A 57671-nucleotide genomic window follows, 5' to 3' on the forward strand; every position below is an offset into this window, starting at 1 on the left:
AGCGGTCAGCGGTCAGCGGTCAGCGCAGTGAAAAATATCAGCCTTTGCATTTGCAAAGGCTTTTAATTATAAATTACGTGTTTTTTAATGATAGCTTGGGCGCTGAACTGATCATTTGCGAAAGTAACTAACACTGAGTGTTGGGAATAGCGTATCAGCAATTCGTTAGCTGTTCGGGTTGATAGTCTATATCCCAACCTAATTAATATTTGTGCTAGCAAACTCAACTCTTTTTTATGTAATGAGTACATTGGATGCTGCATCGAATACACCAAAGCAGCCTCTAAGTATTCATCACACGACTTTATCGACTGCGAGACTAATTCTGTAATATTCAGCACCTGTGCAATAGATGGCTGATATTCGCTAATGCGTAGACTTAATAAGTAGTTTTGAATGATGCACATAATCATAAATAATAAGTAAAAAACACATCATAAAAGTTGGAGTAAAACCAAGGTCAAGTTATTTACAAACTAACTACTGATGTGCCTCTATTTTCCACAAGCCAAAAACTTCGTAAATTATGATCCTGCTATTTAAGTGGTTTTTTGCGGTTCCATTTATCCATTATTTTATCGAATAAAATAGCATCGTTATCTTTACATGGCCTTGGCGAACCTTGTGGGAGACCAGCTTTACCCATTACACCGTTGAAATCGATGTCATAACACATACCTTGATACATCTCCATTCGTTTACTGCCATCAGTGCTTTGCCACACTACATCTGATTTATAACTAGTTGAGTGTGCTTTCGGTACTGTTAATCGCAGTTTTTCATCAGCGCTTTGCGGTATTGCTGATTGAGAGTAGTCAAATGAGTTGCGCGCTTCATTTGCCGCTGTAACAAGAGGTATCGGTGCGTATGGATTAAGCTTTTTAAATGGCTGCTCTGTGCCTTGCTGATCACCACCTAATTTCTGCTTATCTGCCAGAACTTCAACTGCTGAGAGCTCAACCTTCGGAGAGCTTGCTGATGGTTTTGTCTGGGGGGTTGTTTTACTAATAATTGCAGGCTCATCTACATGCGACTTAGCGTCGTGTGTAGTCAGCTTAGCTTCTGGTTGTTCTGTGGGTTGTTTTGTGGATTGCTCGACCTCACTAAGCTTTGCCTCACTTTCAAAGGCTGGTTGCGTACTACTGTTAATATCTGGCATTGCTGCAAGATCAACCATAACGTAGGCTTGCATGACTTCCACCTTTTCAGGTTGTTGAACCTCTACCGTTTGCCTTGAAACTAAATAAATAATAACGACATGTAAGCCAATAGAAATGCCCCATGCCTTATAGTTATTTTTAAACACGTGAACTCCCTGTAAACAGTTTGCTTTATGAGTGTTTAAATACAGATTTAGTTCAATCAGTGGAGTTTCAATTCTCGGCGCTCTTTTCTCCTCGGGTTTCGCAATACTCAACCCAAGCTACGGCCCTCAAATTCACTCCGAGCAGCTGACGGCTTAAAACTTACAGCTCCTAAAAACAAAAAGCCCCAGCTAATGCCGGGGCTTTTTATAAAACAGACTTAATTAAAAATTAAGCTTGTTTTGGACTAGAAATAACGTCTACTAATGTCCAAGACTTAGTCTTAGAGATTGGTGCGCATTCACGGATAGTAACTACGTCACCCGCTTTTGCTGTGTTATTTTCGTCATGTACGTGTAATTTAGTCGTACGTTTGATGAATTTCCCATAGATTGGGTGCTTCACGTAACGTGCGATAGCGATAGTGAAAGATTTTTCCATCTTGTCGCTAATTACAGTGCCTTGAAGAGTACGGATTTTATCGCTCATTATTGACCTGCCTTCTGGTTAATAATTGTTTTTACACGCGCGATATCGCGACGTACTGTTCTTAGCGTGTGAGTTTGAGCTAACTGACCAGTGCTTGCTTGCATGCGCAGGTTAAACTGCTCACGAAGAAGTCCTAGAAGTTCAGCATTAAGCTCTTCTACGCTTTTGTCTTTTAGTTCGCTTGCTTTCATCACATTACCGTCCGAGTTACGAAAGTTGTTTTGAATGGCAGTTTACGAGCAGCAAGGTCGAATGCTTCACGAGCAAGCTCTTCAGAAACACCTTCCATTTCGTAAAGTACTTTACCAGGCTGAATTTCAGCAACCCAATATTCAACAGAACCTTTACCTTTACCCATACGAACTTCAAGCGGTTTGTTCGTGATTGGCTTGTCTGGGAACACACGGATCCAGATTTTACCTTGACGTTTCACGTGACGCGTCATGGCACGACGAGCTGCTTCGATTTGACGAGCAGTCATGCGGCCACGGCCAGTAGCTTTCAAACCGAAAGTACCGAAGCTTACTTTGTTACCGTTTTGCGCTAAACCGCGGTTGCGGCCTTTGTGCATTTTACGGAATTTTGTACGTTTTGGCTGTAACATTACTCGCTACCTCTACTTAGCACTTTTTTTGGCTTTCTTTGGTGCGCGTTTAGCTGGCTTCTCTTGCTCTTGTACTAGTGGTAAACCACCAATAACTTCGCCTTTGAAGATCCAAACTTTAACACCAATGATACCATAAGTGGTTAAGGCTTCAGAAGTTGCGTAGTCGATATCAGCACGAAGAGTATGTAGAGGTACACGACCTTCACGATACCATTCTGAACGTGCGATTTCTGCGCCGCCAAGACGACCGCTAACTTCAACTTTGATCCCTTTAGAACCGATGCGCATTGCATTTTGTACCGAACGCTTCATAGCGCGACGGAACATAACACGACGCTCTAGTTGAGAGGCAATGCCGTCTGCTACTAGTTGTGCATCAAGTTCTGGTTTACGTACTTCAGAAATATTGATCTGAGCAGGTACACCAGCAATCTTAGTTACCGCTTGACGTAATTTTTCTACGTCTTCGCCTTTTTTACCGATAACAACACCCGGACGAGCCGTGTGGATTGTTACGCGGATTGATTTTGCTGGACGCTCAATAACGATTTTAGACACAGAAGCCGCTTTTAATTCCTTAGTAAGGAATGTACGTACTTTGTGATCGCCAAAAAGCTGTGCAGAGAAATCTTTTGAATTCGCGTACCAGGTAGAAACCCAAGGTTTAGAGATACCTAGGCGAATACCAGTAGGATGAACTTTTTGTCCCATTACTTATACTCCTAGCTATCTGAAACCACAACAGTGATGTGGCTTGTACGCTTAAGGATGCGGTCAGCGCGTCCTTTAGCACGTGGCATAATACGTTTCATTGTAGGACCATCGTCCACAAAGATCGTAGTTACACGAAGCTCATCAATGTCAGCACCTTCGTTATGCTCTGCGTTAGCAATAGCAGACTCAAGTACTTTCTTAACTAATACAGCCGCTTTTTTAGGGCTGTACGCCAGGATTTCTAGTGCGCGATCGACAGGTAACCCGCGGATCTGATCTGCAACTAGACGTGCTTTTTGCGCCGAACCAGAGGCGAATTTATGTTTAGCTAATGCTTGCATTTATCATTCCCCTCTTAACGTTTCTTCGCTTTCTTATCCGCAGCGTGGCCACGGTAAGTGCGAGTTGGTGCAAATTCACCTAGTTTGTGACCGATCATTTCGTCAGAAACGAAAACTGGTACATGCTGGCGACCATTATGGACAGCAATGGTCAATCCGATCATGTTAGGTATGATCATTGAACGACGGCTCCAAGTTTTAATTGGCTTCTTGTCACCGCTTTCCAAAGCTTTCTCTACCTTCTTCAGCAAGTGTAGGTCTATAAAAGGACCCTTCTTGAGAGAGCGTGGCATGGCTATTCCTCAATATTACTTAGTACGACGACGTACTATAAATTTATCCGTACGCTTGTTCTTACGCGTCTTAGCACCTTTAGTCGGTTTACCCCATGGAGACACAGGATGACGACCACCAGATGTACGACCTTCACCACCACCGTGTGGGTGATCTACCGGGTTCATGGCAACACCACGAACTGTCGGACGAATACCACGCCAGCGGTTTGCACCTGCTTTACCAAGTGAACGAAGCATATGCTCAGCATTGCCTACTTCACCTAGCGTAGCACGACAATCAGATTCAACTTTACGAACTTCGCCTGAACGAAGACGTAATGTTACATATTGACCATCACGTGCAAGGATTTGAACGTATGCACCAGCAGAACGTGCGATTTGAGCACCTTTACCTGGTTTTAATTCTACGTTGTGAACAGTCGAACCTACCGGCATATTACGCATAGGTAATGCATTACCAGGCTTGATTGGTGCATCAACACCAGACTGGATTGCATCGCCAGCTTTTAAGCCTTTTGGTGCGATAATGTAACGACGCTCACCGTCTGCATATAATACAAGAGCGATGTTTGCGCTACGATTTGGATCATATTCTAAACGCTCAACAACAGCTGGAATGCCATCTTTAGTACGTTTAAAATCGATTACACGGTAATGCTGCTTATGACCACCACCGATATGACGAACCGTAATACGACCATTGTTATTACGACCACCTGATTTAGAGTTTTTCTCTAAAAGTGGAGCGTAAGGTTTACCCTTATGTAAATCTGGGTTAACCACTTTAACTAGGTGACGACGACCCGCAGAAGTTGGTTTACACTTTTGAAGTGCCATAATTCTAACTCCCCTTATTACTCGGCGCCGCCGACAAAGTCTAGCTCGCTACCTTCTTTAAGAGTAACGTAAGCTTTCTTCCAGTCGCTACGACGACCGAAACGCATGCCAGTACGTTTTGTTTTACCCTTAACGTTTAGTGTGCGAACACCAGTTACTTCCACTTCAAAAAGCTTCTCAACAGCTGATTTGATCTCAGCTTTAGTTGCATCATTTGTTACTTTGAAAACGATTGTGTTGTTTTCTTCAGCAGCAATAGTGCTTTTCTCAGAGATATGTGGAGCAAGGATCACTTTTAAAAGACGTTCTTCACGGATCATGCTAGCGTCTCCTCAAGTTGCTTAACAGCAGCAGCTGTAATAAGTACCTTATCGAAAGCGATTAAGCTTACAGGATCGATACCAGCTACATCACGCGTGTCAACCTTGTACAGGTTACGTGCCGATAAGAATAGATTCTCATCTACTTCTTCAGTCACGATAAGAACATCTTTAAGCTCAAGTTCTTTAAGCTTAGCAACTAGTTCTTTAGTCTTTGGTGCTTCTAAACCAAAGCTTTCAACAACGATTAAACGCTCTTGACGAACTAATTCAGATAAGATGCTTTTGATCGCACCGCGGTACATTTTACGGTTTACTTTTTGGCTGTGGTCTTGTGGTTTAGCTGCGAAGCTAACGCCACCTGAACGCCAAATTGGGCTACGGATTGTACCAGCACGTGCACGGCCAGTACCTTTTTGAGCCCATGGTTTTTTACCACCACCGCTTACTTCAGAACGTGTCTTCTGAGCACGAGTACCTTGACGAGCACCTGCTGCGTATGCAACAACTACTTGATGTACTAATGCTTCGTTAAACTCACGTCCAAAAGTAGCTTCAGAAACTTCAAGAGCGCCAGAAGCGTCTTTAATTGCTAATTCCATCACTAAATCTCCAGGACTTATGCTTTAACAGCAGGTTTAACGATAACGTCACCGCCGATAGCGCCAGGTACTGCACCTTTAACTAAAAGCAAGTTACGCTCAGCGTCAACGCGTACTAGTTCTAAGTTTTGAGTCGTTACACGCTCAGCACCCATATGACCGGCCATTTTCTTACCTTTAAACACCTTACCAGGTGATTGGTTTTGACCGATTGAACCAGGAGCACGGTGAGATAGAGAGTTACCGTGAGTCGCGTCTTGCATGCTGAAATTCCAGCGCTTAACACCACCTTGGAAACCTTTACCTTTAGAAGTACCGGTTACGTCAACTTTGTTGATTTCGTTGAATAATTCAACAGTAAGCTCAGCGCCTACTTCAAAATCGCCTTCACCACCATTTAGGCGGAATTCCCACAGACCGCGACCCGCTTCAACACCTGCTTTAGCGAAGTGACCCGCTGAAGCTTTGTTTACACGACTTGCTTTTTTAGTGCCTGCGGTTACTTGAAGCGCGTTATAACCGTCTGTTGCGTCAGATTTGATCTGAGCAATGCGGTTAGGAGTCGCTTCAATAACTGTCACAGGGATAGATACACCATCTTCAGTGAAGATACGTGTCATACCCACTTTACGACCGACTAGACCTAATGCCATTTTCCTAAAACCTCTCTAATCTTTCGATTAACCCAGGCTGATTTGAACATCAACACCAGCAGCAAGATCTAAACGCATAAGAGCGTCAACAGTCTTGTCAGTTGGTTCTACGATGTCGATCAGACGTTTATGGGTGCGGATCTCATACTGATCACGCGCGTCTTTATTAACGTGCGGTGATGTAAGTACAGTAAAACGTTCAAAGCGTGTAGGTAGTGGAATTGGACCACGTACTTGTGCGCCAGTGCGTTTCGCAGTTTCCACGATTTCCGCCGTTGATTGGTCAATCAAACGGTGGTCAAAAGCTTTTAGGCGAATACGAATGCGTTGATTTGACATTCTTAAACCTCAATATAAAGAGCATTTAAAAGAGCATAAAAAAACGACCGAAACAATCTTAAAACCTTAAGATGCCGGTTGCTTAATTATATCTACGTTGAGTTCCAAATCGGAACTCCTGTTTATTAGCTTGAAATCCAAGCTTAATGTTCCTTTCAAACCCACAAGGGAATTTTGAAAGCCTGCGTATTATAGTGATATTGGTGATAAATGCAACAACTATTTTCAACGAGCCCAAGAATACTGCTTGGTGTTACCAAAAACTGCATTTCTGTGTGTCGCCATTTCATGGAATTAACTATAGTTAATCACGTCCGAACTAGAATGGTAATGGTCAGTCCAGTTTTTACTTGTTATTATTCGCGCTAATTTTGCTTTTACTTCTAACCCTTAATCTTGGTGAGTTGATGCGTATTTTTAATTATTGTTTGAACTTTGTCTCTAAGGTGATGAATAGCTTGTTTGTGAAAAGCAAGGTATTGCCCGAAAACCCAATCGAACAATATGGCCTTAATCCGGCTTATCCAACCTTTTATATTGTTAAGCTCAATGCCCGCTCAGATTTAGCAGCTCTGGATAAGGTATGTAAAAAATTTGGCCTACCTTCCCCCATGCAATCACAACGCTTAGGCAGCCAAGAACTGGATCGCTTTATTGGTTTACAAAACCCGCCTCCTTTGTTTGGCGATAAAGCAAAACCAACAGATGCGCTTCAGCAGGGCAAACAAATCATTGATCAGTTACTCGCCAGTGGCGAACAAAATGTACAAGTGCTGCCAGTAACCATTTTATGGGGCCGTAACCCAGGTAAAGAGAAGCCGGGATTAGGCACGTTGGTTTCACATTCATTGACTCCCAGCTGGTTTCGTAAATTTTTTGTTTTACTATTTTCTGGTCGTGACAATTTTGTACGTTTTAGCCAGCCATTAGATTTATCATTACTTGTGAATGAAAAAGCGGATGTTGATGAGCTTCCTCATAAACTACTGCGTGTTGCGCGGGTACATTTTCGTCGTCAAAAGCTTGCGGCGACAGGCCCTAAGATGCCTTCACGTGAGCAACTGTTTAATTCTCTACTCGCCTCACCAACAATCAAAAAAGCCATTCAAACAGAGGCAAAAGAGAAGAATATTAGCCATGATCAAGCAAGACAAAATGCACTAAAACTATTAGACGAAATTGCCGCCAATTACAGTGATGCCACGATTCGTGTTGCCGATCGTGTTTTAACGTGGCTGTGGAACAAACTGTATAACGGTATTGATATTAAATACACGGAGCAGTTACATGATCTAACCAACAAAGGTCATGAGATCATTTATATGCCATGTCATCGCTCACACATGGATTATTTATTGCTCACCTACTCGATTTACCACTTAGGCTTAGTACCGCCGCATATTGCTGCGGGTATAAACTTAAACTTTTTCCCTGCCGGTGGCATCTTCCGCCGCTCTGGGGCGTTTTTTATTCGCCGCTCATTCGCAGGCAATAAGCTTTATTCAGCCGTGTTTAAAGAGTATTTAAGCCAGCTATTTATTAAAGGTTACTCAGTCAAGTTTTACACTGAAGGCGGGCGTAGCCGCACTGGGCGCTTATTACCTCCAAAAACCGGCATGTTAGCAATGACCTTACAAGCCATGTTACGCGGAATTGATCGCCCTATTTCAATTGTGCCTGTGTATATTGGCTACGAGCACGTGATGGAAATAAACACTTACTTAAAAGAATTAGCGGGCGATGATAAGAAAGGCGAGTCAATTTTTGGTATTTTTAAAGCCATTAAAAATTTAAAAAACTACGGCCGTGGTTATTTAAACTTTGGCGACCCAATCTCAGTTAATCAATATCTCAATGAACACCAACCTAATTGGCGTGAATCAATTCACCCAACCGATGTACAGAAACCGCAATGGCTGGGCTCGCAAGTCGCCACTTTAGCCGACAAGGTGATGGTCAATATTAACAGTGCCGCTGCACTTAACTCAGTTAATTTATTAGCAATGATTTTATTAGTTAACGACAAGCAAGCATTGAGTAAGCCTAAACTGTTAGCGCAGCTAGACTTTTATTTGCATCTACAGCGCAGTGCCAGTTATAGCGAAAAAATCACCACCCCTGATGAAAATGCTGAGCAACTACTCACACATGCACTGAAATTAAATAAGTTTGATGTGATAAGTGACGAGTTTGGGGAGATTATCGCTATTAACGATAAAGAGAAAATCCTCTTTAACTATTATCGTAATAATATTTTGCATGCCTTTGCAGTGCCTAGCTTACTGGCCTTACATATATTTAAAAGCCATAAAACAAGCATCACACAATGCCAAGAGTTGGTTAGTAGTTTTTACCCGTTATTTGCCAAAGAGTGGTTTTTACATGAGTTAGACGAAAACTACATTACCCGTATTTTAGCCAGCTTTGTTGATCAGGACTTAATTGAAATCGACGGCGATGCTATAAAAATCACCAATAGCAATGATTGCTTAGCCAAGTTGGAAATACTTGGCCGCGCACTCAGCCTAACCTTACAGCGTTATGCCATTGTGATTGGCTTTATTCAAACAAGTAAAGGGATTGACCGTGCTGAACTTGAGCGTGAAAGCCAAGTATTAGCTGAGCGTTTAGGAACATTACACGGCATCAAAACCCCAGAGTTTTTCGATAAAAAAGTATTGGTTAGTTTTATCAATAATCTGCGTGAACAGCATTTGATTAGTGAAACCGATAATGGCTTACAAGGCAGTACCGACCTGTGCGAAGTCTATATGCATCTAAAAGCTTTACTGCCAGCACGAGTCTGGCAGTCGATTAGTGATATTGTACTCAGCCAAGCACAGTCGTCAGTGTGTAATTAACGCTGACGCATCACTCCCTCTTGGATCGTCGAGGCAATTAAGTTGCCTTGGCGGTCAAAAAACTGGCCGCGCACCAAACCTCGTCCCGAACTCGCGCTCGGGCTATCAATACTATATAAGATCCAGTCATCTAGACGAAACGGGCGGTGAAACCACATCGCATGATCAATGGTCGCCACTTGCATATTAGGTTGCATAAACGACACACCATGCGGCTGTAATGCAGTCGGTAAAAACTCAAAATCAGACGCATAGGCTAATAAGTAATTATGAATTCGCTGATCATCCGGCATGTCACCATTGGCTTTAAACCAAATATGTTTAACTGGTTCAATTACCTCAGGTTTAAACGGGTTATGAAACGTAACCGGGCGCATTTCAATCGGCACTTCACGAATAAACTTATTACGGATCACCTCAGGAATATGCTCAGCATTGGCTTGGTAAAACTCAAGCGATGATTTTAATTCTTCCGGAGCAGGTACATCCGGCATGGTTGCTTGATGCGACAACCCCTCTTCAAGTCCTTGGAATGACGCCGTCATATAAAAAATAGGCTTACCGTACTGAATTGCTTTAACACGACGCGTGCTGAAGCTCTTGCCATCACGAATCGTTTCAACATCATAAACAATCGGTTTTGCGGCATCCCCAGGGCGTAAAAAATATGAATGTAATGAGTGTACAATGCGCCCTTCTGGCAAAGTTTCTTTGGCGGCAGAGAGAGCTTGTCCCATCACTTGGCCACCAAAAACCGCACGAAATCCCAAATCTTGGCTTTGGCCTCGATACAAGCCTTGCTCAATTTCTTCTAATGTTAATAACGACAGTAAATCATCTAAAACTTGGCTCATTTTATTACTCTTCAATCCCAGATAAGTTAATAATACTATACACTAGAGGGAAGTAAATCTTTGCTAGGAAACCCGCTATGGCATATTGGCTATTTAAGACAGAACCTGACGCTTTTTCAATCGACGATTTAAAGCACGCAGCAAATCAAACCACTATTTGGGAAGGCGTACGTAACTATCAAGCACGCAACTTTATGCGTGACGAAGTGAAAGAAGGTGACTTGGTGATGATTTATCACTCCAGCTGCAAACAAGTGGGTGTAGCTGGTATTGCAACCGTGACACGTGATGCTTATCCCGATCCTAGCCAGTTTGATTTAAAAAGTGACTATTATGATGCAAAAGCGACAGCCGAAAAACCGCGTTGGTTTGTGGTTGACGTAACATACAAACAACACCTTAATAAATTAGTCAGTCTAAAAGCGATTAAGGAAAATAATGCTATTACTGAGATCGCATTGAAAAAAGGGGGGCGGCTCTCGATTATGCCTGTGAGCCAGTCCGATTGGAGTGAAATTATCAGCATGGCTAACTAAATTATTGAATCATTACTCATGCTTTTGCTTACTAGTGCCAACTCATTCCAAAAAATCGCATTTTTATTATTTAAGCAAATTTGCTAAGATCGGCGCCTTAATGTGGTTGGAGGAAGAATGAAGTTACTGTATTGGTTAGATGAGTGGTTAACGCTTTCTCACGATGAACAACAAACCAGATTACCAATGTCTGGGGGCGACCTACTTGGCGATGTATTTGTTAAATACCACTTTATTGATATCAATAAGCCTTTATTATTCACTTTCTCCCCTGCGGGTACTAATTACCAAGAGCACGATCTTAATGATGAATTTAGCCCTTGGGGATTTCAGCTAGCGCAAAAACAACAGGTTAACGTAATTGCATTTCAGCACTTAGGAATAAGCAATTGGTTTAGACACCGTAATTTACTGTTTTTTCTCGAGCAACTAGCTCCTTTGATCACACCATTTAACGAGCGGTTAGGCTATGGTTTAAGTCGAGGTGGCTTTGCAGTAGGTGCCTTCGCTAATTTGCTAAAGCTAGATAAGGTACTATTATTTCATCCTGTTAGTACAAAAAATAAAGCGCTTGCTCCTTGGGATGACCGCTCAAGTACCGATATTGCGCAACAATTCGACTGGGAGCAAGATTACCACGATCTCGATTTAGGTAACGCTAAAGGCCATATCATTTATGATCCCACCAATCGTATTGACCGCATGCACGCTAAGCGTTATTCGCAGCTGACTCATTTACGCGTATTTGGTATGGGTCATGGTACTCATGCAACTTACCTGAGTAAATTTGGTTTTTACAAACAAGTCGCCGTTGATTTTATTCGTGATCAACAGATCGACATTGCTCAATTTAGATTACAAACCAAAACCCTACGCTTTAAAGAGGATTATTATAAACGACTCAATAGAGCCAATAAGAGCTCTCCACATCGCCTAGATTTACTTAGTAAAGCACACAATATACTCATTGATGAAAAGCACGCTCACGTACAAGAACATCAAGCAAATATTGATATTCAACCCTTGATTGATGTGGCACTTAAACACCAAGAGCAACATCCAAAAGATGCGATACAGCTACTTGAAGTTGCTCAGCAGCTTGCCCCAGATGATCCGTTAGTAGAACATAAACTAAAGCAATTAAAGTAAAGCTAGCAGTACAAAATAAAAAGCCGATTTTGTTATAGTAATCGGCTTTAAATTTATCTATACCAATCGTGTTAAGTTACTGACCATTTATAGCGCAGTTAACGCTTTATTTAGCTCGCTAGAATGGTTAAATATTTAAGTCGATTGGTATTAACCTTTCACTTTTTTCTTAGTATGTTTATTTTTATGGCCATGCTTAGGCACGATAGCAAAATACATTAGCAGCGCGAGCCACGAAAAGAAAATAATACCGATTAACCAACCATTTTTTTCATGGCCTTTAGTGCGCTTACTATTGAGCACAATCACTACAGGTAAAATATAAGCACTCAAAATTAAAATTAAAAACGCAATTTCACTCATTACTTAGCTAATCTCCGCCAATCAACCTCATTGCTCAATACGCGATCGACAGCGATATAATGTAAAATATCACCACTGTTAACAGGGTAATTAAGCGGCGGGTTTAAATCCATATTTTGAGCACTGAGGTTATGTGCAACGCCAAGTAAAATAGCGTCGTGGTCGTGTTTAAAGTGGTGAAATAATTTACCAAACTCCATTTCTGCCAAATCAGCGGGGATCACTAAGCTAAACTGAGTGTCGCCATGTAGGGTTGAAAGCAACTCCTCTTGCACCCGACTTGAACCAGGATCTTGCATTGAGCGCACCAATATCTCTGCTGATTTGGCGCTTGAGCATTCTACATTACGGCAATGTTCGAGCAGCATTTCGACTTTGCTTTCATCGTTAAAGTGAGCACTAATATGGCACTCATCTTTAACTAACTTGCTGATCCGCAGCGCAGTGGTAAATGTTTGATCATCATCTTGACCATCAATAATAATTTTATCTGCTTGCTTTATAGCCACACGTTCAAGTTGTTCACAGTCGGTAAAACTTGATAAACGCACAAAATCAACATGCGCGTTAGTTAAAAATGGGTGCTCCATTTGCTCTGTTACTGCCAACAAAATACGCCTATCAGTACGCTTTTGATCAGCCAAAATATAATCAATCATTTTCTTGGTACGAGTTTGATGCCAGCCAAAAATAATAATGTGATTGTTGAAATGCGAAAAACTTTTATCACCAGTCATAGCGCGCCTAATTAAATAAGTAACTGTTTGCCCTGTTTTACCTAACAGAACACCAAATAAAGCTAAACCAAATGGGATTTGCAGTATGGCTACTATCCACCGCCCTAAATCGGTACTAGCACTAAAGTCACCGTAGCCTACCGTTGAGGTAGTTACTATATAGTAGTAAACGAAGGTACTAACGGGGCTTAATGCGGTTTCACCAGCCAAACCTAAAAGTAACCAAATCAAAAGCATGTGTAGCAATGTTGCAATTGCAACGGCCTGCCAGCTGACCTGATCAATATGGCTTCTGACCAGTAAAAATAATCGTTTAAATATAAAAGGCATACCACCACTTAATTGTTCCAACTTATCTACTCGCTAAGTTACTGCAATGCGATATTGATGACAATGTTTAGAGATTATTTTCTAGGCTGCTTTTTTAATGCAGAACAGTGTAAGCTATACTGAAATCATTAATTAGATAGTCGGGTGTGTTATGTCAGGTGTATTAGCTACTGTTGATCAACGAACTCAACTCGTTGGCGAAAATCGCTTAGAGTTATTGCTATTTTATTTGCACAGCCGACACCTATTTGCCCTTAACGTATTTAAGGTAAAAGAGGTCGTTAAACTGCCTCACTTAAATATTATTCCTCACGCCCACCCAAAAATATCAGGCGTTGCTAACATTCGTGGCGAATCAATTCCGGTGATTGATTTACGTCAGGCGATTTGTATGCCAGCGGCACGCCACATCGAAGACAGTAATTTAGTGATCACTGAATATAACCGCACGGTACAAGGTTTTCTAATCGGTAAAGTGGATCAAATCATTAATATGACTTGGTCTGATATTATGCCCCCGCCAACTTCTGTCGGTAAAAACCATTACCTTACAGCACTGACCAAAATTCAGCGTGAAGGCCAAGAACAATTGGTCGAAATTATAGATGTAGAAAAAGTACTGGCTGAAATTATTGAATACGAAGTACAAATATCTGATGAAATATTGGATAAAAGTATTGTCAGTGAGTTTGTTGGACGAAAAATTCTCCACGCCGATGACTCACCTACAGCACGCAAACAAGTCAGTGATACACTGACTCAGCTAGGTATTGAGATCATCCCTGCCAGCAATGGCCTTGAAGCCCTGAATATGTTAAAAGCGTGGGCTGATAAAGGTATGGATGTAGAAAAAGAATTACTTATGGTGATCACCGATGCTGAAATGCCCGCAATGGATGGTTACCGTCTTACGTATGAGATCCGCAACGATAATCGCTTAAAGAACCTACATGTGGTGCTTAACACTTCCCTCAGCGGTAGCTTTAACCAAGCCATGGTCGAAAAGGTGGGCTGTAATGCGTTTTTATCTAAATTCCAGCCAGACTTGCTGGTTGAAGAAGTACAAGCACGTTTAAAAACAGTACTCGAGCAACAAAAATAGCGCGCTCATTTGCCAATTACCTGCTTGCGTCATTAATAATTGGCATGACACACATAATAAAAAATACATCACTTTTATTTTTAAGGACGACTCACTTAATTTAAATAGTGTAATTGCATTGTTTTTATTTTCTGCGACTTTGCTGCATCAAACACCGTACAATTTACTTAATAGCTTGCAGCAAGCAGTCTCCAGCGGTGCAGGGAGATTATTATCCAGTTCCCGTTTTATGCAGGGATCATGGCGATTATGGTTGATACTGGGTTAGCACAACAAAAATAAACATAAAACTCATAAAGTTACTTACATAGATGACATCTATAGAAGTCAGCAAAGGCTAACTCGATAAAATTTTCATCGGTAAGCTTAAAATTGCATTTTCAGAGTCAGCAAAGTGCATCATCACCGCGACGTGCCCTGCAACCACCAGCGCATACATTACCGCTGAAAAGCCTTGGCCGTATTTGTCCAGTGGTAACAAATGCGAATAATGACGGCCGCGCCATTCAAAGGCAATTTCCAATGCGCCAATAAATAAGAAAAACACTAATAGCATTAAACCAAAGGTGTAGCTAAGCCATAAACCAAATAATACACCTAAGATACATATGCTTAATCCAATCCAAGAGCGCATTGAAAAGCTGATGCTTTTTAATACATGGCCACCGTCGAGCGGTAAAATAGGCAATAAGTTAAATAAGTTAAGTAATGCGCTGAGCACCGCAACGCCTGCGAAGATTTCCATCTCGGTGGCGTAATAAAGCACAACTCCCAGTACAGAGGTAATTAAACCAAACGCGGGCCCCATAAGTGAGATAACCACATCTTGCCAACGGGTGGTAATTTTATCGTCACTGACGGCAAGGCCGCCAACAAATGGAATTAAGTAAATGCCTTTGGTTTTAATACCAAAATATTGCATGGCTCTAACATGACCGTATTCATGGATCACTAAACAAGCTATCAGCATCAAGGCGAATTCAAAGGTGAACAACCACGCATAACCGGCCACAGAGGCACCAGCCAACGCCACTTTAACTACTTTGGCACTTTTAAAAATCTTAAAACCTAAAGCAAATAATCCGAGTAACCCTTGCTTTGGTTTGGTTTTTTCAATTGGCGGTAAGGTGAGTTGTTGCACAAACTGATGATTAATATAAAGCGATAGTTTTTGTTCAACAACAGCGCTGGTGTCTAGGCCAATCACTTGATCGTCTAGCTTAAATTCAAAATAGTTTTCTCTGGGGTTATCAAAGCCAATCGCTTGTTGTTGCTGAAAAATTTTTATTATTTGTCGCCCAGCAAGCACTAAACTAAATTGTTGATCGGCGAGGGTCAGCTGTATTTGCATGATATTACTTTAAACCTTAAAAATTATACCGTTAGTATACCTATTTTTTTAACGAGATTATGGAATAAATTTTCAGTTATAAAGCTGACATTTTACGGTTTACCTACTACTTTTAAGCTACCAATATGTTTTATTTCAGGGAATAGAAATGACAAAAACAGCACGTAGCATTCTCGTTGTTGATGATTCAAAAGCGATTTTGGTCGTTATGCAAGCTATTTTAAATGAGCTTGATGTACCTCATGTGACCACCTGCTTAGACGCGCAAGATGCGCTCAATAAGGTAAATGAACAACCACTCTTTTTTGATGCCATCTTTACTGATCTTAATATGCCAGATATGGATGGTATGGAACTTATTCGCCATCTTGGAGAGATCCAATTTCCTGGCGCCGTTGTTATTATTTCAGAAATGAATTCGAAGATAATTGATTTAGCCGCTGACTTAGCACGTAAAAACAACGTGCACTTAATTGGCAATATTGCCAAACCAGTACAGCTTAACCAAGTTTATACTTTGCTGAAGAAATTAGAATACTTAACCTGTCACACTGAAAAAACCAACGAACCGATTTCTGAAGCGCAACTATTACATGCAATCAGCCATAATGAAATCACCCCGTTTTATCAACCAAAAGTAAACCGTGCTAATAATAAGGTTGATAGCGTTGAAGTATTAGCTCGAATTGTGACAGCCGAACAGGGTGCACTTGTTTTACCCGAGCGATTTATTTGTGTTGCTGAAGATTTAGATTTGATTAACCTGATCACCTTTCAACTATTTGAAAAAGCCACAGGGGATTTTTCAGAAATAAAGGCTCGTTTAGGCTATAAACTTAAGCTCGCTTTTAACTTATCGCCATACCAATTAGAAGATTTAAGCTGCCCTGATAAATTGGCACTCATTTTACAACTCAATCAACTGACCCCAAGCGAAATTATTCTAGAGATCACCGAACAACATGCGTTATCCAGTTCTGCACAATTAGAAACATTAAACCGCTTACGAATGCGCGGTTTTGGTATTTCGCTAGATGATTTTGGCACCGGCTTTACCAATATACAGCAGCTAAAAACGTTACCATTTACTGAAGTGAAAATAGACCGCACTTTGATAAGTAATATTGAAAGCGATCTATTTTCGCAAGTGATAGTTGGTAGTTTAGTAAATATTGCCATTCAAGATGACTTAAAGATTGTAGCCGAAGGCATTGAGCGTGTTGAAGAATTAGAATACTTAGATCGCTTTAAAGAGCATATCGTCATGCAGGGGTTTTTGATCAGTCGTCCAAAGGGAAAAACTGAATTTATTCGCTGGGCGCAGTCATGGCTACACATGGTTTCATTAAATAGTAATAGCCGACGTTAGCGCTGATTTTTAGACGCGTTTTTTTCGGCACTAAACAATGTATTACTATTTGCTAAGCGTTGTCGCCAACGTTGTTTTGCAACGGCTTGCATATTAGCTGATTGATCATGCTCATCAACAATTTCAAAGCCCATTAATGCTTCAATCATATCCTCAAGCGTAACAATCCCCTGTACATCGCCATATTCATCTATCACTAAACATATGTGCGTGCGTTCAGCTAACAAAGTATGCAATAGCGTAGGTACATATAAGGTTTCTGGCACAGTGTAAATAGGCTTTATCAATTTACTGATCTTATAATCTTTACCCAACCTGTGGAACGCCAGCATAATATCGTTTTTATGCACAAAGCCAATAATATCATCGCCGTTTTTATCGTACACCAAGACTCGAGAAAATGCTGCCGAACCATGCTCTGCTAAATATTGATCAACCGTTAGGTCTTTGTGTACTTTGAATAATACTGTGCGCGGGGTAAGTAAAGAATCTAATTTAGCATGACGAAAATGCAATAAGCTGCGGATGATTTCAGACTCTTCCTGATGCAGCGCTCCTGATTGCGATCCCATATCAGCCATAGCTTCAATTTCTTGACGAATATAATAAGCCTCGCTGTGGTTGCGACCCAAAACACTCGTGAGTTTTTCAGCAAACCAAACAAAGGGTTTAAGCGCTATAACCAAATAACGTAATGCTTTAGTTACTATAGGCGCCAATGCCCGCCAATGCTTTGCCCCTAGCGTTTTAGGGATAATTTCCGATAATACCAGTACCAGCAAGGTCATGATGGCTGAGGCAATTCCCACAGCTGCATCTGAAAATACCACCGCAGCTTGTGCACCTACACCGGCCGCACCGGCAGTATGGGCAATGGTATTTAAAGTTAAAATAGCCGCTAATGGCTGATCAATATTCGTTTTTAAGTGCTCAAACTGCTTTGCTAGTTTAGGCTTATTCTTACGCAGTAGCGCCACATAACTTGGCGTAATACTCAACAGCACAGCTTCCATAATAGAGCATAAAAAAGAAATAGTGATCGCTACGACCATGTAAACGATTAGTAATGTCACTGTGACCTCTTAGCCATTTTATTGTCGACGGTTTACACCTTACCAACTGTCATCGATAACCTCAAACCTTAGCTAAAAACAAAAACCACGGCATCTATCGCAGAGCACTTTTTGGCATAACTGAGCCATGCTATATTCTCTAAAATTCCCTACATTAGGCTCAACCATGAATTATAACTCAACATGGCGCGGTAAAGCCCCTCGCCTAACCACCGCACTGGCAATATTAACTTTAAGCACTGCGGTATTTGCTGCACCCATAAATAAAACCGATATTAAGTTTATAGGCCCAATTGCCGCTGATATGCAGCTAAAGCCATACCAAACTGAGCATCAAGATGCGATTATTAACAGCCTTTTACCTAGCATTCAACAACCAACAACAAGCATCACGGTATTTGGCGAAAAATTAAAATGGCAAAACTTAGATAAAGTAAATGCGTTAACTCTAGGCGGCTTACAAGCACTAAAATTTTCTACGCATGCAGAGCGTTTTAGCCAAGGCACGCTTACATTAAAAGGGATCGAAAAAGCCCAGCTGTTCATCAATGGTGAAAAGCAGACCGCTAAAAACGAAAAGTATGAGTTAGCTTTACCACAAGGCGATCACCAAATAGTGATTATTGCTGAGCAAGTTGCAAATTGGCACGATGTTGAGGTTGATTTCAGCCCAAACACTGACATTGATACATTAACCTTTAGCACTACAGAGCAACATGGCTTATCTGCCAAACAATTGTTTGATGCCACCACAGTCAGCGCATTATCATTAGCACCCAATGCTAAACAGTACCTAATTACCAAGCGCCATTATCAAGACAGCACGGGTAATCAAGCAAACCTAGTCACAGAACTAAAAAATGACGACCAACAAACGATTTACCGTTTTGAATCAGGTCAGCCTAGCAACATTATTTGGAGTCCTGATAACAATTATTTAGTGTATTTATTAGATGGTAAATTAACCCAACTAAACCGTAAAACACTCTCCCTTAAAGTGATAGCCAACAACCTAGATGGCGCAAACAGTTTTGCTTATTACGATAACAACAGCTTAATCTTTAGCTGGTCAAAGTCTCCGACAGCAAATAACAGCCTAACCAAACATTACCAAGGTCTACAAGATCGTTGGTCATATGCTCGCACAACCTCACAAGCTTATTTATTAGATATCAACACCGGCCTGAGTAAAGCACTAAGCCAAGGGCCGCTTAGCCACAGCATTGAAGACTTTAATAGTCAACGCGGTACTGTGTTACTCAGTCGCGGTACTGAAGCAATGCAAGCTGCTACACACCCAACAACGGAGCTCATTGAGCTGAATATCGCCAACGCTAGTACCACAGAGCTTGGTCAGTTTGCGACCTTTAACCAAGCAAAATACACTGGCGATGACATTTATGTCACGGCAGGACCTGACTTTAAAGAGGGTTTAGGCAGAAACTTACCCGACAACATGCTTGCTAACAACTACGATGGCCAGCTGTATTTGTTAACTAATAATGGTCAAAAAGCAACGCCGTTAAGCCGTGAGTTTGATCCCGCCATTGGCCAACTTGAAGTGCTTGCAAATGGTGATGCCATCATGAAAGTAACTGAACAAGATAGCATCGCTTTGTATCTATACGATAAAAGCAAGCAGCGCTTTAGCAAGCTAAACACTGGATTTGATGTGGTTGAGCAATTTAGTTATTCAAGTAATCGTAGCCCTCAGGTATTAGTCAGTGGCTCGAATGCATCATCACCACAACAATTAAAACAGCTGAGTATTAGCAAAAACAAAGCGACCACTGTCTGGGATTCGCAACCACAAGCATATGCAAATACCGATATAGCTGACTTAGAGGAATTTAATTTTACCAATACAGCCGGTATTGAAATTAAAGGCCGTGTTTACTTACCAAGCAACCTTGATAAGAACAAACAATACCCAGCATTAGTATACTATTATGGCGGCACTTCACCTGTGACTCGCGGCTTTACTGGCCGCTATCCATTTAATTTATGGGCCGAACACGGCTATGTGGTTTATGTTGTACAACCCACGGGCGCAACAGGGTTTGGTCAGCAGTTTTCTGCTAAACACGTTAATGCATGGGGGCAATATACTGCTGACGATATTATGCAAGGCACGCAAGCACTGCTAAAACAGTATCCATTCATTGATAAGCAACGCCTAGGTAATTTAGGCGCATCTTACGGTGGTTTTATGACCATGTTACTAGCGACTAAAACCGATATGTTTAGTGCCTCTATCGCACACGCAGGTATTTCTAATATCACCTCATATTGGGGGCAAGGTTGGTGGGGTTATTTATATTCAGGCGAAGCGTCTAAAAACAGCTACCCTTGGAATAACAGCACGCTATACAGCCAACACAGTCCTGTTTTCCATGCAGATAAAGTAACAACACCACTATTACTGTTGCATGGCGATGCTGACACTAATGTGCCCGTGGGAGAAAGTCATAATATGTATACTGCGCTGAAACTACTTGGCAAGGATGTTGAGCTAATTGAATATAAAGGAGCTGACCATCAAATTTTTGCTCGTGATCAGCGCTTTAATTGGTGGGATACAATGCTGGCATATTTTGATAGGCACTTAAAACAACAGCCACAGTGGTGGCAGTACTTATACCCTGAAAAATAATTCTCCACTCAACAACAGGTAAACGAGCTAAGTTTACCTGTTGATATTAATCAAACAATCGCCTAAATAGTGCATAAATACTAAAATCGCTCTTCTCACCTTTTGTAAATGAGTGATAACATAGAGGCATCATTAAAGGTAATTAAGATACTATGACTGTTCATGTTTTATTGGTTGAAGATGACGAGCTATTAGTTAAACGCATAGTCAATCATTTTACACAGACTGAATTTTCTATTGAGAACGATGCAACAGGCGCAGACGCCCTAGCGATTGTACAATCGCGCGCTAATAGTCATAACGCCATATCGCTAGCAATTATCGACATTGTATTACCTAAACGAGATGGCCTACATCTAGCAAAAGAACTCAATACTCTCACCGATATTGGTGTGATCATGCTTTCAAGCCGAGACTCTCAAGCAGACCGCATCGCGGGGCTTGCCCAAGGCGCTGATGATTATATTTGCAAGCCCGTTGATCTATTAGAATTAGAATTACGCATGCGAGCGCTTTATAAACGCTTAAAGGGCAACAATGATAATGATGAAAGCGAAGAGTTTATTGAATACGCAGACTTTAAACTGCACCCCGATAACCGTACTTTAGTCACCGCTAACGGCATTGAATCAAGACTCACAGAAGCCGAACATAAGGTGCTTATTTGCTTGATCAGTAACGCCGGTAAAGCCACCTCTCGTGAAAAAATATCAGAAGAAATTGGTCAACCTGACTGGAGTCCTAATGATCGTACCGTTGATGTGCTAATTGGTCGCCTGCGCAAAAAACTTAATGATGAAAAAGACCAAAAACGTATTGTTACCGTGCGTGGCAAGGGCTATATGTTGTCGATTTAATACTGTGTGAGTTGGCTTATTAACCGCTCAAAGGCACGGTAATTAAGCGCTTCTTTAAGCTCTGCTAGTGTTATATTTTCTTGCCCTTTTAAATCACTTATCGTCCGCGCCACTTTAATCACCCGATGATAAGAGCGTGGCGAGAGCGACAACTTCTCACTGGCTTTGGCTAAAAACTGCAATTCAGCGGCTGCCAGTACACAATACACACTCATTTCTTTATTATTCAGTCGGGCATTCACTTTCCCCTGACGTGTTAATTGAATATTATAGGCTGCTTCTACTCGGGCACGCACTGCAGCGCTTGTTTCTTCAGCTTGTGTACTTTGCAGTTGCGTACTGTTTAACCTTGGTAGTTCTATTTGTAAATCAATGCGATCAATAAAGGGCCCTGATACCCGTGATAAATAACGCATAACTTGATCAGGTGTCGCGCGTTTATCATTATGGCAGCCAGTAGGGCTGGGGTTAAGTGCAGCAATAAGTTGAAACTGCGCAGGGAACTCCATTTGCCGCGCCGCTCTTGATATAGTTACCGTGCCGGTTTCCATTGGCTCACGAAGTGAATCTAGCACCTTACGCTCAAACTCTGGTAATTCATCAAGAAACAATACCCCATTGTGCGCCAAAGATATTTCACCCGGTTTTGGGTTCGAGGAGCCGCCCACTAACGCGACCGCAGAGCAAGTGTGATGGGGATTACGAAACGGCCGCTTACGCCAATTTGTTAAGTCAACACTTTGTCCTATGATTGAATACAAAGCAGCGGTAGCAAGTGCCTCATCATCGGACATGCCCGGCATAATGGTCGGCATACGCTGTGCAAGCATTGACTTCCCCGTGCCTGGCGGCCCTAAAAAAAGCAAGTTATGACCACCAGCAGCGGCAATTTCTAACACTCTTTTCGCGCCAGGTTGCCCTTTTACATCACTAAGATCAATTAAAAACTCCACACCGCTATGCTGTTGTTCAGGATAACTAATATTAAGAGGTAAAGGCTGCTGATTGAGCAAATCACTCCACACTTCTTGAATAGAAGAAATGGCTTTACGCTGCACACCATGAACCAAGCTTGCTAAGCTGTCATTTACCAAGGGTAAAAAACAACAACGCTCCTGCGCTTTGGCAGCCAAAACAGAAGGCAGTATCGCATTCACGCCACGTACTTCGCCATTAAGAGCAAGCTCGCCGTAAAATTCATAACGCTCAATATCAGTGCAAACAATTTGTCCTGACGCCACTAAAATACCAATAGCAATGGCTAAGTCAAAGCGGCCACCCTCTTTGGGCAAATCCGCGGGCGCTAAATTAACGGTGATACGTTGATCAGGAAAGCCAAACTTAGAGTTTTCAAGGGCGCTGCGAACCCGATCTTTGGCTTCTTTTACTGACGCTTCAGGCAGGCCAACAATATGAAATGCCGGTAAGCCATTCCCTAAGTGTACTTCTACGATTACTTCAGGTGCTTGAATGCCCACTTGGGCACGTGAAAAAATCCGAGCTAATGACATCCTTTGTCCCTGTAAAGTTATATTATTTACAGTCTAGTCAGGATATTTGAAAACATGTAGTGTTAGATGCCATTTCATTGCCGCCAAGCGTAACAATAAAGTCGTTAACATAGCTAATACCATGGCCATTTCTGTTGCTACGTTAAAGGTAATACCTTGGGTATAAACGATACCACCTGCAATACAAGTAATTGCATATAGCTCACCTTTTAATAGCATAGGAATATTGCCAGCAAGGACATCACGGGTAACGCCACCAAAGCAACCTGTGATAACCCCCATAATAATAGCCGTTGTTGCAGGCATACCTGCAAGCAGCGCTTTCTGCGCCCCCATAACAGAAAAGAAGGCTAAACCAAACGCATCTGCAACCTGTAAATGATACAGTGGAATTGACTTTTGTTTATTTATCAAACGTGTGGTAACAAATACAGAAACAAAAATAGCAATAAAATAGCTCTGATCGTGTAACCAAAATACTGGAACATCCAAAATTAAATCTCGGATTGTGCCACCACCTATCGCAGTAACCGTTGCCAATACAAAGACACCAAAACCGTCCATTTTTTTATCATAGGCAATGAGAGTACCTGACATTGCAAATACCGCGATGCCAATTAAATCAAACCAATGGTAAAGTTCTGTCATATTTGTAACTAAAAGTTGAGAATATTAACGTTGTATCATAAACCTCAACAACTTTTAAGAATTAGTCACTTTTTTCTATCAACTCAATAAATTGTACACTTCTAGACATAACGTTATCTGCCAGCGTAACATTTGAAAAAAACGACGCCTGTTCAATTGAGCGACTTGGGTCAGCCACCAGCTGATTATAATCTTTTTCAAGTTCAATCCATAAGCTTCGCTGCTGTGCATTTAAAGAGGCTTTGCGTTGCTTAACTTTATCGGCTTCATTAAATGCTTCTTGTGCTTTGAAAAATGCATCTTCGGCAGCAGGTTGCTCCTCAGAGCTTGAAAATACACTATTACTTAGCTCAGTAAGATCTTGCTGCATTGAATCTACAGTCTCACAACCACTGAGTAAGATGAAGAATAAGGTTAAAAATAAGAACTTCATTACATCACTCCTTATTTAAATAGCATCGGTTATAACGAAGTAATTAACACCAAGGTCATCGAACCCTGGTGTTAATTTATTTACTATTACTAAGGGTGTTTGATCATTTCTCCCATCACACTAATGTGTAATTCTGGGTCTTCTTGATCAGGGTGATTAGCTGGTGCTTCGAAGCCAAATGCTGATACCACAAAGCCATCTGCAATCATCGCTTCTGGCGAAATCAACACGCCATAGGCTGAATCACCTTCCAGTTCAAGTGGGCTATACAACTTAAGGTGCCCAAGCTCTAAAGACCATTCAACATTACGGATTTCGCCGTTAATTTCAAAGCGAGCTGTCTTGTCACTTTTCACTTCGATTAACAGCTCCACCGTGCCGCTGCCATCTTCAGTGATATAGCGTAAGATATGCTGGCCAAGAACATCCGCTTCAGTAAAGCTAATCGGCTCAATAATATTAGTGACTCGCTGCATCACACCGAAGTCATCGCCATCATGCCAAATCAGTTGATTTCCTTGAGCTTTGACAACAAAGTATGGGTCATAATATTCAGGTTCATCCAATTCATTGATATACGTTTCAACAGTAACACTTAAAACGTCAGGGTCACCGCTTGGATCGCCTTGCACTGTATAAGTCCCTACAGCAATGCCTTTTTCATACTCACTTGTATTTTCAAACTCAAAGAAGTAACCATCACTTTTTAGTACCGATAAGAAGAAATCATTGTTAGCAATAGAGCCTTCATAGTAGCCACCTACATGTGGTTGAGCGGGGTCATAAACACGCGTCATTTCATAACTGAACCGTTCATACCCCTCATCACCTTCAACACATTTACTACCACTATAACTGTCAGCACATTCATCCACAGTCAGCAGGAGCGTATCACCATCGCTTTGGGCACTCGCATAGATGACATTGCGAATATTATCTGTCCCTGGAGAGACAACATCACTGCTTAAGCCCCACGAACCATTGGTGTCTTCAATCACATTTACGGTTAATTGGCCTGTTGCTTCATCCCAGATAAAATCACCCACTTCATAACCAGAAAATGCATCGTCAACATTATCACCATCATTCGTTTGTATATGAACCCATTTACCATCTAAGAAAACAATGATTGCAGTTGGTTCATGCGCTAATTGCCACGCGCCATCCAGTGGATGAGCCGGTGTTGGGCGAACAGCAACTACTTGTTGTTGCGCTTTGGCAGCATCAAAATACCAACGTTGCTTATCTGACTCTGTACAGGTTGCTGTATTTTCATAAATACAAACAGTTAAGTAATCACGATCAAAGTCACTGATTTCAGCTTTCATCGTACCAAAGAGTATTTTTCCTGCCGCTAAGGTATAGCTATTTTCAGTAGTCATGCCCTGATACTGCTGAGTTAGCGTGTACTCATTTTTATCAAGCTCTTCGTTATACGTTGTCGCAATGGTAACTGATTCTACCGCTTGCTCTTTTGGCGTATAAAGTGTGATGTAATTAACATTGGTTGGGTAACCATTCTCATCAAATCCTGAATTATTCTCTAACCAATAAGGGGCAAATTTATTAACGCCATAATCAACTGATACCGAAAATTCACGAATATATGACGAGTAATCTTCCATTCTCTCACTACCATCATAATTAAAGAAACGGTATTTACGGTAGCTGTAGTAATGGCCATTATGCTTCGCCAGTAGTTGCTGTGAAAACTCACTATAAACTGGACAGCTATTATCCGGACGATCACAGATAGGTTGGACACCCGAATCAGTAAAATAATTATTACGAATGAATTTACCTTCGCTATCGACTAACCAAGAGCGGTAGTCTTGGTCAAGATTAAAGTTCATTAAGCCATCTTCATATACATCATAATGAAGATCTGTTTGCGGCACGTTATAACCTTGGTAAATAGTCCATTTACCTAATAATTCTGAACGTTCAAATGTTAAAGAGTTATCTTTAATCATTAATCCGGAGGCAGTACGCGTTGCACTTTCATCTTTAGCATTCAACGATGCAACAAACTGATAGCCTGCAACAACATCTTTAACCAACCAAAATGCATAATTAAAACTAAGCTCTTCAGCTTCGCTGCTTACTTGTAGCTGATTACCAACAATAGTCCAAGTGATTGCAACTGGGGTTTTATCATTATCAACCAATGTACCTGTACCACCACTTTGCAAGTTCAGTGCAACGGCCTCACTAAAACCATCAAGCCGAGAAATACGATCTACATACCAAGTCCCAACCAGTTGCTGTTCATTTACTGATAAGGTTTTTTCTTTCGCGATTAAAGTTAGGTTACTAGTGTACTCGTTTGTATTTACCACCTCAGCAGATGACTCTGCTATTGTCTGGTATTGTTCATAGAACTCCACTGTGCGATTAGCTTCGTTCTCTAACAAAACGGTCATACTCATTGCAACTAGGTAGTTACACTGCTCTTGTTGAGTGCCACTGTCGTCTGAAACAAAGCTGCATGACTCTTTCACCGGCTCAGCGAGTGAAATTGCAATATCGCCATCTTGTTGCTGCCAAGTAAACGATGTATCGATATTATAGGTACTATAATAACCAGAGCCATCACTATTAAAATTAACTTGTGAAGAACTATAGTTATAATACTTAGGCGTTAACATTACATACTGGCCGCTGATCCCACCAATACTATTATCTACTAGCTCACCATCTTCTTTTATTGCCTCTTTTATTGTCGCAATTAATGTCGGATCTTGGTTATTTACTGTATTAACAAAGTTTTCAATATCATCTGCATTGCTAATTAAGTCAAAAGTCGACTCCACTCCTTCCGGTAGCGCATATTCGTCATTATCAACAATTATTTTGATCAGTGCTGCTAATAGCAGTTTTTCATCAGCATCAACTGCTAATAATGCTTTATCGAGTGTTTGCTCATCAATTACTTCACCATTATCACGGCTAAGTAGTGCAAATTCGGCTGTACTAACATTGGTTATATTAACGCCGAAATTTTCATCTTTCGTCAGTTTTCCATCTTCTCCAGCTTGCGATAGTAAAGTGGCCACCGAGCGCAATTGTGAAATGAATTCAACTTCAGGATTAATCGCGTTATTACCCAACGCAACCAACTTCACTAACTTATCAGCATCAGAGTCATCAACTGTGATTTCAATGCTATATTTACCGCTTTGATCCGCATCGATTGTAAATTCTTCATCACCAACCATCACCACAATATTGGGTGAGTCAATCGGCCCATCCGTCACGATACCGGTAATAGTTACTGTTAAAACCTTACGCTTGATATTGATAGTGACTGTTGCCGTTGCTGTTGCTCCTTTGTCATCTGTGACCACCACTTCAAGGACTAACTGTTGGTCATCTTCAATATCTGGAGCAGTAAAACTCACTTGCTTCTCATTGGCTCCTGATAGCGTTACTTGCGGACCAGAAACATATTTCCAAGCATAGCTTGCGATACTACCATCACTGTCTGTGGCGGAAGCCGTAACTGTAATATCATTACCTTCAGTTACCTCTGTATCGCTCGTTATACTCACTGTGGGTTTATTGTTATCAACTGGCTGGGGGGTTGGAGCTGGTGAATCATCACTTCCACCACCTCCACATCCTGCAAGATGAAGAGAACTAACGAGTAGTGTCGCTGCTCCCAGCGCTTTAATTCTACTTTGTGAGTACATAGTATTTTCCTTTATTTAATCACCAAGCAAATGCGTGTAATCAATGTTTGATTGCCACGCTGGCATGTTTAGATCTGCGTTTTCATTTCAGCGATAGCAATAAGACATCACGAAAATACAAAGAGGAAAATAGTGGCGATTAGCAATTATAAACATCCATGTACAACGGTCTTTCTAGGTGCTTAATTTGTACATATGCCTTAATGAAATGAGCTAATTAAATAGCGTAGAATAATTTAATAAAATAAAGGTGCTCATATGCGACTAAAATGAGCGAGATACCGACAAAACATTAACTATCAAGATCTTAAAATTAAATTAAGTAATAAAAAACACAATTACTCCTGTTTTGAGTGAGTGCTTTTTATTAATTAAGTGACCTGTTGTTGCAGGTAATGAATACTGCACAAAACAAGAAAGCTGATGGGCTATATAGATGGGTGTGACTATGGCTTGTACAAGAAAATGGCAAAGGCCGGGCCTACTCTCCAACCTCTGCCTAAGGAGAAATTTCATCTGCACGCAGTGTTTCAAGCTGTGCTAATGAATATCATAGAGCAGACTCAATAAAAATCCGCTCTCTATTACGACTAAAATGTTCTCTATAGCGACAAATCATTAAAATTCAATCAATTAGAACACTGAAATTCTTTTGCAGTCATATTGTATTTAGCTTTAAAAGTCTTTGAAAAGTGAGATCGGGAGGTAAAACCAACTTTTTCAATAACTAAGTTTATTTGCTGACCCGTGCGAATTAACTCCGCCGCTTTGGTTAGTCGATAATCACGGATGTATTCTGTGGGAGATACATTAACGAGCACTTTTAATTTTCGCTGCAATTGTCGTTCACTTAAAGCGAGCTGTTTTGCACACATAGGCACAGTTAACTCGGGACGATGGTAGTTTTCCGCTAAAAACGTATCAATATTAATTAACAGCTGGGAATCTTTTGGATCTGTCATCGCGGTTGTCGCGTCTAGCTGCGAATGAGAACTGTGCGTTGTTCTTTGCTGATGATATTTGGCAACCCAATCAACCCAGTTATCAACTTTCACTAATAACTCAGCACGCTCAAATGGTTTCGTTATTACATCCATTGCATAATGGTTTAAACCTTTTAATTTACTATCGTGATCCCCTTTAGCTGTTAAAATAATTGCTGGGATATGACAGGTTACATGCGATCGGTGTAACTCTTGTAAAAGACTAAAACCATCCATTTCAGGCATCATTAAATCGGTAATAATTAGGTCAGGCACGTATTCAAGTAATAAATCCATCGCCACCTTACCATTTTCAGCAGTCAATACTTTGTATTTAATACTGAGTTCACTATGCAAGTAATGACGAAGATCATCGTTATCTTCAACCACCAATATGGTCGCCGTTTTATTACTGTTTGGGTTACTTGTAACTGGGGTAACATGCTGTAGCAACGCAGTTGTTCGCTTTGGTAATGGCGTAACTAAATCGAGCAATACCGTAAATTCAGTGCCTTTTAATAGCGTACTACTTAGTGTGATTTTGCCTTTATATTTATCAACAAGACGCTTTACTATTGATAAGCCTACGCCACTGCCTTCAATGTTTGAGTGACCGCTGGCACGATAGAACAAGTCATAAACTTTATCTCTTTCAACCTCTGCAATGCCGCGTCCGGTATCACGAACTGTAATTTTTACCTGCTGTGTTTGTCGTAAGACAATAAACTCGATCTCTCCTTGAGTTGTATATTTAAACGCATTACTTAATAGGTTACTAAAGATCGTAATCAAACCTTCGCGGCTGGCATTTACATACAGGCCATCGTCTATTTGGTAATCAAACTGCAATTGCTGCTCACCCAACACATTAAATTGAGCTGCAACTTCACGAGCGATTGCCGAAAGAGAAATATATTTGATCTCTTCAGCGCTACTTTCATCAAAACGTGTGAGGGTTAACAGCTTATCGACTAGGTTTTCCAACCGCTTCGCGTTTCGTAGTGCTAAATTTAGATTGTGTCTTTTTTTCTCATTACTTTCGTTAGCAAGCAGCGCTTGCAACGGCGCGACTAATAAGCTCAGTGGGGTCCTTAACTCATGTGAGGCATGAGTGAAAAAGCGTACTTTATTTTCTAATGTATCACTAAGTGCGCTTGCCTGCTGCTCGATAAGTGTTTTTTGCTGGGCTATTTCTTGAGTGCGCAGCGCCACAAACTCTTCCAATTCCGCTTTTTGATGCCTTAACCGACGCGTCCATAAAACAATACACAGCCAAATAGCAGCAATACCAACAAAAAAGTAGCCAATATAGAATACCCAAGAGCGCCACCAAGGGGTAAGTACATTAAAATTGATGAATACCGGAGCTAAGGCTTGCACACCCGTTTTAGAGAATGCTTCAACGATTAACTGATACTGCCCAGGAGGTAGGTTTGTGTAATCAATTTTTAAGTTGCTGCCCTGTGCGGTACGCCATTGCTGCTCGAAACCGGTTAAACGGTAACGATATTGGTTTTTGTCGGGTTCTAAGTAATGTAGGTAGTTAATCGTTAATGATACCCGCTGCACATCAGCAGCAATCTCTAACTGGCGGCTTTTCTCAATTTCATAATGCATCCCCAGCGCACTATCATACCTATTAACCAATGCGTTATCGTCAAAACTTAACGCTGTTAGCGCAAGCTTTGCGCTTCCCTGATTTTGCGTATGCTCCCCAGGCTGAAACACGGTCACCCCCTGTGTGCCACCAAAGAAAATCTGCCCAGTCTTACTTTTTAAATAAGCCCCCGCGTTAAATTCATTGCCCTGCAAACCATCTTTAGCTTGAAAATGAGTAATTTGATAGCTTTGACTGTCAATTTTAACTAAACCGTTATTTGTACTTAGCCACACATTATGCTGCTTGCCACTAAGTAAGCCGTAGACAACCTGATTAGGCAACCCTTGCTCAAGACCTATATGAATAATTTTTTCAGAGTCTGCACTAAGAATATTAATGCCATCTGAGGTCGCCAACCACATATCATTATTGTCACGCCGTAAAAATGCACGCACTGTGTTATGACTCAATCCCATGCCATTTTCTTGCTTGGTATAATTGGTTAGTTGGTTACTCATAAAATCATAGCGGTAAGCTCCTTTACCATCAGTGGCAAGCCATAATTGCTGATCGTTATCTTGGTAAATACTGGTAACCCGTGGAGCCGTTATTATTAGGTTTGAATCACCTTGCTTAACTGCATAACTGATAAATTGTTGGGTCGTGCTATCAAAGCGAAATAAACCACCTCCATTAGTTCCTACCCATACATCATTATGTTTATCTACTAACAAACAATAAATACTATTTTCAGTCAAACCATGCTCGCCAATGCCTGCTTTATAAGAGATCAGTTGGCCTTGTTTAGTGATCACATCGATACCATCAGCCCACGTACCAATCCATGTATTGCCCTGCTGATCTTGCGTAATAGCTTTAATGGCATTACTTGATAACGCCAAAGGTTGTGAATCTTTATCTAAATGTTTTATGCGATTAAATTGGCGATCCAGTATATCAATGCCACCTCCCCAGCTTCCGTACCAAATGCGTTGTTGCGGGTCTTCATACAAGGCCCATGCATCATTGCTGGTGAGTGGATTAGGCTTTTTCAATTTATTAAAATTAAGGGTGGTTGGATCAAGCTTACTAATGCCATTGGCTGTACCAAACCACATAATGCCAGTTTGGTCCTGAAACACGCTATACACCCTATTGTGTGCAAGACTATAACTATCAAATGGATCGTGCTCTAAACGGCTAAACTGTTTGCTTTGTCGATCATAGATACTGACTCCAGCACCACGAGTTGCCAACCAAACGCGTCCTTGCTGGTCAAATGCAATATCGCGTACTTGATCGCTTGATAGCGAGTTGGCATTGTTGGGATCATGTCGCCAATTTTGATAACTGTTTTTGATTAAATCGATTTCATACACGCCACCACCTTGCGTAGCCAACCAAATATGCGAATCACTACTTTGTTTAATGGCAAAAATACTAGGATGAACTGGCACGTCACCAAACACGTTAAGTAAATAATCTGCTACAAAGTTATTTTCTTTTAGATCAAAATGATGCAGGCCATTACCATGTGTGCCAATCCAAATTATGTCTTTCACTATAGTGAGTGCATACACCGGCTTTAGTAATTCATTCGCAATGAGCTCAACTTCAGCGGTATTTTGGTTAAGCCGATATACCATGCCGTCAAAAGTACCAACTATCAGCCAGTTTTTATAATTAAGTAGCGCCGTAATACGTTTGTTTTCGAGTTGAGGGGAAGCAAACTGATAACTGAATAGGTTTAAATGATTCACCCCACCATGCCGAGTACCTATAAACAGTTGATTTTGGCTATCTAATAGCAAAGGGTAAATGTAATTATTAGAAAGTGAGTTGTTACTTTTCGCCGATGTTTTAAACACCTCAAACTGATTACCATCAAAACGATTTAAACCATCTTGAGTAGCAAACCACATAAACCCTTGTTGATCTTGCTGAATGTTGAATACTACACTTTGCGAAAGCCCTTCTTCGATGCCGTAATGTTGAAAGGCTGCCAAGGTATTTTCACATCGTACAAAACAGAAAATGCAAGCTAACACCAACAACCGACTTAGCATATTTTTCTCTACCCTTTATTTCAAACTTCAGCATAAAGAATAAGGATAGACGAAACTAAAAATTAACACACGTAATTAATAGTATGTACCGATAGAATTTTAACGAAGCAATTGATTAGCTCTTCGTAACTGCCTGTAGCGGGCAATTAAGGTTAAGCCCCTAAGCAACATAAAGCAGCTCATTGCTAACCACAAGCCATGATTTTGCCAATCACTAAATAGCCAAAACACGCCAAAAAAACCGACTAACGCTGAAAATACCATTGTATTACGCATATCTTTTGCACGCGTTAAACCAACAAAAATACCATCAAACAAAAAGCAACTCATTGCTGCAAGCGGCATAAAAATCAACCATGGTAGGTAGCTATTTGCCGCTTCAATAACTTTCGGTATATCGGTTAATAAAGTAATTATCTGCGAGCCTAACAAAGCAAAAAACACGCAGTACGCAAAGGCAAAAAGCGCCCCCCAAAATACACTAATTTTTACCCATAAGTGAACGCGTCGCGCACTCCCTTGGCCTTTTGCTTGCCCCACTTTTGCCTCACTAGCATAAGCGATGCCATCTAAAGCAAAACTGACTAACATTAAAAAGTTTAGCAATACCGCATTCACTGCCAAGGTTATCTCGCCAATACGGGCCCCATAGAAGGTCATAAAGCTAAAGCAAAGCTGCAAAATTAAGGAGCGAATGAAAATATCACGATTCAAACTTAACAGGGCCCATATTTGCTGTGCGCTAAACCAGCCACTAATAAGCAAGGGAACCGCCATTTTTCTTGCTAATTTAAACACTAAAAATAATGCAAAGATAAAGGCTATATAATCAGCAATCACTGACGCCCATGCAGCGCCAGCCACTTGCCAATCTAAAAACACCACAAAATAAATGTCTAATACAATGTTGGTAAGGTTGGTGACGAGTAATAAGTAAAAAGGCCCTTTGCCATAATGAACCCCCAGCATCCACGCTAATAACACTAAATTACAAAGTGCCGCAGGGGCACTGAAAATGCGAATTTCAAAATAACGATAGGCTTGCACAAGTACTTCATCACTGGAGCCAGAAAGGTAGGCTATGGCATGCTTGATCAGCCCAGATAAAGCAATTAATATAAACGCAACCATGAGCGCTAAAAGTAAGCTGCGCTTCAATAACCCTGCTAATTGGCGGTAGTCTTTTTTTCCGTAAGCTTGTGCAACTAACCCCGTAGTGCTCATACGTAAAAAACCAGCAAGCCAAAATAATAACGAAATCACAGTGGCGCCTAGCGCAATGCCAGCCAGAAAATGCGCGCTGCCAAGGTGGCCAATTACAGCAGTATCAACTAATCCTAACAGTGGCACGGTTATATTTGATAGTATCATTGGACCGGCTAACAACAGCAAGCTTTTATGGTGTGCTTTATGACGTTTAAGAAACTTTTTCACAGTGTATTATCAATCCTATTCTGGCTATCTTTACCTGCTCACAGCGCAGTTATTTTACAGTACCATCATGTCAGTGAAACCTTACCGGCGGTCACAAGTGTTAGTGCAGAAACCTTCACTGAACACCTGAATTATTTAAAAGACCATGATTTTAATGTCATCCCATTGAATGATTTACTGACAAGCTTACAACAAGGCCAAAGTTTACCAGATAAAACTGTCGCAATTACCTTTGATGATGGTTACAACAACAATTACGAACAAGCCGCGCCGATATTAGAGAAATTTAAATACCCTTACACCATTTTTGTTAATCCAAAATTGATTGATGAAGGTGAAGCTTATGTGATGGGTTGGGATAAACTCAGAGAGCTTGCCAAAAAAGGGGCACTGATCAGCAATCATAGTGCACAACATGATTACCTACACCATAAACTAGCCAATGAAACAACCCAGCAATGGCAAGCACGTATCAAACAGGATATTTTGTCATCACAACAACGTATAAAAGAAGAAATTGGTCATGATTATAAATACTTAGCGTATCCTTATGGTGAATTTAATAACCAATTACAAAGTTTAGTAAAGGAGCTGGGATTTATTGGTATTGGTCAACACTCAGGCGCCGTTAATAAAGAGTCTGATTTTAGCCGCTTACCTCGCTTCCCTGCATCTGGCTTTTATAGCAAGCTTGACACTTTAATCACTAAACTTAACTCTCGCGCATTTTCAATCCAAAAACTCAGTTATCTAGATAGTGTAACGAATGAAAACCCACCGCAAATTAGCATCCAATTTAATATGGACGATTTTCATAAAAGTCAGTTAGCGTGTTATGTATCAGGAGTCGGTCAAGCAAAATTAGTATGGTCGGCTGCAGATACCGTGGTGATAAATTCACCAAAACCGCTTGCTCAAGGTCGCTCTCGATTTAACTGTACAGCACCATCAATTAGTCACAAGGGTAGTTACTATTGGTTTTCTCAACCCTGGGTGATCGTCGATTAATGCTTAATTGCTTGACTCAATAACTGCTGAGCAACCCTATCAAGTGAAACAACATCTATAGCCGCGCCCAATTCAATCGCGGCTTTAGGCATTCCCCATACCACAGACGATAGCTCATCTTGCGCTACGGTATATGCGCCATGCTGTTTTAATGCTAGTAAGCCTTTCGCACCATCGTTCCCCATACCAGTCAATAAAGCCGCAATTGTATTTTTGGGACACACCTCAACCAGAGAATTGAATAATACATCAACCGCTGGGCGGTGGCGATTGACCGGATCGCTCTGATCAAGTTGGCAGTATAAACTGCTCCCTCGTTGTACCACACTCAAATGCTGATCCCCTGGTGCAATATATGCCCAGCCAGCGGCCAACTTATCGCCATGCTGCGCTTCTTTCACATTAATAGCGCAAGTTCGGTCCATTCGCTGCGCAAACGAACTGCTAAACACTGGTGGGATATGCTGAGTGATCACTATTGGCGGGCAGTTTTCCGGCATTCGTATTAATACTTCTTTGATAGCTTCAGTGCCGCCTGTTGATGCCCCAATTGCCACCACTTTTTTCAGGCTAAACTGGCTGTTATGTAATGTTTCTATTGGCTTAACTTCATTAAGCTTAAAAGCTCGTACTCGGGCTGCAGCGGCTGTACGTACCTTTTGTTGCACTACTTTTGCGTACTGGGTAAATTGCTTAGAAGCATTGACTGTTGGCTTCGCAATAAAATCAACCGCCCCTAACTCCAAAGCTTCCAAAGTGATAGGAGAACCTTTTTGCGTCAGTGTTGAGATCATTACCACTGGCATCGGTCTCAGTCGCATTAAGTTTTTCAAAAAACTAATGCCATCCATTTTTGGCATTTCAATATCTAAGGTGAGTACATCAGGATTAAGCTGCTTAATCATTGTTCGTGCTTGATAAGGATCTTCTGCGCTGCCTACAACTTCAAGGTCATCAGCCTGCTGCAAAATTTCAGTTAATACCCGTCGTATCAATGGCGAGTCATCAATTACTAGCACCTTGACCATACTAAGCCCCTTAGAATAACTCGATATCGGTTTTTGAATCTTGTTCTTCGATATGGTGTAAATAGCTGATTTCGCGTTTTTCGATTGCCTCACTGTGCATTTCACGCAATTTTTTCACCTGCACTCTCCCTGTTTGAGGATTAAAATTGACCTTGCGAGGCCAAGGACCACCCACATCATGTGACACTAAGTTTAACCCCTCTTCTTGTACATAGGAATGTGCAAAGCGAATATTACCAAGGCCTATATCAGTCATTGAGCGAATAATCTTCCCGCCACCAAATAATTTTATTTTTAAGTTTTGCCTCGATGCGCCATTTTTAAGTACTTCATTTATTAAAAACTCCATTGCCCAATTACCATAACGACAATTTAAATTATGTGCGCTAGTAGGCTCTGCACCTCTTTCAATAGGCAGCATAAAGTGATTCATACCACCAATACCTAACTTGTCATCATAAATACATGCAGCAATGCATGAGCCTAACACCGTAGAAATAACTTCATCGTGTTTCGATACATAAAACTCACCGGGTAAAACTTTAGCGACGACTCGCTGCAATCCTGAATCCCAAAAGCGTTTGATATGCTCAAAGCCATGCAATACAGGTTTAAAATTATGCTCCATAGCTCACCTTAAGGTACATCGTTTTACCTAAATTTTTAAACTCACGATGTTCCTTCCCGATCGTTTCAGAGTGACCTAAAAATAAATACCCTTGCTCAGCTAAAATATTGCAGTAACGAGTAAATAGCTGATCTTTTGTTTGTTTATCAAAATAAATCACTACATTACGACAAAAAATCACATCAAAAGGTCCCTTCATCGGCCACTGCTGCAATAAGTTCAAACGCTTAAAGTGAATGCTCTGCTGTAACTCAGGTTTAACTTTGAACTGCTCGCCATCTTTGCTTTTTAAAAACCAACGCTGTAATTGCTGTCGTTCCAGTCCGCTAACATTCGCTGCAGTGTAAGTACCAGACTGCGCCTTTGCTAATACGTTTGAATCTAAATCTGTGGCTAAGATTTTCACATCCCAATCACCAGGAAATAAGCCATGCAAGGTCATAGCGAGAGAGTAAGACTCTTCCCCTGTTGAGCAACCAGCCGACCAGATCCGCACTCGTCGAGTACTTTTATTGGCAACTAATAACTTAGGCACTACGTGTGATTTTAAATAATCAAAATGATGTGACTCTCGAAAAAATGAAGTCAAATTAGTGGTTAACGCGTTTATAAAATCGCTAAACTCTTGTTCTTTATGGTTCTGTAAATAAGCCAAATATTGCTTAAAACTTGTAAACCCTAAGGCTCGGATACGGCGCGCAAGACGTGAATAAACCATTTCCCGTTTATGCTCACCTAAAACAATGCCGCACGCCTGATAAACAATCGTTGCTATCTGTTTAAAGTCACTATCGGTTAATAAAAACTCTTTCATTACAGATACTCGTAATAGGCGCGTCAGCAATGCGGTTAAACGTTACAACAATGGCAAGTAAAGCCGTGGTACAGCGTAACGCCTTTACTTACGTTATTGTTTTCGGGCATTTAGTTTACAGAAACTTAAAACTCCTCCCACTCATCTGTTGAATCGGCAAAATTATCGCCTCGTACCTTACTGCGAATATTAGTGCTACGAATATTAGTACTGCGAGCAGGTGCAGTCACTGGTTTCACTGACGCCACAGTTGACTCGTGTTGCTCACTTATAGTGAAAAAATTAAGCAAGCGACGCATATCATTTGCTTGCTCAGACATCGACTCGCCTGCAGCTGAAGCTTCTTCGACCAGCGCTGCATTTTGTTGCGTCATTTCGTCCATTTGTGATATCGCTTTATTTACCTGCTCAATACCCGAGCTTTGCTCTTCAGACGCCTGTGCAATATCTGAAATCATTTCCGTTACTTTTTGTACTGCAACCACAATTTCTTTCAAAGTGGCGCCTGATTCGTTCACTAACAAAGTACCGTCTTCAACTTTACCAACACTATCGCGGATCAGCTCTTTAATTTCTTTTGCCGCTCCCGCTGAACGCTGGGCTAAATTACGCACTTCACCTGCGACCACAGCAAAGCCACGGCCTTGCTCTCCAGCTCTCGCCGCTTCAACTGCTGCATTCAGCGCTAATAAATTAGTTTGAAAAGCAATTTCATCAATCACACTAATAATATCTGCGATTTTCTTACTCGACTCATTAATGGCTGACATACTAGTTACCGCACGGTTAACAACCTCCCCTCCTTGTTGCGCTTTACTTTGTGTTTCTTCAGCCAGCTGATTGGCAACTTTTGCATTGTCGGCATTTTGTCTAACCGTGCTGGTCATTTGCTCCATGCTTGCTGCGGTTTCTTCTAATGATGAAGCTTGCTCTTCAGTGCGCTGACTTAAATCAGCATTACCTTGCGATATTTCTTCTGCTCCACTGGCAACTAGCGTAGCGGAGGTGTTTATGCGGTTTATTACTTCTGTCAATTTATCTGCTGTTGTATTGGCGTCTTGCTTTAATTTATTAAACGAACCTTGATAATCTTTTTCGATACGAATCGTTAAATCACCATTAGCTAACGCATCTAACATAGTTGCAGTATCTGATACGGCAGCATCAACGATAGAAACTAAACTATTTAGTCCTTGCGCTAAGCGTAGGAAGAAACCATTTTTATTGGCTTCTTCAACTCTTACTTGTAACTCCCCCTTACCTGCGGCACTTACTAAACCTGCCATTTCTTGTTCTATGGCGACTTCTGCAGTGCGATCCGTCCACTCCACAACCGTGCCAATACGTGTGTTCTCAGGCGTAAAAATAGGGTTGGCAATCAAGCCAAATGTTCTGCCACCTACTAGAATTTCTGTTTTATAGGTCGTTTCTAACTTAGCTAACATATTCCGTTGATGGGCTGGATTTTTATGGAACACATCGATATTTTGCCCCATTAGCTGACTACTATCAAAATGCGGTAAATCTTTACGTAAATCGGACTCTGCCACTTGCATCATTTTTAAGACGGCTTCATTCATATATATAATGTCGTTACTAGCATCAGCAATCATGGTATTGGTAGCAACGCGATCGAGAGCACGGCGCACTCGCAAATTTTCTTCTGCTTCGAGCTTTTCTTTTTCAGCCCGATTTACCTCATCAGTAATGTCTTGCCACTCAACAATAGTGCCAAGCCGTTCGCCATCGGTGCCAACCCAAGGAGTCGCAATCAAACTAAAAATAAGCCCTGCTAAGCGTAATTGTGCTTTGTGTGGCTGCTGTAACTCAGCCAGTAGCTGCCTTTGATGTTCTGGTTTTTTATGAAAATCATCAACACAAGTGCCCACTAGATTTGCGACCGAAAAACTTGGTAGTACAGTTTTAAGAGTCTCTTCGCGTGCTTGTAACATACGCTGCACTTGATCGTTAACGTAAACAATTTCTAAATTATTATCAGCTATCATCACATTGGCTTGGCATACTTGTAGAGCTTGGGAAAGTTGTGCGTCATGCAATGATTTTACTTCTGCTTGTTTTTGCGCAGTTATATCAGTAGCGTATTTAACAACTTTGTAAGGCTTGCCAGTTAAGTCAAAAATTGGGTTGTAGGAAGCCTGGATCCAGATTACTGAGCCATCCTTTGCGATGCGTAAATATTCACCAGAATCAAACTCGCCACGACTAAGCTTTTTCCAAAACTGTTGATACTCATCACTTTTTGAGTAGGCTGTTTCAACAAACATACTATGGTGCTTACCGACAATTTCATCACTTTGATAACCTAAGGTCTGTAAGAAGTTTGCGTTAGCCGAAATAATCGTCCCATCAAGTTCAAATTCAATCACCGCTTGTGACTTATCAATAGCTTCAATCTGCCCTGCCGTTTCATGGGCTTTATTTTTTTGTGCGGTAATATCGCTGGCAAATTTAACCACCTTAGTGACTGCGCCAGTACTGTCTAGCACAGGGTTATAGGTTGCTTGTATCCACACGTTGCGGCCATCTTTAGCAATCCGCTTAAATTCATCTGAAATAAACTCACCCGCGCGTAAACGCTGCCAAAATGCTTGATACTCCGTGCTTTTAGCTTCATTCTCAGCAACAAAAATTGCATGGTGCTGCCCTTGAACTTCTTCAAGTCGATAGCCCATAACAGTTAAGAAATTATCATTCGCCGTTAAAATAACGCCACTTGGCTCAAACTCAATGACTGCGAGTGACTTATTTAACGCCTCAACAACCAAATCATTGTCAGATCTTGAATTTTTAGAATTGCTAAACCACCCCATGCCCTTCACCTTTTTGTTTATTTACATTTGCTTATTTAGTGAAGACACTAAATATCCATTGTTTTTTTCAGATCAAGTAACGCCACCATTTTTTCACCAACGTTAACCAATCCTGCTACGAATTCAGCATTTTCTGAATCTGTTAAACTGGGCACTGTTTTCGCATCTTGCTCTGCGATACTGTAAACATCCGACACAGCATCAACGACCACGCCCATAATTTTACTGTTTTGCGCAAAATGCACTTTCACTACTATCACTACGGTCAGCGGGCCATAATCTATTGCCGCTAAGCCAAAGCGTAATCTCAAATCTAAAATAGGCACTATGGTGCCTCGTAGATTAATGACTCCTTTGAGATAATCAGGAGCATTGGGGATTTCAGTGATCTCTTCCCAACTACGAATTTCTTGAACCGTTAAAATATCAACGCCATATTCTTCATCAGCCATAATAAAAGTTAAAAACTGCTTAACGCCTTGCGCTTGTTCCAGCACTATTTTGTTATCTACTTTGCTTTGCGCAGAGATCATGACGCCTCCAAACTTGCTTTCGATTCAATTAGTAAATCTTGGCTTCCAGGCTTTCTTAGCCCCGACAATTTAATTAAGCCACTGATATCAACAATCAATGAAACGCGCCCGTCACCTAAAATAGTCGCACCCGACACACCATCCACTTTTTGGTAATTTGCTTCTAAGCTTTTGATCACCACTTGCTGCTGCGACAATAAATCATCCACTAATAAGCCTACTTTTTGATTGTCGCTTTCAACCACCACGAGTAAGGTTTTATCAAGCGTTTCTATTGCCCCTTGATGATTAAAAATAGTGTATAAGCGTAAGATCGGGATATATTCATCTCGTAGCCTAAGAACATCTAAATCCTTACCTACTCGACTCACTTTGCTGATATCAATTTGCAGTGATTCAACAATGGAAATGAGGGGGATAATATAGGTATGCTTCGCGACTCGAACTAGCTGACCATCTAAAATAGCCAACGTTAGCGGCAGCCTAATCGTAAATGTAGAACCAACACCTGCGGCAGATGACACTTCTACAGAGCCATTGAGGGATTGAATATTACGCCGGACTACATCCATTCCCACACCGCGCCCAGAGATGTCACTCACTTCATCCGCGGTTGAAAAACCTGGCATAAATATCAATTCATTAATTTCATCATCATCCAACTCATCCGTGTCGGAAACTAATCCATTAGCAACGGCTTTTTGTTTTATTTTTGCCGTATTCAGACCTTGTCCGTCATCCATGATTTCTATAACAATATTACCCCCTTGATGAAACGCATTCAGGGTTACCTTGCCAACAGGATCTTTACCAGCTGCTATGCGCTGTTCAACAGTCTCTAAACCATGATCTAAAGAGTTACGCACTAAGTGCACCATAGGGTCTGATATTTTCTCCATTACGGTCTTATCAAGCTCGGTCTGCTCTCCAAGTAGTTTAAGCTCGACTTGTTTATTTAACTTTTGCGAAATATCTCTTACTAAACGAGGAAAACGGCTAAATACAAAACTGATCGGGAGCATACGAATTCGCATAACGCTCTCTTGTAAATCTCGGGTGTTATGCGCTAATTGCGCTAAGCCTTCTTGCAAGGCAGCGATACTCGCTTCGGTGACCTCCTGCTCTCCAATTTGACTTAACATAGCTTGCGTAATAACCAACTCCCCTACCATATTGATTAATGAATCAACTTTATCGATGCCCACTCTGATTGAGGTTGATTCTGCTGCAGCTGGAGTCGTTACTTTAGCTACCGCTGCTTTGGGGCTCGGATTAACCGCAATAACCTCCGCGACTGCTGGCGTTGATGCAAGCTTTTCTGCTATCGATTCCCGCGCAGCGGGGGGCGGTTCTTCCTGTGCAAACAAACCACCACAGAGCGTGATATTAATATCAGCATCATCCTCAACCCATTCAAAAATTTCTCTAATTGCACTTTCATCTTTTGCCGTATTTAAAAAGAACCGCCAAGATAGGAAGCAATCATCGGCACTTAAATCAATAATATCAGGTATCTCATTATGAAAAGCATGGGTCTGTAAATCACCCAGCTCTGCAAGCTCACTGATCATATATAGTGGTTCATTACCGGTTTTAAATAAATGATGGTGAGGTTTAAAATCAATTTGATAAGTATTTAGTTCAGGTTCAGCAGGCTTACTTTTGGTTACAATTTGCTCGGTACCAGCCGGGGTCACTCCTAAGATTTGCTCAAATTTACTTCTAAGCTCATTCGCCTCTTCCAAATTAGGCGCTTGCTCTGCCTGTAGGGCACTAAGCAAAGCGCGTAAGCAATCCACAGATTTCAGTAATAAATTAACATGCTCAGCCGTAAGCGCTCGTTTTCCCTCACGGATTTGATCTAACAGGGTTTCTAGTACATGGGTAAAATCGGATACAGAGTTAAAACCAAATGTACCGCTTCCCCCTTTAATTGAATGTGCGGCACGAAAAATAGTATTGATTGTTTCTAAGTCTTCTTCGCCAGGTACTAAATTTAATAGCTCAGCTTCCATGGCATCTAAACCTTCAAGGCTTTCTTCAAAGAAAACTTCAAAAAATTGACTTAAATCTATACTCATACCCGTCCCCTAGATTAGCGAATAACTTTTTTTAAAACCGCTAATAATTGTTCAGGATTAAAGGGTTTAACTATCCAGCCTGTAGCCCCTGCAGCTTTGCCTTCAACTTTTTTATCCATGCCTGATTCAGTGGTTAACATCAACAACGGAGTAAATTTATAGTTGGGCAAAGTTCGTAATTCTCGGATCAAAGTAATGCCATCCATTACCGGCATATTGACGTCCGATATAACAGCATCGAAGCCTTGCTGTTTGGCTATATTTAATGCTTCACTGCCATCCTTTGCCTCTGTTACATCAAAGCCTGCTTTTTTAAGCGTAAACCCGACCATTTGGCGCATTGATGCAGAGTCATCCACGGCTAAAATTTTTTTCATATGTACCCCTTAGTCTGCACTCTCAAGTATTAAATATTCGCTTAGGCCTAAGCGGTTAATAGCATTTTTTAAAGGCTCACTTTGCCCAATCCAAATAATTTTATGATGAACACATAGCAAGTGTTTTTGCAAAGCACATAACAATTGAACTGAGGCGGTATCTGCGCGCACAACTTCGCTAATATCCAGACACACATCATCATTGCTGTGCAATTCTTGTAATAAATCTTGGTGTAAATTTTCAACTTGGGTGATTGCTAATTCTGCGGGAAGCTTCAACATTTTTTAGCACTTTCCATGTTTAACCAATTCATAACAAAAGCTTAGACTGAGTTAGTGAAAATGCCATAAATGCGTTGAAAAAAGAGTAAGTTTATTTATCTAGGAGGAAATAAAACGCACAAAAAAGGGGCTAACGCCCCGTTATAATCATCGAAAACATACTAATAACCCATTTATTTATAATGATCAGCAATCAATTTAAATTCTGTTATTAATAATTTCGCATTAATTAATGGCACACTGCCTTGCTTAAACTCAGGTTTAAATATCGCCCTAACAGCGCCTTGCGGATCAACCATCGCGATTGAAGCACTGTGATCAACCGCATATTCTGGCTCATCGCTATCGCTAATTGCGTAAATGAGACCCAACTCTCTTACCAATGGAAATAAGTCTTTATGCTCTCCAGAAACGGCTAAAAAATCAGGGTTAAAGTAATCAATATAAGCTTTGCGTTTGGCAGTTGTGTCACGTTTTGGGTCAACGGCTAAAAACCAAATTTGCAATGGGTACTCATCATGCAAGGCGTTATAAACGCTTTTCAATTTTGCTAATGTCAACGGGCAGATATCAGGGCAACTGGTATAACCTAAAAAAACTAAATTCCACTGCCCTTGTAAAGTTTGTTTATTCACTGGCTGAGCATTTTGATCTTGCAGGGTAAAGTCACTCAAAGGCTTGGCTTGCTCATACACCAAAGCTTCAACCTCTGGCATAGAATTATCACTACAAGCTGCCAACAACAATAAACTTAATGCTCCCCAGATACCACGCCCACACCTAACTGCTAAGCTATTCATATAACAAACCATTTATCAATAAATAAGGCGACAAAGAGTAACATTAAATGCACAATCGAAAAACGAAATAAATCCATAGCGGTATCGTCATTTCCTGCCAATTTAAGTTTTACTGCCTTGTAAGTAAATATGCTATTGAGCAAAGTCGCCGCTACCAAATAAATAACCCCCGACATGCCAATCAAGTAAGGCAACACGCACACTAAAGTAAGTAATACTGAATAAGCAACTACACAGGTTTTACAAAAGTCTATTCCATGAGTAACTGGTAGCATAGGGATTTTAGCGCGCTCATAATCGCTTTTACGCGCGATAGCCAATGCCCAAAAGTGAGGAGGGGTCCAAGTAAATATGATCATCACTAGTAACCATGGCGCAGCAGCCATTTGGCCTGTTTCAGATACCCACCCGAGTAATGGCGGCATCGCCCCAGCAAGCCCACCAATAACAATATTTTGTGGTGTTGCACGCTTTAAAAATGACGTATAAATAAACGCATAACCCACGAGCGCAAATAAGGTCAATATTGCTGTAAGTGTATTAGCCCAAACCACCAGCATTACAAAGCCACTAACACCAATCACTGCTGCAAAGCTTAATGCATGAAACTTAGATAATCGCCCTTTCGCCACTGGCCTATGACGAGTTCGCGCCATTTTGCTATCTATTTCACTATCGACCACATGATTGATCACCGCCGCTGCAGCAGATAAAAAACCGATCCCCAATAAACTAATAAACTGTACGCCAATACCGCGGCCAACATCTGGCGCTAGCGCTAAGCCAACCCATGCAGTAAGCACCAGCATAGCAACCACTTTAAATTTACTAATCGCTAAATAATCATTTATTAAGCCGCTAATTTGGCCGGGTGCTAACTTTGTTATTGCTATTAATTGTGTCATAACTGCCCCTAAGTACGTGCTTTTAAGTAAAAACATAAACGAACTACCGTTAATAATAGTATGGCAGCCATTAGGTTATGCGCCAGTGCTACTGCTAACGGAAAATGCCAATGCACAACCGCCAAGCCCAAACAAATTTGGCACAACAATGCGACCAATACTGCAACGCAGCACTGTTTAATTTTTTTTGATATTGCACGGCTATAAATACGCCACATGATCAGCGCTAACACGACACAAGTAACTAACGCCCAAATTCGATGTAATAAATGAATCGACATTCTAGCTTGCTGTGATAGCACACCATATTCATACGTGCTGTGCTCTAACGGCAGTTGAAACACACTGCTCAGTGAAAACGGTTGTCCGTAACTACACAGCGGCAACCCATTGCAATGTGGAGCTGCATAATTCGCAGCGAGCCATCCTCCCAGTGCAATTTGCATTATCAGCACCACTAAGCCCACCAAGCTAAGTGTAAAGTAGCGTCGTGCAGCTGCATCCCCCCCAGTAATTGGTTTCGCTGTTAGCCGCAGATACAGCAATGTAATTAATGACAAAATACTAAATCCACCTAACAAGTGGCCCATCACGATTAATGGCTGCAAATTCATGGTGACTGTCCACATGCCAAGCACGGCTTGAAAAACCACCAAGACAAGTAATAAAAATGACAACTTAACTGGCATTACTGGATGCTGACGCTTTTTAAGAGCAACAATAAACAACGCCAAGATAAGCAACCCAAGAGTACCGGCGAAGTAGCGATGGATCATTTCTTTCCATGCTTTTGCCTTTTCAAACATCATATCTGGATAAGTTTGCTCAACATGAGCTAAATCAGCCTCATGTTTTGGCACAGTTAAAAAACCATAACAACCAGGCCAGTCAGGACATCCTAATCCCGCATCACTAAGGCGCGTATAGGCACCTAAGCCAACAACTAAAATTGATAACAGAAAAGTGGCTAACACTAAGTGCTTATAATTTTTATACATAGTTAACACTCCCTTGATCAGCTAGAACGCGAATAGTTAAGTAATTTTTTTAAATCTTGGAGCAAGCCTTTTTGCGTTAAACGGTTCTGTTGTGGTTCTTCACGATACGGGTATTGCAAAACCACTAAGCCCATATGATCGATTAAATATAAGCTGGCTGGTGTCAGTTCCTCAATACCGGCTAGTTGCGGCCAAGTAGAGGAGGCTTGCTGCGTGGCGCCTAAAATAACCATATCAACCTTGCCTTGGTTTTTACCTAGCGCAATATATAGGTTATCTAGTGCTTGCAACTGCTCAGCGCATGCCTGCTGGCAGTGCTTTGGATGGTTTAAAGCAATCGTCCATTGCTTATGCTCTGAGTTTTTCCAATCTTTAATTTTTACTTCAGTAGTTAAAAACTCACCATTATTCGTCGATGTCGAAGGCATCCAGTCTAGCTTTAATGCTAAATAAGCCAGAACTAAAGGCACTAAACAGCAACCAATAAAAATAACCATAGGTTTATTTTTCATGTTAATTCCTTCTTTTACTCGCAAAAACAGTGACCACCACACATGCCAAAGCAATTAATAGCCATTGCACAGCATAGCCATAATGCTTTTGCGGGCTCATTACTACAGCTTGATAATGCGGTATACCTAACTCATCACCTAAACCTTGCCGATAACCAATAAAATCAGCCATTGCTTGTTCTGCTTGTTGAGTGAATAATTGTAAATCAATGGTTTGTACCCGCTTTGGCCAACGGCCATCCTCAGGTTTTATTGCTGCGTTATCTAAGGTGAAACCACTAAGCTTCCCCTGCTTGAGTTGAACATTGATTGTGATAGGTTTACTCGGTAGCGTTATAGACGGTAACTGTTCTCGTGACACCGGCGCTTTAACCCAACCAAAATTAATTAATAGAGGCACCTTGCTAGTAGTAGGCTTAAATAGCATTAGCACATCATAGCCAACTTGCCCTTGATACACTTGATTATCTAATAACCAATAACCATCACCGTTTATCCTGCCAGTTAAAGTCGCCTGCACGCCGGTTTTATTCCAATCATTAGGCAATGCCTGCACTTGTGACCATTGCATCAGCCCTTGAGCTTGCACACTGGCAATATGAGTAAGTTGCTGTGTTTTGGCTTGTGCTCGTTGAACTTGCCAATAACTTAATCGCAAACACACCATTACCACAACGATCACCACGCAAACGATGAAAATTGAGCTAAGCTTTTGTTTACGCCATAAAATTAGCTGCATAAAGGTGAACCCAGTGATTATTAAAATTATTATCGTACTGTTGTTATTGTTTATACTTTTTAACTTATTTAGAGCATTATTTATTATGGTCTCAGGTCGAAATAATGGGCGGCCAATGTCATACTATTTAGGCCGCCGCGTGTTATTTTCCGTCCTAGTACTTATCGTTGTAATTGCTGCACTTAAACTCGGTTACATCTACCCCAATGCCAACCCTACAACACATATACAAACACAAATAAACATAACCAAACCACATCAACAAAATGCCAGTACCAAGCTGCAGCTTGAAATGCAAAATGCTTATCTGGGCTAAAATGACCTTTTAAAATTCTAAACAATACCACTAGCAAAATAATGGTACCGAGGGTCACGTGCATGCCGTGAAAGCCGGTTAATAAGAAGAACGTATTGCCATAAACTCCAGCATCTAAAGTTAGCCCTAAGTCTTTATAAGCGTGAATATACTCAGCTACTTGCAAACCTAAAAATACAACGCCTAGCAAAATAGTGAGCCCTAAAAAAGCTTTTAATGGCCCACGTTTATTGTTTTCCATTGCCACATGCGCAAAGTGTAGTGTCACCGAAGAGGAAAGTAAGATTAATGTATTTATTAATGGTAAGCCCTGCCAGCCCATCGCTTGGGTGGTTCCCCCAGCAGGCGTTGTTACCAACGGCCACACTGCTTCAAATGTTGGCCATAAAACCTCATTAGTCATGGCGTTGTTACCCGCACCACCTAACCAAGGAACGGAGATCATTCGCGCATAAAACAAGGCACCAAAAAAGGCCATAAAAAACATTACTTCAGAGAAAATAAACCAGCTCATTCCTTGGCGAAATGAGCGGTCCATTTGTGCTGAATATAACCCTTGATGTGATTCTTCAATCACATTCTTAAACCAACTAAACAGCATGTAGAACAAAATGGCTATACCAGCGTAAAGAATATAATGGCCATTGCCAGCTTCAGAGCTTGCCTGCATAACCGTCAGTGCCGCGCCTACAGCAATTAAAAACATCGCCACAGCGCCGACAATAGGCCACGGGCTTTGTGCTGGCACATAATATTTATCGTAATTTTGATTCATCTCGTTTGCTCCTAATTACTAGCCACTAACTGACTACTAATATCAAACACGGTATAAGATAAGGTGAGCTCTTCTACATCATCAGGTAACTCTGTATCAACGTAAAAAAGTAACTTAAACTCAACCTCTTCACCGGCTTTCAATGGCTGTTGATCAAAACAAAAGCAGGCCATTTTGTGTAAATACTTGGCTGCTTTTCCTGGCGATACTGAAGGTACCGCCTGCATAACTTTATCTTCATTACTGAGGTTTTTTGCTTTAAACACTACTTCGCGCATTGCCCCAGGCTTTACTGCAACACTGTATTCAGCTGATTGCACCGCAAACGGTGCCCCACTTTGTGCATGGGTAGTAAAGCTCACATCCACCTCGCGTGCTTCATTAATACTGGTGCTTTGCTTCGCTTGTTCTAGCGATGGTTTACCATTGAGCCCGGTTACATCACAAAAAACGTCGTATAACGGCACCAACGCAAAGGCAAAAGCAAACATACCTAGGCATATCAGCACTAAACGCTTAAGCAGTGGTGCATGGCTCATTACTTGATCTCCGGCGGTGTTTCGAAGGTATGATATGGCGCGGGTGAATCTACTTCCCACTCTAATCCTTCAGCGCCATCCCAGACTTTCGCAGGCACTTTATCGCCACCTCTGGCGCACTTAAATACCACCACCACAAACAGTAATTGCGATAAACCAAAGGCAAAGCCACCAAGACTTATAATTGCGTTAAAATCAGCAAATTGCAGCGCATAATCAGGGATACGTCTTGGCATACCCGCAAGTCCCACAAAATGCATAGGGAAAAACAATACATTCACACTCACTAACGACAGCCAAAAATGCCACTTCGCCAAGGTGGTATTAAACATGTTGCCCGTCCATTTAGGTAGCCAATAATAAGCCCCCGCCATAATTGAGAATACCGCGCCAGTGACTAATACATAGTGAAAATGCGCTACTACAAAGTAAGTATCGTGATACTGAAAATCAGCAGGGGTAATCGCTAACATCAAGCCTGAAAAGCCACCTATCGTAAACAACACGATAAATGCGATACTGAACAACATCGGCACTTCAAAACTAATCGAACCACGCCACATAGTGGCTACCCAATTAAATACTTTTACCCCCGTTGGCACTGATATCAGCATAGTTGCATACATAAAAAACAATTCAGCGGCGACGGGCATCCCTGTGGTAAACATATGATGCGCCCATACAATAAAGCTCAGTAAAGCAATCGAGGAGGTGGCATAAACCATAGAAGCATAGCCAAATAGCTTCTTGCGTGAAAAGGTAGGCACTATGGTCGATATAATACCAAAGGCAGGCAAAATCATGATGTACACTTCAGGATGACCAAAGAACCAGAAGATGTGTTGAAACATCACAGGGTCGCCACCGCCCGCTGCATCAAAAAAGCTCGTAGCAAAATACTTATCAGTGAGTACCATAGTCACCGCACCTGCCAATACTGGCATTACTGCAATTAATAAAAATGCGGTGATTAGCCAAGTCCAGACAAACAACGGAAGTTTCATCCATGTCATGCCTGGAGCACGCATATTCACTATGGTCACTATGACATTTATTGCGCCCATAATTGAGCTGATCCCCATAATATGCACAGCAAACACAAATAACGCAGTGTTATCATTACTGTAGGTGGTTGAAAGCGGTGCATAAAATGTCCAACCAAATGCAGGTCCGCCACCAGGCATAAACAATGACGCCAATAGAATTAAAAACGCGAATGGTAGGATCCAAAAACTCCAGTTATTCATGCGCGGCAAGGCCATATCTGGTGCGCCAATCATCAGTGGCACCATCCAGTTTGCAAGCCCTGTAAAGGCTGGCATAACCGCACCAAACACCATAATCAAACCATGTACTGTGGTCATCTGATTAAAAAAATGTGGTTCGACTAACTGCAACCCTGGCTGAAATAATTCAGCTCGGATCACCATTGCCATTGCGCCACCAATTAAAAACATGGTGAGCGAGAAAATTAAATATAAGCTACCAATATCTTTGTGATTGGTAGTAAATAGCCAGCGCTTAAACCCTTTAGCAGGGTGATGATGGCCATCATCATGATCTGCAGCTGTATTATCATGTTGCTGTGTTACGCTACTCATTATTTAGCCTCCGATGTTGCATCAAGCTCAGCTTGGATCTGACTCGGTTGAATAACATCGCCGGTATCATTACCCCACGCATTACGTTTGTAAGTAATAACCGCCGCTAATTGCTTAATTGATAATTGCTTAGCAAATGCTTGCATCGCAGTACCTGGGCGGCCATGTAGTACGACATCAATATGATCTTTAATATCACCAAGCACCACCGGATTGCCTTTCAGCGCAGGAAACACTCCTGGCAGCCCCATACCTGTTGGTTGATGGCATGCTGCACAACTGGCCATGTAAACTTGTTCACCCAACGTCATTAACTCTTCTTTAGGTAATGTTTGATCGAGTAATGCCGCATCCGCAGCAGCTGCTTTTTGCTTAGCTTGTTTAGCATCAGCCAGCCATGTCGCAAATTCTTGCTCAGATTTAGCTTCCACCACCACGGGCATAAAACCGTGGTCTTTGCCGCACAACTCAGCGCATTGCCCGCGATAAATGCCCTGTTCATTTATTTTCGTCCACGTTTCATTGATAAAACCCGGGTTGGCATCTTTTTTAACCGCAAAATCAGGGACCCACCACGAGTGGATCACATCATCGGAGGTCATCAAAAAGCGTATTTTTTTATTGATTGGCAAGACTAAAGGTTTGTCTACCTCTAGAAGGTAGGTGTTAGTTTTATCCGCTTGATTGGTTATTTGTTCTTGTGGAGTTGATAGGATAGAGTAAAAAGCAACACCTTCGCCCATGTACTCATAATGCCATTTCCATTGTGACCCTGTAATTTTAATCGTTAAATCAGCTTTACTTGCATCCTCCATCGCAATCAACGTTTTAGTCGCAGGCACAGCCATCGCGATGAGAATAACAAATGGAATAGCAGTCCAAAGTATTTCAACTTTAGTACTTTCATGGAATTGGGCTGGAATAGCCCCTTTTGATTTACGATGATGTATTAACGCCCAAAACATAACGGCAAATACAATCACCCCAATCACACAACAAATTATAAATATAGTCATGTGTAGTTGATAAACATTATTACTTATATCGGTTACACCTTCGCGCATATTAAATTGGCTATTCGCCAACAATTGCTGCGGAAGCATAAGTAATATAAGCCACAAGGTAGCGCTCAGTTTACCCATGTGACGGCTCCTTTTGATGCTATTGCAAGACGCAAAGCGAAAAGGCGGCACTACTTTATTTCACGCCAATTCGTTATTTTTTTATTGTAACTGGTGATCAAACCTGCTTCAGAAAGTGCTTTTACTACAGAAACTCGCAACTTTTAAAGACAGTTGTTAACACAGTGTATTAACCAATTAGTTAAAAAACGAACAATTAGCAAGTTTTAGGGGCAATAAATTTCTCTTTTGGTGCATAAATAACAACTAAAAATCAGCGCGTTATTTTCTAATGGAGGGGATGTAGCAGTAGCCAAAAAGTAACCTAAAGTAGAGCTGGCAAGGGCTTGGGAAGCGTAGCTAAGTATTAAATTTAACCACTAAAGAAGTAAAAAAAATTCAAAGCACCAAACTTCACCAATTTGGTGCGCAATAGGTTTACATCCAGTCAGCGTTACGGATCACGCCAACTGCCAGCCCTTCAATATTGAAAGATTCATGCTCCAAATCCACTTCAATTGGTGCAAATTCATCATTTTCAGCATGTAAGAAAACTTTTTTACCTGCTTTTTCAAGGCGCTTCACTGTTACATCATCATCAACACGAGCAACGACCACTTGGCCATTTTCAGCAACTTGAGTGCTATGTACTGCCAGTAAATCACCATCCATAATACCAATGTCTTTCATACTCATGCCTTGCACTCGTAATAAAAAGTCGGCAGCAGGTTTAAATAATAATGGGTCAACTTGGCAGTGACTCTCAACATGCTGCTCTGCCAAAATTGGCTCACCAGCAGCGACGCGGCCAATCAGCGGCAAACCTAGCTGCTCAGGCTCATCTTCCTCAACTAATTGAATACCACGGCTAGCGCCGGGCTTCATTTTTATAACACCTTTTTTAGCCAGTGCTTTTAGATGCTCTTCAGCTGCATTGGCGCTTTTAAAGCCTAACGTTTGCGCAATCTCAGCACGGGTTGGCGGCATACCGGTATCTTTAATAAATACTTTAATAAGTTCGAGAATTTGAGCTTGGCGATTCGTTAATGGGCGCATACAACTGGTTTTCCATACAGTACATTTAACTGTGAGTATATACAGTTATCTGAAAATCGCAAATATAAATTGACTATAAACGCGCCGTTAATAATAAGCTTACGCTATTTAAATCACTCTCAGAATCTAACGCCGAGCCAAGGCCAAACTTTAATGCTATATGCTGATTAAACCAATAGTGTGTTTGTAACTCATAGTTGTCACTAAGATGCTTTTCATTGCGTATATTAGCAATTAACCCCACTGACCAAGCCTGATTAACATAGTAAACAGCTTTACCTCGTACATATTTATAACGCCCTGCTAATTGTTTTAATTCTAAATCCCAACCTTGATTTTTATTGATATCTGTCCAGCGTACATAGGGCGCATATGTCCACTCTACTGCAACATTCTTAACCTCTTGCCGCCAATTGCTTTCAACACGACTGTAATAAGCGTTAAAACCAAGTTGTAGCTGCTCATTCATCTGCTTGCCAAGTGCAGCACTGACTAAGTAAGCTGTATCTTGCCAATCCTTGTTATCATCGGAGATTCTTTGCAGACTGCCCTGCATAACTAACCCCTCGGGGCCATACACTGCTGCATCTGTATTTAAATAACTAAAATCACCGTTCGAAAACCCACCAAAAGCATAGTTATTGACTCTATTTAAGTCGGCTTTAAGATCATATGGCCCAGTTAGAGGCTCTAGATCTTCAGCAAAATAACGATAACGCGCTCCTAAAAATGACTCATCAAAACCGGCGAGGTCGGTAACACCCAAATCAAGCTGATGCTGTGTAGCAGCTATAGCTGGCGCCTGAGTAAGCACATTTACACACAATAATGCACCGAGTCCAAGTCCTCCTAACTTCATGCTTTAAACCTATTAACAAATACACAATAAAGGTACATTTTAACTATTTTTATGATCTTAACTGTAGAAAAATGTTTAAAAGTGTAGACTGAAAACTCACTAATTTAATGAGGCAGATTTATGAGTATTTGGTATCAACCGATCACCCTAGCGCAGTGCAAAGCATTAGATGAAGGCATTAATGGCCAAGGCACGTTAATGAAAACTATGGGGATTGAAATTAGTGAAATTGGCGATGATTATTTAGCCGCTACAATGCCTGCAATTCCAGCTCATCACAATCCTATGGGCATGGTACATGGCGGAGCAAATGTGGTGCTTGCAGAAACCGTAGCTAGCTACGCTGCAAACTTTGTAGTTGATTTTACGAAGTTTTATTGTGTTGGCCAAGAGATCAACGCTAATCACTTAAAAGCATCGCGTAATGGCACATTAACGGCAATTGCAAAACCGCTGCATTTAGGCAAACGAACATCGGTATGGGAAGTAAAAATCACCAATAGTCGTGGCGAATTATGCTGCGTATCAAGAATGACCGCAGCAGTTGTAGTGCGTAAAGGCTAGCTTGCCAGCGGATAAATCGTAATTTCAATTCCTGCACCAATCGCAGAGATACGCAATAATGTATCGGCACTGAGCGCTTGATTAAAACATTTTGGCGAAGTGCCTGATTCAAAGCCAATATCAAAGGTACGTCTTGAGCATGATAACCACTGTTTTAATGCATTACGCGAGCACGACTCAATCAACTCACATAAATGGTTAATTGCTTTATCTGGCGAGGTAACATCTTCTTTAGACTCAATACGTGCAAGTTGACGGTACTCATCTTTATCATAATGCAAAACCACAGCACTCTTTTTTAAGTCAGCAACTAGCAAACTAATATCTTGCTTTGATTCCAGCTCTAGATCTACATTTAAAAATTGAATTTCCGACATTGTTTCATTTTTACCCTGCGTTAATAACAACGCAAACTTTAACCCAATTTTACATTTATACCAAATCAACAGTGGATTTTATTATCTGCGACAATTTGCCACATTGGCAAACTCACTATAATTTATACAATAGCGCACTAATAATAACAAACAGGCTGAAGTAATGAATAAACGCATTTTTAAACATGCGCGCAAACTCCACAAATGGTTAGGTTACTTATTGGCATTACAAATTTTTGCATGGTTGCTTGGTGGTTTAGTGATGAGCGCCATCCCTCTTGAGAAAGTACACGGAAAGCACTTAGCTGCACGTCAATTAGATAACCCATTTACTCAAGCTGATTACCCTGCATCGCTAGATAACATTGTGTCCCAAGTACTTCGACCACAGCAAATAACTTATGAGCACTTTTTAACAACACCAATCATTACAGTGCATGGCCAAAGTGGTGATTACAGCTTTAATGGACTTACTGGGCGCCCTTTTGTTGCTCCAACACAATCACAAATTATCGCCAATGCGAAAGCGCATCTACTAATAGATGCGCAAGCCAGCCAAGCAGTTAAGCTATCAACCGGCCCAAGAGAAGTAGGTTATAAAAAGAATATTTGGCAAGTCACTTTTGACGACAGTTTCAGTACCACATTATATTTACACGCAGATAGTGGCAAAGTTATTACCGTTCGCAGCACAATTTGGCGAATCTTTGATTTTTTCTGGATGCTGCATATTATGGATTATGATGAGCGTGAAGACTTTAACAACCCTCTACTGATCAGCTTTTCAGCCACCAGTGTATTATTTTGTATAACTGGTATTATTTTATTATTGCAAAATATCCGCTTGCGCCGCCGCACTCGTTAAACATAAGCGCGAGGTATTTCAATTTTCCTCGCGCTATTTATCATTGTATTTTAATCAACATACTCCGTTCACCTGATTTACCTATTTGAATGATCACTCTAAAATAGTGCTTCCTGTAGTTCACTAAAGTGATTGGATATGTCGCATTTTCTGCTTGCGCTAGTTTTGGCTTGCCTTAGTTTTAACCTCTACGCTGAACAATTTACTCGCTTTGCAAGTGCCAAAAAACACCTTATAAAAACCTTACCAGAAAACGCCACTAGCCTTTACTGTGGTTGTGATATAAAACGCCAAGGCAAAAAACTAGTACCCGATCCAACTGCATGTGGCTATGTGCCTCGCAACGCAGTCACTCGCTCAGGTAAACCAAATGCACGTGCTACTCGTATTGAATGGGAGCACATTGTTCCAGCGTGGGAATTTGGTCACCAGCTACAATGTTGGCAAAATGGCGGCCGAAAAAATTGTATTAAAACCAGTGCTCAATTTCGTAAAATGGAAGCAGATATAAATAACCTCGCACCGGCAATTGGCGAGATAAACGCCGACCGCTCTAATTATCGCTTTGGCATGATCACCGGGGATGCCAATCAATATGGTCGCTGCCAAGTAAAAGTCGACTTTAAACAAAGAGTAGTAGAGCCACCATTTTATGCACGAAAGCGCATCGCAGATGCCTACTTTTATATGCAAAAAACCTATGGTTTAAAAATATCCGACAAACAGCAAAAGTTGTTTAATACTTGGCAAAATCAAGCTTTAGCAGCACAACAAAGCAATAAAGCACTCTAAGAGAAAGGCGCTATTAGCGCCTTGAAGTTTTGATTAATCAAATATCTTGATGTGGGCCAAACACTTCGTAATGGATACGTGCCGCATCAACATCAAGCGCGAGTAACTGCTGTTTAATTGCCGCCATAAACCCCGTTGGGCCACAGATATAGAAATCCCCTTCTCCTAGCGGTAGCTGCTTAGCAACAGCGCTGACATTCATCAACCCAGTAAATTCTGCCTCCTCGCCACCTTGATTAAACCAAGTGTAGTGATTTAACCGAGTATGCGCCGCGGCTTGCTCCACAAGAAATTGACTAAATGAATGTTGCTGGGTATTTTCACACGCATGTAAATAAGTGACCGCTTGATTCGATGTATCACTTAATAATGTTTGTAGCATTGCCAGCATCGGTGTTTGACCAACGCCCGCAGAAATTAGTACCACAGGTTTATTATTTGCCCGCAAAAAGAAGTCACCAGCCGGTGGATAAAGCTCCACCACACTGCCCTCATCAAGTGAATGCAAGTAATTAGATACAATCCCCGCTGCTGGCACTAACTCTTTTTTCACGCTAATGCGGTAATTTTCACCATTACTTTGCTGAGAAATAGAGTATTGACGTATCTCACTATACTGCGCATAAGTGGGCTTCACTTTAATGCCTAAATACTGCCCTGGCTTATGGGTTATTACCGCTTTACCATCAACCGGTACTAACGTAAAACTGGTTACTAACTCTGATTCTGCTTGTTTCTTCGCAATGATAAACTGACGTGTGCCTGACCAGCCACCGTGATTATTTTTACTATGCGCGTATAGTGCGGCTTCCTCAGTGATACAAATATCAGCCAGTAATGCATACGCTTCACGCCACGCATATTCAACTTCAGGTGTAAATTGCGCTGGGATCAATTCTTTTAACGTGCCAATTAAATGCCCGCCAACAATCGGATAATGCTCAGGCAATATATGCATACTGGCATGCTTATGATTAATACGTGCTAGTGCTTCTTTTAACACGGCCAGATTATCAATATTTTGCGCATACGCTGCCAATGCATTAAACAATGCAAATTGCTGACGGCCACTGCGTTGATTCGCCATATTAAAAATATCTTGCAGCTCAGGATTATGGCTAAACATGCGATTATAAAAATGCTCAGTAACGACCGTGCCCGCCTCT

The 57671-nt window shown here is 41.2% G+C and carries 56 protein-coding genes and 1 pseudogene (1 of these 57 running past the window's edge); 13 read left to right on the forward strand and 44 right to left on the reverse strand.

Translation table 11 applies throughout. From position 1 onward, the window contains the following. Positions 1-535: 535 nt before the first annotated feature. The 12 genes from CWB85_RS07820 to rpsJ form a co-directional block, all read right to left on the reverse strand. Positions 536-1306 carry a hypothetical protein gene (locus CWB85_RS07820; RefSeq protein ID WP_016709054.1) on the reverse strand — a complete coding sequence of 257 codons (771 nt, stop codon included), beginning with the start codon at positions 1304-1306 and terminating at the stop codon, positions 536-538. 229 nt (positions 1307-1535) lie between these two features. Further along, positions 1536-1793 (reverse strand): 30S ribosomal protein S17, encoded by a 258-nt coding sequence (rpsQ, locus tag CWB85_RS07825; protein ID WP_016709053.1) that lies wholly within the window; start codon positions 1791-1793, stop codon positions 1536-1538. Continuing rightward, a complete protein-coding gene (gene rpmC / locus CWB85_RS07830; protein ID WP_004588692.1) occupies positions 1793-1984 on the reverse strand; it encodes a 50S ribosomal protein L29 in 192 nt (63 codons plus the stop codon). The genes rpsQ and rpmC overlap by 1 nt, the downstream gene beginning before the upstream one ends. Continuing rightward, positions 1984-2397, reverse strand: coding sequence for a 50S ribosomal protein L16 (gene rplP, locus CWB85_RS07835; RefSeq protein WP_016709052.1), 414 nt, complete (start codon positions 2395-2397; stop codon positions 1984-1986). Before rplP ends, rpmC begins: the two co-directional genes overlap by 1 nt. A gap of 12 nt (positions 2398-2409) precedes the next feature. Continuing rightward, the gene (rpsC, locus tag CWB85_RS07840; RefSeq protein WP_008108350.1) at positions 2410-3111 is read right to left on the reverse strand and encodes a 30S ribosomal protein S3; all 702 of its coding nucleotides are present in this window, start codon (positions 3109-3111) and stop codon (positions 2410-2412) included. An 11-nt stretch (positions 3112-3122) separates the two neighbouring features. Further along, the gene (gene rplV / locus CWB85_RS07845) at positions 3123-3455 is read right to left on the reverse strand and encodes a 50S ribosomal protein L22 (protein WP_004588690.1); all 333 of its coding nucleotides are present in this window, start codon (positions 3453-3455) and stop codon (positions 3123-3125) included. A gap of 14 nt (positions 3456-3469) precedes the next feature. Beyond that, positions 3470-3748: a 30S ribosomal protein S19 gene (rpsS, locus tag CWB85_RS07850; RefSeq protein WP_010561269.1), complete on the reverse strand. Its 279-nt coding sequence runs from the start codon at positions 3746-3748 to the stop codon at positions 3470-3472. Positions 3749-3763: 15 nt separating this feature from the next. Next, positions 3764-4588 carry a 50S ribosomal protein L2 gene (rplB, locus tag CWB85_RS07855; RefSeq protein ID WP_016709051.1) on the reverse strand — a complete coding sequence of 275 codons (825 nt, stop codon included), beginning with the start codon at positions 4586-4588 and terminating at the stop codon, positions 3764-3766. 17 nt (positions 4589-4605) lie between these two features. Continuing rightward, entirely contained in the window at positions 4606-4908 is a 303-nt protein-coding gene (rplW, locus tag CWB85_RS07860; RefSeq protein ID WP_016709050.1) for a 50S ribosomal protein L23, read from the reverse strand. Next, the gene (gene rplD, locus CWB85_RS07865) at positions 4905-5510 is read right to left on the reverse strand and encodes a 50S ribosomal protein L4 (RefSeq protein WP_016709049.1); all 606 of its coding nucleotides are present in this window, start codon (positions 5508-5510) and stop codon (positions 4905-4907) included. The genes rplW and rplD overlap by 4 nt, the downstream gene beginning before the upstream one ends. Before the next feature lie 17 nt (positions 5511-5527). Next, positions 5528-6163, reverse strand: coding sequence for a 50S ribosomal protein L3 (rplC, locus tag CWB85_RS07870; protein ID WP_016709048.1), 636 nt, complete (start codon positions 6161-6163; stop codon positions 5528-5530). Between the two features lie 27 nt (positions 6164-6190). Next, complete coding sequence (gene rpsJ, locus CWB85_RS07875) at positions 6191-6502, reverse strand: 30S ribosomal protein S10 (protein ID WP_002957900.1); 312 nt, start codon at positions 6500-6502, stop codon at positions 6191-6193. A 407-nt stretch (positions 6503-6909) separates the two neighbouring features. On the opposite strand from rpsJ, the gene plsB reads away from it, so the two are divergent. Beyond that, positions 6910-9363 carry a glycerol-3-phosphate 1-O-acyltransferase PlsB gene (plsB, locus tag CWB85_RS07880; RefSeq protein WP_016709047.1) on the forward strand — a complete coding sequence of 818 codons (2454 nt, stop codon included), beginning with the start codon at positions 6910-6912 and terminating at the stop codon, positions 9361-9363. Here the strand turns inward: plsB and tesB are convergent. Next, a complete protein-coding gene (gene tesB / locus CWB85_RS07885; RefSeq protein ID WP_016709046.1) occupies positions 9360-10217 on the reverse strand; it encodes an acyl-CoA thioesterase II in 858 nt (285 codons plus the stop codon). The two genes, plsB and tesB, sit on opposite strands and share 4 nt — an antisense overlap. Positions 10218-10294: 77 nt before the next feature. On the opposite strand from tesB, the gene CWB85_RS07890 reads away from it, so the two are divergent. After that, a complete protein-coding gene (locus tag CWB85_RS07890) occupies positions 10295-10753 on the forward strand; it encodes an EVE domain-containing protein (protein ID WP_016709045.1) in 459 nt (152 codons plus the stop codon). 117 nt (positions 10754-10870) lie between these two features. Continuing rightward, complete coding sequence (locus CWB85_RS07895; RefSeq protein WP_016709044.1) at positions 10871-11902, forward strand: hypothetical protein; 1032 nt, start codon at positions 10871-10873, stop codon at positions 11900-11902. A gap of 150 nt (positions 11903-12052) precedes the next feature. Here CWB85_RS07895 and CWB85_RS07900 read toward each other — a convergent pair whose 3' ends face one another. Both CWB85_RS07900 and CWB85_RS07905 read right to left on the reverse strand, forming a co-directional pair. Continuing rightward, the gene (locus CWB85_RS07900) at positions 12053-12265 is read right to left on the reverse strand and encodes a hypothetical protein (RefSeq protein ID WP_016709043.1); all 213 of its coding nucleotides are present in this window, start codon (positions 12263-12265) and stop codon (positions 12053-12055) included. After that, the gene (locus CWB85_RS07905) at positions 12265-13332 is read right to left on the reverse strand and encodes a potassium channel family protein (RefSeq protein WP_029216167.1); all 1068 of its coding nucleotides are present in this window, start codon (positions 13330-13332) and stop codon (positions 12265-12267) included. Before CWB85_RS07905 ends, CWB85_RS07900 begins: the two co-directional genes overlap by 1 nt. 151 nt (positions 13333-13483) lie before the next feature. On the opposite strand from CWB85_RS07905, the gene CWB85_RS07910 reads away from it, so the two are divergent. Then, a complete protein-coding gene (locus CWB85_RS07910; RefSeq protein WP_016709041.1) occupies positions 13484-14434 on the forward strand; it encodes a chemotaxis protein CheV in 951 nt (316 codons plus the stop codon). A gap of 91 nt (positions 14435-14525) precedes the next feature. After that, a pseudogene (locus tag CWB85_RS22630) lies at positions 14526-14707 on the forward strand (TIGR00366 family protein); the annotation flags it as partial. 64 nt (positions 14708-14771) lie between these two features. Here the strand turns inward: CWB85_RS22630 and CWB85_RS07920 are convergent. After that, positions 14772-15788 carry a metalloprotease gene (locus tag CWB85_RS07920; RefSeq protein ID WP_029216166.1) on the reverse strand — a complete coding sequence of 339 codons (1017 nt, stop codon included), beginning with the start codon at positions 15786-15788 and terminating at the stop codon, positions 14772-14774. 145 nt (positions 15789-15933) lie between these two features. Between CWB85_RS07920 and CWB85_RS07925 the strand changes: the two genes are divergently transcribed. Next, positions 15934-17154, forward strand: a complete 1221-nt coding sequence (locus CWB85_RS07925; RefSeq protein WP_016709039.1) for an EAL domain-containing response regulator — start codon at positions 15934-15936, stop codon at positions 17152-17154. Here CWB85_RS07925 and CWB85_RS07930 read toward each other — a convergent pair. Next, positions 17151-18227 (reverse strand): hemolysin family protein, encoded by a 1077-nt coding sequence (locus CWB85_RS07930; RefSeq protein ID WP_016709038.1) that lies wholly within the window; start codon positions 18225-18227, stop codon positions 17151-17153. The two genes, CWB85_RS07925 and CWB85_RS07930, sit on opposite strands and share 4 nt — an antisense overlap. Positions 18228-18393: 166 nt before the next feature. Between CWB85_RS07930 and CWB85_RS07935 the strand changes: the two genes are divergently transcribed. Together CWB85_RS07935 and CWB85_RS07940 are read left to right on the forward strand one after the other, a co-directional pair. Next, positions 18394-20880, forward strand: coding sequence for an alpha/beta hydrolase family protein (locus CWB85_RS07935; RefSeq protein WP_138554580.1), 2487 nt, complete (start codon positions 18394-18396; stop codon positions 20878-20880). A gap of 152 nt (positions 20881-21032) precedes the next feature. Beyond that, positions 21033-21737 carry a response regulator transcription factor gene (locus tag CWB85_RS07940; RefSeq protein ID WP_016709036.1) on the forward strand — a complete coding sequence of 235 codons (705 nt, stop codon included), beginning with the start codon at positions 21033-21035 and terminating at the stop codon, positions 21735-21737. On the opposite strand, the gene CWB85_RS07945 is transcribed toward CWB85_RS07940, so the two are convergent. The 6 genes from CWB85_RS07945 to dinF form a co-directional block, all read right to left on the reverse strand. Beyond that, positions 21734-23248 (reverse strand): YifB family Mg chelatase-like AAA ATPase, encoded by a 1515-nt coding sequence (locus tag CWB85_RS07945; protein ID WP_138554581.1) that lies wholly within the window; start codon positions 23246-23248, stop codon positions 21734-21736. The two genes, CWB85_RS07940 and CWB85_RS07945, sit on opposite strands and share 4 nt — an antisense overlap. Before the next feature lie 33 nt (positions 23249-23281). Then, entirely contained in the window at positions 23282-23896 is a 615-nt protein-coding gene (locus CWB85_RS07950) for a trimeric intracellular cation channel family protein (RefSeq protein ID WP_016709034.1), read from the reverse strand. 61 nt (positions 23897-23957) lie between these two features. Then, on the reverse strand, positions 23958-24329 hold the full coding sequence (locus tag CWB85_RS07955) for a hypothetical protein (RefSeq protein ID WP_138554582.1): 372 nt from the start codon (positions 24327-24329) through the stop codon (positions 23958-23960). Positions 24330-24418: 89 nt separating this feature from the next. After that, positions 24419-28021, reverse strand: a complete 3603-nt coding sequence (locus CWB85_RS07960) for a PKD domain-containing protein (RefSeq protein WP_138554583.1) — start codon at positions 28019-28021, stop codon at positions 24419-24421. A gap of 629 nt (positions 28022-28650) precedes the next feature. Continuing rightward, on the reverse strand, positions 28651-32610 hold the full coding sequence (locus tag CWB85_RS07965; RefSeq protein WP_171038996.1) for a hybrid sensor histidine kinase/response regulator transcription factor: 3960 nt from the start codon (positions 32608-32610) through the stop codon (positions 28651-28653). 159 nt (positions 32611-32769) lie between these two features. Next, a complete protein-coding gene (gene dinF, locus CWB85_RS07970; protein ID WP_138554585.1) occupies positions 32770-34104 on the reverse strand; it encodes an MATE family efflux transporter DinF in 1335 nt (444 codons plus the stop codon). On the opposite strand from dinF, the gene CWB85_RS07975 reads away from it, so the two are divergent. Further along, positions 34081-35112, forward strand: coding sequence for a polysaccharide deacetylase family protein (locus tag CWB85_RS07975; RefSeq protein WP_138554586.1), 1032 nt, complete (start codon positions 34081-34083; stop codon positions 35110-35112). The two genes, dinF and CWB85_RS07975, sit on opposite strands and share 24 nt — an antisense overlap. On the opposite strand, the gene CWB85_RS07980 is transcribed toward CWB85_RS07975, so the two are convergent. The 13 genes from CWB85_RS07980 to CWB85_RS08040 all read right to left on the reverse strand — a co-directional run bounded on the left by CWB85_RS07980 (position 35109) and on the right by CWB85_RS08040 (position 47640). Continuing rightward, entirely contained in the window at positions 35109-36140 is a 1032-nt protein-coding gene (locus CWB85_RS07980; RefSeq protein WP_138554587.1) for a protein-glutamate methylesterase/protein-glutamine glutaminase, read from the reverse strand. The genes CWB85_RS07975 and CWB85_RS07980 overlap by 4 nt on opposite strands. A 10-nt stretch (positions 36141-36150) precedes the next feature. Then, positions 36151-36768, reverse strand: a complete 618-nt coding sequence (gene cheD, locus CWB85_RS07985) for a chemoreceptor glutamine deamidase CheD (protein ID WP_016709026.1) — start codon at positions 36766-36768, stop codon at positions 36151-36153. Continuing rightward, entirely contained in the window at positions 36758-37582 is an 825-nt protein-coding gene (locus CWB85_RS07990; RefSeq protein WP_138554588.1) for a CheR family methyltransferase, read from the reverse strand. Before CWB85_RS07990 ends, cheD begins: the two co-directional genes overlap by 11 nt. Positions 37583-37707: 125 nt before the next feature. Continuing rightward, entirely contained in the window at positions 37708-40413 is a 2706-nt protein-coding gene (locus CWB85_RS07995; RefSeq protein ID WP_138554589.1) for a methyl-accepting chemotaxis protein, read from the reverse strand. Between the two features lie 47 nt (positions 40414-40460). Continuing rightward, positions 40461-40946, reverse strand: a complete 486-nt coding sequence (locus CWB85_RS08000; RefSeq protein WP_016709023.1) for a chemotaxis protein CheW — start codon at positions 40944-40946, stop codon at positions 40461-40463. After that, on the reverse strand, positions 40943-43027 hold the full coding sequence (locus CWB85_RS08005) for a chemotaxis protein CheA (RefSeq protein ID WP_138554590.1): 2085 nt from the start codon (positions 43025-43027) through the stop codon (positions 40943-40945). Before CWB85_RS08005 ends, CWB85_RS08000 begins: the two co-directional genes overlap by 4 nt. Positions 43028-43041: 14 nt before the next feature. After that, positions 43042-43404 (reverse strand): response regulator, encoded by a 363-nt coding sequence (locus CWB85_RS08010; RefSeq protein ID WP_016709021.1) that lies wholly within the window; start codon positions 43402-43404, stop codon positions 43042-43044. A gap of 9 nt (positions 43405-43413) precedes the next feature. Further along, entirely contained in the window at positions 43414-43686 is a 273-nt protein-coding gene (locus CWB85_RS08015; protein ID WP_016709020.1) for an STAS domain-containing protein, read from the reverse strand. Between the two features lie 173 nt (positions 43687-43859). Next, the gene (locus CWB85_RS08020; protein ID WP_138554591.1) at positions 43860-44486 is read right to left on the reverse strand and encodes an SCO family protein; all 627 of its coding nucleotides are present in this window, start codon (positions 44484-44486) and stop codon (positions 43860-43862) included. Beyond that, complete coding sequence (cyoE, locus tag CWB85_RS08025) at positions 44483-45391, reverse strand: heme o synthase (protein WP_036981111.1); 909 nt, start codon at positions 45389-45391, stop codon at positions 44483-44485. Before cyoE ends, CWB85_RS08020 begins: the two co-directional genes overlap by 4 nt. An 8-nt stretch (positions 45392-45399) precedes the next feature. Continuing rightward, the gene (locus CWB85_RS08030; protein WP_138554592.1) at positions 45400-46389 is read right to left on the reverse strand and encodes a COX15/CtaA family protein; all 990 of its coding nucleotides are present in this window, start codon (positions 46387-46389) and stop codon (positions 45400-45402) included. 17 nt (positions 46390-46406) lie between these two features. Further along, on the reverse strand, positions 46407-46901 hold the full coding sequence (locus CWB85_RS08035; RefSeq protein WP_016709016.1) for a hypothetical protein: 495 nt from the start codon (positions 46899-46901) through the stop codon (positions 46407-46409). 1 nt (position 46902) lies between these two features. Continuing rightward, a complete protein-coding gene (locus CWB85_RS08040; RefSeq protein ID WP_016709015.1) occupies positions 46903-47640 on the reverse strand; it encodes an SURF1 family protein in 738 nt (245 codons plus the stop codon). Here CWB85_RS08040 and CWB85_RS23000 point away from each other — a divergent pair. Next, the gene (locus CWB85_RS23000; RefSeq protein ID WP_308700769.1) at positions 47594-47956 is read left to right on the forward strand and encodes a DUF2909 domain-containing protein; all 363 of its coding nucleotides are present in this window, start codon (positions 47594-47596) and stop codon (positions 47954-47956) included. The two genes, CWB85_RS08040 and CWB85_RS23000, sit on opposite strands and share 47 nt — an antisense overlap. Here CWB85_RS23000 and CWB85_RS08050 read toward each other — a convergent pair. The 6 genes from CWB85_RS08050 to CWB85_RS08075 form a co-directional block, all read right to left on the reverse strand. Beyond that, on the reverse strand, positions 47856-48731 hold the full coding sequence (locus CWB85_RS08050) for a cytochrome c oxidase subunit 3 (protein ID WP_016709014.1): 876 nt from the start codon (positions 48729-48731) through the stop codon (positions 47856-47858). The genes CWB85_RS23000 and CWB85_RS08050 overlap by 101 nt on opposite strands. Before the next feature lie 11 nt (positions 48732-48742). Next, complete coding sequence (locus CWB85_RS08055) at positions 48743-49270, reverse strand: cytochrome c oxidase assembly protein (RefSeq protein WP_138554593.1); 528 nt, start codon at positions 49268-49270, stop codon at positions 48743-48745. After that, a complete protein-coding gene (ctaD, locus tag CWB85_RS08060) occupies positions 49270-50871 on the reverse strand; it encodes a cytochrome c oxidase subunit I (RefSeq protein WP_138554594.1) in 1602 nt (533 codons plus the stop codon). Before ctaD ends, CWB85_RS08055 begins: the two co-directional genes overlap by 1 nt. Further along, complete coding sequence (gene coxB, locus CWB85_RS08065; RefSeq protein WP_016709011.1) at positions 50871-52013, reverse strand: cytochrome c oxidase subunit II; 1143 nt, start codon at positions 52011-52013, stop codon at positions 50871-50873. Before coxB ends, ctaD begins: the two co-directional genes overlap by 1 nt. Before the next feature lie 417 nt (positions 52014-52430). Then, a complete protein-coding gene (gene lexA, locus CWB85_RS08070) occupies positions 52431-53048 on the reverse strand; it encodes a transcriptional repressor LexA (RefSeq protein ID WP_016709009.1) in 618 nt (205 codons plus the stop codon). Positions 53049-53121: 73 nt separating this feature from the next. After that, positions 53122-53907 (reverse strand): hypothetical protein, encoded by a 786-nt coding sequence (locus CWB85_RS08075; protein WP_016709008.1) that lies wholly within the window; start codon positions 53905-53907, stop codon positions 53122-53124. Between the two features lie 120 nt (positions 53908-54027). On the opposite strand from CWB85_RS08075, the gene CWB85_RS08080 reads away from it, so the two are divergent. After that, positions 54028-54471, forward strand: coding sequence for a PaaI family thioesterase (locus tag CWB85_RS08080; RefSeq protein ID WP_138554595.1), 444 nt, complete (start codon positions 54028-54030; stop codon positions 54469-54471). Here CWB85_RS08080 and CWB85_RS08085 read toward each other — a convergent pair. Then, positions 54468-54848, reverse strand: coding sequence for a hypothetical protein (locus CWB85_RS08085; protein ID WP_029216163.1), 381 nt, complete (start codon positions 54846-54848; stop codon positions 54468-54470). The genes CWB85_RS08080 and CWB85_RS08085 overlap by 4 nt on opposite strands. 163 nt (positions 54849-55011) lie before the next feature. Between CWB85_RS08085 and CWB85_RS08090 the strand changes: the two genes are divergently transcribed. After that, complete coding sequence (locus CWB85_RS08090; RefSeq protein WP_138554596.1) at positions 55012-55713, forward strand: hypothetical protein; 702 nt, start codon at positions 55012-55014, stop codon at positions 55711-55713. 138 nt (positions 55714-55851) lie between these two features. Further along, a complete protein-coding gene (locus CWB85_RS08095; protein WP_138554597.1) occupies positions 55852-56505 on the forward strand; it encodes an endonuclease in 654 nt (217 codons plus the stop codon). Positions 56506-56542: 37 nt separating this feature from the next. On the opposite strand, the gene hmpA is transcribed toward CWB85_RS08095, so the two are convergent. Beyond that, positions 56543-57671: the 3' portion of an NO-inducible flavohemoprotein gene (hmpA, locus tag CWB85_RS08100; protein WP_138554598.1), read on the reverse strand. It continues 53 nt past the right edge of the window; 1129 of the gene's 1182 nt are visible here — the last part of the coding sequence; its start codon lies off the right edge, out of view — the gene reads right to left on this strand; the stop codon is at positions 56543-56545.

Origin of the sequence: Pseudoalteromonas sp. S1727 (genome assembly GCF_005886375.1) — a bacterium.
Taxonomy (GTDB): domain Bacteria; phylum Pseudomonadota; class Gammaproteobacteria; order Enterobacterales; family Alteromonadaceae; genus Pseudoalteromonas; species Pseudoalteromonas haloplanktis.

What these genes read in the sequence shown, in the direction of transcription:
- rpsQ (WP_016709053.1), bottom strand. Translation starts at nt 1,793, where the DNA reads ATGAGCGATAAAATCCGTACTCTTCAAGGCACTGTAATTAGCGACAAG.
- rpmC (WP_004588692.1), bottom strand. Translation starts at nt 1,984, where the DNA reads ATGAAAGCAAGCGAACTAAAAGACAAAAGCGTAGAAGAGCTTAATGCT.
- rplP (WP_016709052.1), bottom strand. Translation starts at nt 2,397, where the DNA reads ATGTTACAGCCAAAACGTACAAAATTCCGTAAAATGCACAAAGGCCGC.
- rpsC (WP_008108350.1), bottom strand. Translation starts at nt 3,111, where the DNA reads ATGGGACAAAAAGTTCATCCTACTGGTATTCGCCTAGGTATCTCTAAA.
- rplV (WP_004588690.1), bottom strand. Translation starts at nt 3,455, where the DNA reads ATGCAAGCATTAGCTAAACATAAATTCGCCTCTGGTTCGGCGCAAAAA.
- rpsS (WP_010561269.1), bottom strand. Translation starts at nt 3,748, where the DNA reads ATGCCACGCTCTCTCAAGAAGGGTCCTTTTATAGACCTACACTTGCTG.
- rplB (WP_016709051.1), bottom strand. Translation starts at nt 4,588, where the DNA reads ATGGCACTTCAAAAGTGTAAACCAACTTCTGCGGGTCGTCGTCACCTA.
- rplW (WP_016709050.1), bottom strand. Translation starts at nt 4,908, where the DNA reads ATGATCCGTGAAGAACGTCTTTTAAAAGTGATCCTTGCTCCACATATC.
- rplD (WP_016709049.1), bottom strand. Translation starts at nt 5,510, where the DNA reads ATGGAATTAGCAATTAAAGACGCTTCTGGCGCTCTTGAAGTTTCTGAA.
- rplC (WP_016709048.1), bottom strand. Translation starts at nt 6,163, where the DNA reads ATGGCATTAGGTCTAGTCGGTCGTAAAGTGGGTATGACACGTATCTTC.
- rpsJ (WP_002957900.1), bottom strand. Translation starts at nt 6,502, where the DNA reads ATGTCAAATCAACGCATTCGTATTCGCCTAAAAGCTTTTGACCACCGT.
- plsB (WP_016709047.1), top strand. Translation starts at nt 6,910, where the DNA reads ATGCGTATTTTTAATTATTGTTTGAACTTTGTCTCTAAGGTGATGAAT.
- tesB (WP_016709046.1), bottom strand. Translation starts at nt 10,217, where the DNA reads ATGAGCCAAGTTTTAGATGATTTACTGTCGTTATTAACATTAGAAGAA.
- CWB85_RS07890 (WP_016709045.1), top strand. Translation starts at nt 10,295, where the DNA reads ATGGCATATTGGCTATTTAAGACAGAACCTGACGCTTTTTCAATCGAC.
- CWB85_RS07895 (WP_016709044.1), top strand. Translation starts at nt 10,871, where the DNA reads ATGAAGTTACTGTATTGGTTAGATGAGTGGTTAACGCTTTCTCACGAT.
- CWB85_RS07900 (WP_016709043.1), bottom strand. Translation starts at nt 12,265, where the DNA reads ATGAGTGAAATTGCGTTTTTAATTTTAATTTTGAGTGCTTATATTTTA.
- CWB85_RS07905 (WP_029216167.1), bottom strand. Translation starts at nt 13,332, where the DNA reads ATGCCTTTTATATTTAAACGATTATTTTTACTGGTCAGAAGCCATATT.
- CWB85_RS07910 (WP_016709041.1), top strand. Translation starts at nt 13,484, where the DNA reads ATGTCAGGTGTATTAGCTACTGTTGATCAACGAACTCAACTCGTTGGC.
- CWB85_RS07925 (WP_016709039.1), top strand. Translation starts at nt 15,934, where the DNA reads ATGACAAAAACAGCACGTAGCATTCTCGTTGTTGATGATTCAAAAGCG.
- CWB85_RS07935 (WP_138554580.1), top strand. Translation starts at nt 18,394, where the DNA reads ATGAATTATAACTCAACATGGCGCGGTAAAGCCCCTCGCCTAACCACC.
- CWB85_RS07940 (WP_016709036.1), top strand. Translation starts at nt 21,033, where the DNA reads ATGACTGTTCATGTTTTATTGGTTGAAGATGACGAGCTATTAGTTAAA.
- CWB85_RS07945 (WP_138554581.1), bottom strand. Translation starts at nt 23,248, where the DNA reads ATGTCATTAGCTCGGATTTTTTCACGTGCCCAAGTGGGCATTCAAGCA.
- CWB85_RS07950 (WP_016709034.1), bottom strand. Translation starts at nt 23,896, where the DNA reads ATGACAGAACTTTACCATTGGTTTGATTTAATTGGCATCGCGGTATTT.
- CWB85_RS07955 (WP_138554582.1), bottom strand. Translation starts at nt 24,329, where the DNA reads ATGAAGTTCTTATTTTTAACCTTATTCTTCATCTTACTCAGTGGTTGT.
- CWB85_RS07960 (WP_138554583.1), bottom strand. Translation starts at nt 28,021, where the DNA reads ATGTACTCACAAAGTAGAATTAAAGCGCTGGGAGCAGCGACACTACTC.
- CWB85_RS07975 (WP_138554586.1), top strand. Translation starts at nt 34,081, where the DNA reads ATGACGTTTAAGAAACTTTTTCACAGTGTATTATCAATCCTATTCTGG.
- CWB85_RS07980 (WP_138554587.1), bottom strand. Translation starts at nt 36,140, where the DNA reads ATGGTCAAGGTGCTAGTAATTGATGACTCGCCATTGATACGACGGGTA.
- cheD (WP_016709026.1), bottom strand. Translation starts at nt 36,768, where the DNA reads ATGGAGCATAATTTTAAACCTGTATTGCATGGCTTTGAGCATATCAAA.
- CWB85_RS07990 (WP_138554588.1), bottom strand. Translation starts at nt 37,582, where the DNA reads ATGAAAGAGTTTTTATTAACCGATAGTGACTTTAAACAGATAGCAACG.
- CWB85_RS07995 (WP_138554589.1), bottom strand. Translation starts at nt 40,413, where the DNA reads ATGGGGTGGTTTAGCAATTCTAAAAATTCAAGATCTGACAATGATTTG.
- CWB85_RS08000 (WP_016709023.1), bottom strand. Translation starts at nt 40,946, where the DNA reads ATGATCTCTGCGCAAAGCAAAGTAGATAACAAAATAGTGCTGGAACAA.
- CWB85_RS08005 (WP_138554590.1), bottom strand. Translation starts at nt 43,027, where the DNA reads ATGAGTATAGATTTAAGTCAATTTTTTGAAGTTTTCTTTGAAGAAAGC.
- CWB85_RS08010 (WP_016709021.1), bottom strand. Translation starts at nt 43,404, where the DNA reads ATGAAAAAAATTTTAGCCGTGGATGACTCTGCATCAATGCGCCAAATG.
- CWB85_RS08015 (WP_016709020.1), bottom strand. Translation starts at nt 43,686, where the DNA reads ATGTTGAAGCTTCCCGCAGAATTAGCAATCACCCAAGTTGAAAATTTA.
- CWB85_RS08020 (WP_138554591.1), bottom strand. Translation starts at nt 44,486, where the DNA reads ATGAATAGCTTAGCAGTTAGGTGTGGGCGTGGTATCTGGGGAGCATTA.
- cyoE (WP_036981111.1), bottom strand. Translation starts at nt 45,391, where the DNA reads ATGACACAATTAATAGCAATAACAAAGTTAGCACCCGGCCAAATTAGC.
- CWB85_RS08030 (WP_138554592.1), bottom strand. Translation starts at nt 46,389, where the DNA reads ATGTATAAAAATTATAAGCACTTAGTGTTAGCCACTTTTCTGTTATCA.
- CWB85_RS08035 (WP_016709016.1), bottom strand. Translation starts at nt 46,901, where the DNA reads ATGAAAAATAAACCTATGGTTATTTTTATTGGTTGCTGTTTAGTGCCT.
- CWB85_RS23000 (WP_308700769.1), top strand. Translation starts at nt 47,594, where the DNA reads ATGAAAATTGAGCTAAGCTTTTGTTTACGCCATAAAATTAGCTGCATA.
- CWB85_RS08040 (WP_016709015.1), bottom strand. Translation starts at nt 47,640, where the DNA reads ATGCAGCTAATTTTATGGCGTAAACAAAAGCTTAGCTCAATTTTCATC.
- CWB85_RS08050 (WP_016709014.1), bottom strand. Translation starts at nt 48,731, where the DNA reads ATGAATCAAAATTACGATAAATATTATGTGCCAGCACAAAGCCCGTGG.
- CWB85_RS08055 (WP_138554593.1), bottom strand. Translation starts at nt 49,270, where the DNA reads ATGAGCCATGCACCACTGCTTAAGCGTTTAGTGCTGATATGCCTAGGT.
- ctaD (WP_138554594.1), bottom strand. Translation starts at nt 50,871, where the DNA reads ATGAGTAGCGTAACACAGCAACATGATAATACAGCTGCAGATCATGAT.
- coxB (WP_016709011.1), bottom strand. Translation starts at nt 52,013, where the DNA reads ATGGGTAAACTGAGCGCTACCTTGTGGCTTATATTACTTATGCTTCCG.
- lexA (WP_016709009.1), bottom strand. Translation starts at nt 53,048, where the DNA reads ATGCGCCCATTAACGAATCGCCAAGCTCAAATTCTCGAACTTATTAAA.
- CWB85_RS08075 (WP_016709008.1), bottom strand. Translation starts at nt 53,907, where the DNA reads ATGAAGTTAGGAGGACTTGGACTCGGTGCATTATTGTGTGTAAATGTG.
- CWB85_RS08080 (WP_138554595.1), top strand. Translation starts at nt 54,028, where the DNA reads ATGAGTATTTGGTATCAACCGATCACCCTAGCGCAGTGCAAAGCATTA.
- CWB85_RS08085 (WP_029216163.1), bottom strand. Translation starts at nt 54,848, where the DNA reads ATGTCGGAAATTCAATTTTTAAATGTAGATCTAGAGCTGGAATCAAAG.
- CWB85_RS08090 (WP_138554596.1), top strand. Translation starts at nt 55,012, where the DNA reads ATGAATAAACGCATTTTTAAACATGCGCGCAAACTCCACAAATGGTTA.
- CWB85_RS08095 (WP_138554597.1), top strand. Translation starts at nt 55,852, where the DNA reads ATGTCGCATTTTCTGCTTGCGCTAGTTTTGGCTTGCCTTAGTTTTAAC.